The 55,467-nt window shown below is 72.4% G+C and carries 53 protein-coding genes (1 of these 53 running past the window's edge); 24 read left to right on the top strand and 29 right to left on the bottom strand.

Translation table 11 applies throughout. From position 1 onward, the window contains the following. Positions 1-795, top strand: the 3' end of a protein-coding gene (locus ABZ860_RS20775; protein WP_357222410.1) for a hypothetical protein. The gene continues 2,211 nt to the left of window position 1, outside the view; only the last 795 of its 3,006 coding nucleotides appear in the window; the start codon falls outside the window, past its left edge; its stop codon occupies positions 793-795. Positions 796-1,077: 282 nt separating this feature from the next. On the opposite strand, the gene ABZ860_RS20770 is transcribed toward ABZ860_RS20775, so the two are convergent. Then, positions 1,078-1,803 (bottom strand): sulfite exporter TauE/SafE family protein, encoded by a 726-nt coding sequence (locus ABZ860_RS20770; protein ID WP_357222408.1) that lies wholly within the window; start codon positions 1,801-1,803, stop codon positions 1,078-1,080. A gap of 176 nt (positions 1,804-1,979) precedes the next feature. Here ABZ860_RS20770 and ABZ860_RS20765 point away from each other — a divergent pair, with 176 nt between their 5' ends. Both ABZ860_RS20765 and ABZ860_RS20760 read left to right on the top strand, forming a co-directional pair. Then, on the top strand, positions 1,980-2,294 hold the full coding sequence (locus ABZ860_RS20765; protein ID WP_357222406.1) for a hypothetical protein: 315 nt from the start codon (positions 1,980-1,982) through the stop codon (positions 2,292-2,294). Next, positions 2,275-2,610: a type II toxin-antitoxin system PemK/MazF family toxin gene (locus tag ABZ860_RS20760; RefSeq protein WP_357222404.1), complete on the top strand. Its 336-nt coding sequence runs from the start codon at positions 2,275-2,277 to the stop codon at positions 2,608-2,610. Before ABZ860_RS20765 ends, ABZ860_RS20760 begins: the two co-directional genes overlap by 20 nt. 171 nt (positions 2,611-2,781) lie before the next feature. Here the strand turns inward: ABZ860_RS20760 and ABZ860_RS20755 are convergent, their stop codons facing one another. Together ABZ860_RS20755 and ABZ860_RS20750 are read right to left on the bottom strand one after the other, a co-directional pair. Continuing rightward, complete coding sequence (locus ABZ860_RS20755; protein ID WP_357222402.1) at positions 2,782-5,556, bottom strand: aconitate hydratase; 2,775 nt, start codon at positions 5,554-5,556, stop codon at positions 2,782-2,784. A gap of 259 nt (positions 5,557-5,815) precedes the next feature. Next, entirely contained in the window at positions 5,816-6,538 is a 723-nt protein-coding gene (locus tag ABZ860_RS20750; protein ID WP_357222400.1) for a metal-dependent hydrolase, read from the bottom strand. A 412-nt stretch (positions 6,539-6,950) separates the two neighbouring features. Between ABZ860_RS20750 and ABZ860_RS20745 the strand changes: the two genes are divergently transcribed. From ABZ860_RS20745 to ABZ860_RS20715, 7 genes are all read left to right on the top strand, one after another. Further along, entirely contained in the window at positions 6,951-7,685 is a 735-nt protein-coding gene (locus tag ABZ860_RS20745; RefSeq protein WP_357222398.1) for a PadR family transcriptional regulator, read from the top strand. 2 nt (positions 7,686-7,687) lie between these two features. Next, positions 7,688-8,407 carry a DUF1707 domain-containing protein gene (locus ABZ860_RS20740; protein WP_357222396.1) on the top strand — a complete coding sequence of 240 codons (720 nt, stop codon included), beginning with the start codon at positions 7,688-7,690 and terminating at the stop codon, positions 8,405-8,407. Between the two features lie 164 nt (positions 8,408-8,571). Next, positions 8,572-9,624: a ThiF family adenylyltransferase gene (locus tag ABZ860_RS20735; RefSeq protein WP_357222394.1), complete on the top strand. Its 1,053-nt coding sequence runs from the start codon at positions 8,572-8,574 to the stop codon at positions 9,622-9,624. Between the two features lie 80 nt (positions 9,625-9,704). Continuing rightward, positions 9,705-9,827, top strand: a complete 123-nt coding sequence (locus ABZ860_RS20730; protein WP_357222392.1) for a hypothetical protein — start codon at positions 9,705-9,707, stop codon at positions 9,825-9,827. Positions 9,828-10,342: 515 nt separating this feature from the next. Further along, entirely contained in the window at positions 10,343-10,981 is a 639-nt protein-coding gene (locus tag ABZ860_RS20725; RefSeq protein ID WP_357222390.1) for a DUF6879 family protein, read from the top strand. Positions 10,982-11,061: 80 nt separating this feature from the next. Further along, positions 11,062-11,190 (top strand): hypothetical protein, encoded by a 129-nt coding sequence (locus ABZ860_RS20720; RefSeq protein WP_357222389.1) that lies wholly within the window; start codon positions 11,062-11,064, stop codon positions 11,188-11,190. 104 nt (positions 11,191-11,294) lie between these two features. After that, positions 11,295-11,924 carry a DUF6879 family protein gene (locus tag ABZ860_RS20715; protein ID WP_357222387.1) on the top strand — a complete coding sequence of 210 codons (630 nt, stop codon included), beginning with the start codon at positions 11,295-11,297 and terminating at the stop codon, positions 11,922-11,924. A 32-nt stretch (positions 11,925-11,956) separates the two neighbouring features. Here ABZ860_RS20715 and ABZ860_RS20710 read toward each other — a convergent pair whose 3' ends face one another. After that, complete coding sequence (locus tag ABZ860_RS20710; RefSeq protein ID WP_357222385.1) at positions 11,957-12,400, bottom strand: MarR family transcriptional regulator; 444 nt, start codon at positions 12,398-12,400, stop codon at positions 11,957-11,959. A gap of 74 nt (positions 12,401-12,474) precedes the next feature. Here ABZ860_RS20710 and ABZ860_RS20705 point away from each other — a divergent pair, with 74 nt between their 5' ends. Continuing rightward, complete coding sequence (locus ABZ860_RS20705) at positions 12,475-13,461, top strand: alpha/beta hydrolase (protein WP_357222383.1); 987 nt, start codon at positions 12,475-12,477, stop codon at positions 13,459-13,461. Positions 13,462-13,478: 17 nt separating this feature from the next. Here the strand turns inward: ABZ860_RS20705 and mug are convergent, their stop codons facing one another. Genes mug through ABZ860_RS20690 form a run of 3 tightly spaced genes read right to left on the bottom strand, consistent with a single transcriptional unit; the run spans position 13,479 to position 14,943 of the window. Continuing rightward, complete coding sequence (gene mug, locus ABZ860_RS20700; RefSeq protein WP_357222381.1) at positions 13,479-14,018, bottom strand: G/U mismatch-specific DNA glycosylase; 540 nt, start codon at positions 14,016-14,018, stop codon at positions 13,479-13,481. Between the two features lie 9 nt (positions 14,019-14,027). Beyond that, positions 14,028-14,531 carry a cupin domain-containing protein gene (locus ABZ860_RS20695; RefSeq protein ID WP_357222379.1) on the bottom strand — a complete coding sequence of 168 codons (504 nt, stop codon included), beginning with the start codon at positions 14,529-14,531 and terminating at the stop codon, positions 14,028-14,030. Positions 14,532-14,571: 40 nt separating this feature from the next. Continuing rightward, positions 14,572-14,943, bottom strand: coding sequence for a DUF4267 domain-containing protein (locus ABZ860_RS20690; protein ID WP_357222377.1), 372 nt, complete (start codon positions 14,941-14,943; stop codon positions 14,572-14,574). Positions 14,944-15,031: 88 nt separating this feature from the next. Here ABZ860_RS20690 and ABZ860_RS20685 point away from each other — a divergent pair, with 88 nt between their 5' ends. Beyond that, entirely contained in the window at positions 15,032-15,604 is a 573-nt protein-coding gene (locus ABZ860_RS20685; protein ID WP_357222375.1) for a TetR/AcrR family transcriptional regulator, read from the top strand. Positions 15,605-15,676: 72 nt separating this feature from the next. On the opposite strand, the gene ABZ860_RS20680 is transcribed toward ABZ860_RS20685, so the two are convergent. After that, positions 15,677-16,273: a TetR/AcrR family transcriptional regulator gene (locus ABZ860_RS20680; protein ID WP_357222373.1), complete on the bottom strand. Its 597-nt coding sequence runs from the start codon at positions 16,271-16,273 to the stop codon at positions 15,677-15,679. A 105-nt stretch (positions 16,274-16,378) separates the two neighbouring features. Here ABZ860_RS20680 and ABZ860_RS20675 point away from each other — a divergent pair, with 105 nt between their 5' ends. Next, on the top strand, positions 16,379-17,977 hold the full coding sequence (locus tag ABZ860_RS20675) for an MDR family MFS transporter (RefSeq protein WP_357222371.1): 1,599 nt from the start codon (positions 16,379-16,381) through the stop codon (positions 17,975-17,977). A gap of 119 nt (positions 17,978-18,096) precedes the next feature. On the opposite strand, the gene ABZ860_RS20670 is transcribed toward ABZ860_RS20675, so the two are convergent. The 3 genes from ABZ860_RS20670 to ABZ860_RS20660 form a co-directional block, all read right to left on the bottom strand. Next, a complete protein-coding gene (locus tag ABZ860_RS20670) occupies positions 18,097-20,583 on the bottom strand; it encodes a polynucleotide kinase-phosphatase (protein WP_357222369.1) in 2,487 nt (828 codons plus the stop codon). Further along, positions 20,580-22,223, bottom strand: coding sequence for a 3' terminal RNA ribose 2'-O-methyltransferase Hen1 (locus ABZ860_RS20665; protein ID WP_357222368.1), 1,644 nt, complete (start codon positions 22,221-22,223; stop codon positions 20,580-20,582). Before ABZ860_RS20665 ends, ABZ860_RS20670 begins: the two co-directional genes overlap by 4 nt. Positions 22,224-22,289: 66 nt before the next feature. After that, the gene (locus ABZ860_RS20660) at positions 22,290-23,207 is read right to left on the bottom strand and encodes an LLM class F420-dependent oxidoreductase (protein ID WP_357222366.1); all 918 of its coding nucleotides are present in this window, start codon (positions 23,205-23,207) and stop codon (positions 22,290-22,292) included. Between the two features lie 92 nt (positions 23,208-23,299). Between ABZ860_RS20660 and ABZ860_RS20655 the strand changes: the two genes are divergently transcribed. Next, positions 23,300-24,433, top strand: a complete 1,134-nt coding sequence (locus ABZ860_RS20655; protein WP_357222364.1) for a hypothetical protein — start codon at positions 23,300-23,302, stop codon at positions 24,431-24,433. Positions 24,434-24,472: 39 nt separating this feature from the next. On the opposite strand, the gene ABZ860_RS20650 is transcribed toward ABZ860_RS20655, so the two are convergent. Further along, complete coding sequence (locus tag ABZ860_RS20650; protein WP_357222468.1) at positions 24,473-25,432, bottom strand: NADP-dependent oxidoreductase; 960 nt, start codon at positions 25,430-25,432, stop codon at positions 24,473-24,475. 122 nt (positions 25,433-25,554) lie between these two features. Between ABZ860_RS20650 and ABZ860_RS20645 the strand changes: the two genes are divergently transcribed. Beyond that, complete coding sequence (locus ABZ860_RS20645) at positions 25,555-26,121, top strand: TetR/AcrR family transcriptional regulator (protein WP_357222362.1); 567 nt, start codon at positions 25,555-25,557, stop codon at positions 26,119-26,121. A 13-nt stretch (positions 26,122-26,134) separates the two neighbouring features. On the opposite strand, the gene ABZ860_RS20640 is transcribed toward ABZ860_RS20645, so the two are convergent. Further along, positions 26,135-27,403 (bottom strand): class I SAM-dependent RNA methyltransferase, encoded by a 1,269-nt coding sequence (locus tag ABZ860_RS20640; protein WP_357222360.1) that lies wholly within the window; start codon positions 27,401-27,403, stop codon positions 26,135-26,137. Further along, positions 27,400-29,442, bottom strand: coding sequence for an APC family permease (locus tag ABZ860_RS20635; RefSeq protein WP_357222359.1), 2,043 nt, complete (start codon positions 29,440-29,442; stop codon positions 27,400-27,402). Before ABZ860_RS20635 ends, ABZ860_RS20640 begins: the two co-directional genes overlap by 4 nt. 106 nt (positions 29,443-29,548) lie before the next feature. Between ABZ860_RS20635 and ABZ860_RS20630 the strand changes: the two genes are divergently transcribed. Together ABZ860_RS20630 and ABZ860_RS20625 are read left to right on the top strand one after the other, a co-directional pair. Next, positions 29,549-30,217, top strand: coding sequence for a TrkA family potassium uptake protein (locus ABZ860_RS20630; protein WP_357222357.1), 669 nt, complete (start codon positions 29,549-29,551; stop codon positions 30,215-30,217). Then, positions 30,217-30,885 carry a TrkA family potassium uptake protein gene (locus ABZ860_RS20625; RefSeq protein ID WP_079319352.1) on the top strand — a complete coding sequence of 223 codons (669 nt, stop codon included), beginning with the start codon at positions 30,217-30,219 and terminating at the stop codon, positions 30,883-30,885. The genes ABZ860_RS20630 and ABZ860_RS20625 overlap by 1 nt, the downstream gene beginning before the upstream one ends. A 60-nt stretch (positions 30,886-30,945) precedes the next feature. On the opposite strand, the gene ABZ860_RS20620 is transcribed toward ABZ860_RS20625, so the two are convergent. The 6 genes from ABZ860_RS20620 to valS all read right to left on the bottom strand — a co-directional run bounded on the left by ABZ860_RS20620 (position 30,946) and on the right by valS (position 37,580). Beyond that, positions 30,946-31,614, bottom strand: a complete 669-nt coding sequence (locus ABZ860_RS20620; protein ID WP_357222355.1) for a DUF3159 domain-containing protein — start codon at positions 31,612-31,614, stop codon at positions 30,946-30,948. A gap of 16 nt (positions 31,615-31,630) precedes the next feature. After that, positions 31,631-32,023, bottom strand: coding sequence for an OB-fold nucleic acid binding domain-containing protein (locus tag ABZ860_RS20615; protein WP_182901398.1), 393 nt, complete (start codon positions 32,021-32,023; stop codon positions 31,631-31,633). 176 nt (positions 32,024-32,199) lie between these two features. Next, a complete protein-coding gene (locus ABZ860_RS20610) occupies positions 32,200-32,880 on the bottom strand; it encodes a DUF3710 domain-containing protein (protein ID WP_357222352.1) in 681 nt (226 codons plus the stop codon). A 48-nt stretch (positions 32,881-32,928) separates the two neighbouring features. Then, the gene (gene dut, locus ABZ860_RS20605; RefSeq protein ID WP_357222350.1) at positions 32,929-33,366 is read right to left on the bottom strand and encodes a dUTP diphosphatase; all 438 of its coding nucleotides are present in this window, start codon (positions 33,364-33,366) and stop codon (positions 32,929-32,931) included. A gap of 200 nt (positions 33,367-33,566) precedes the next feature. Next, a complete protein-coding gene (locus tag ABZ860_RS20600) occupies positions 33,567-34,787 on the bottom strand; it encodes an AI-2E family transporter (RefSeq protein ID WP_357222348.1) in 1,221 nt (406 codons plus the stop codon). A gap of 264 nt (positions 34,788-35,051) precedes the next feature. Further along, the gene (gene valS / locus ABZ860_RS20595) at positions 35,052-37,580 is read right to left on the bottom strand and encodes a valine--tRNA ligase (RefSeq protein ID WP_357222346.1); all 2,529 of its coding nucleotides are present in this window, start codon (positions 37,578-37,580) and stop codon (positions 35,052-35,054) included. A 69-nt stretch (positions 37,581-37,649) separates the two neighbouring features. On the opposite strand from valS, the gene ABZ860_RS20590 reads away from it, so the two are divergent. Further along, positions 37,650-37,967 carry a DUF4235 domain-containing protein gene (locus tag ABZ860_RS20590; RefSeq protein ID WP_357222344.1) on the top strand — a complete coding sequence of 106 codons (318 nt, stop codon included), beginning with the start codon at positions 37,650-37,652 and terminating at the stop codon, positions 37,965-37,967. Here the strand turns inward: ABZ860_RS20590 and ABZ860_RS20585 are convergent. The 5 genes from ABZ860_RS20585 to ABZ860_RS20565 form a co-directional block, all read right to left on the bottom strand. Continuing rightward, positions 37,957-39,354, bottom strand: coding sequence for a trehalose-6-phosphate synthase (locus tag ABZ860_RS20585; RefSeq protein ID WP_357222342.1), 1,398 nt, complete (start codon positions 39,352-39,354; stop codon positions 37,957-37,959). The two genes, ABZ860_RS20590 and ABZ860_RS20585, sit on opposite strands and share 11 nt — an antisense overlap. A gap of 333 nt (positions 39,355-39,687) precedes the next feature. Beyond that, the gene (locus ABZ860_RS20580) at positions 39,688-40,440 is read right to left on the bottom strand and encodes a hypothetical protein (RefSeq protein WP_357222340.1); all 753 of its coding nucleotides are present in this window, start codon (positions 40,438-40,440) and stop codon (positions 39,688-39,690) included. A gap of 19 nt (positions 40,441-40,459) precedes the next feature. Further along, the gene (locus ABZ860_RS20575; RefSeq protein ID WP_030505490.1) at positions 40,460-40,759 is read right to left on the bottom strand and encodes a DUF4193 domain-containing protein; all 300 of its coding nucleotides are present in this window, start codon (positions 40,757-40,759) and stop codon (positions 40,460-40,462) included. A 259-nt stretch (positions 40,760-41,018) separates the two neighbouring features. Further along, positions 41,019-42,473, bottom strand: coding sequence for a HAMP domain-containing sensor histidine kinase (locus ABZ860_RS20570; RefSeq protein ID WP_357222338.1), 1,455 nt, complete (start codon positions 42,471-42,473; stop codon positions 41,019-41,021). A 39-nt stretch (positions 42,474-42,512) separates the two neighbouring features. After that, a complete protein-coding gene (locus ABZ860_RS20565; protein WP_357222336.1) occupies positions 42,513-43,166 on the bottom strand; it encodes a response regulator transcription factor in 654 nt (217 codons plus the stop codon). A gap of 243 nt (positions 43,167-43,409) precedes the next feature. Here ABZ860_RS20565 and ABZ860_RS20560 point away from each other — a divergent pair, with 243 nt between their 5' ends. Further along, a complete protein-coding gene (locus tag ABZ860_RS20560; RefSeq protein WP_179155445.1) occupies positions 43,410-43,574 on the top strand; it encodes a hypothetical protein in 165 nt (54 codons plus the stop codon). An 87-nt stretch (positions 43,575-43,661) separates the two neighbouring features. Here ABZ860_RS20560 and ABZ860_RS20555 read toward each other — a convergent pair whose 3' ends face one another. After that, positions 43,662-43,838, bottom strand: a complete 177-nt coding sequence (locus ABZ860_RS20555) for a hypothetical protein (protein ID WP_357222334.1) — start codon at positions 43,836-43,838, stop codon at positions 43,662-43,664. A gap of 266 nt (positions 43,839-44,104) precedes the next feature. On the opposite strand from ABZ860_RS20555, the gene ABZ860_RS20550 reads away from it, so the two are divergent. Next, complete coding sequence (locus ABZ860_RS20550) at positions 44,105-44,326, top strand: DUF2795 domain-containing protein (RefSeq protein ID WP_357222332.1); 222 nt, start codon at positions 44,105-44,107, stop codon at positions 44,324-44,326. Positions 44,327-44,437: 111 nt separating this feature from the next. Here ABZ860_RS20550 and ABZ860_RS20545 read toward each other — a convergent pair whose 3' ends face one another. Next, positions 44,438-45,259: an inositol monophosphatase family protein gene (locus tag ABZ860_RS20545; RefSeq protein WP_357222330.1), complete on the bottom strand. Its 822-nt coding sequence runs from the start codon at positions 45,257-45,259 to the stop codon at positions 44,438-44,440. Between the two features lie 112 nt (positions 45,260-45,371). After that, entirely contained in the window at positions 45,372-47,303 is a 1,932-nt protein-coding gene (locus ABZ860_RS20540) for a prolyl oligopeptidase family serine peptidase (RefSeq protein ID WP_357222466.1), read from the bottom strand. 130 nt (positions 47,304-47,433) lie between these two features. Between ABZ860_RS20540 and ABZ860_RS20535 the strand changes: the two genes are divergently transcribed. Next, positions 47,434-48,435, top strand: a complete 1,002-nt coding sequence (locus ABZ860_RS20535) for a ferrochelatase (RefSeq protein WP_357222328.1) — start codon at positions 47,434-47,436, stop codon at positions 48,433-48,435. Between the two features lie 48 nt (positions 48,436-48,483). Here ABZ860_RS20535 and ABZ860_RS20530 read toward each other — a convergent pair whose 3' ends face one another. After that, positions 48,484-49,689, bottom strand: a complete 1,206-nt coding sequence (locus ABZ860_RS20530; protein ID WP_357222327.1) for a lytic transglycosylase domain-containing protein — start codon at positions 49,687-49,689, stop codon at positions 48,484-48,486. 190 nt (positions 49,690-49,879) lie between these two features. Between ABZ860_RS20530 and ABZ860_RS20525 the strand changes: the two genes are divergently transcribed. The 3 genes from ABZ860_RS20525 to sepH all read left to right on the top strand — a co-directional run bounded on the left by ABZ860_RS20525 (position 49,880) and on the right by sepH (position 55,288). After that, positions 49,880-51,073 carry an MFS transporter gene (locus tag ABZ860_RS20525; protein WP_357222325.1) on the top strand — a complete coding sequence of 398 codons (1,194 nt, stop codon included), beginning with the start codon at positions 49,880-49,882 and terminating at the stop codon, positions 51,071-51,073. An 86-nt stretch (positions 51,074-51,159) separates the two neighbouring features. Then, positions 51,160-52,452, top strand: a complete 1,293-nt coding sequence (locus ABZ860_RS20520; protein WP_357222323.1) for a D-arabinono-1,4-lactone oxidase — start codon at positions 51,160-51,162, stop codon at positions 52,450-52,452. A gap of 499 nt (positions 52,453-52,951) precedes the next feature. Beyond that, positions 52,952-55,288, top strand: a complete 2,337-nt coding sequence (sepH, locus tag ABZ860_RS20515) for a septation protein SepH (protein ID WP_357222321.1) — start codon at positions 52,952-52,954, stop codon at positions 55,286-55,288. Positions 55,289-55,467 lie beyond the last annotated feature (179 nt).

Below are 55,467 nucleotides of genomic sequence, written 5' to 3'. Positions count from 1 at the left end.
CCCTGGGCCGGGGCGGCCGGCGGCGCGGGCGCGGCCGTGCCCGCCACGTTCCCCGATCCGCTGCCCGCCCTGACCAACGGGACGCCGGGCAACCGGAAGCTGCCCGGCCTGGACGGCCGCTTCGCCTCCGGCTACGTCCCGGCCGTGGCCGCCGCCGCCGTGCCCGGCCTCGACGCCGTCGGCGGGGTGGTCGACATCGAACTGGCCGACAGGGCCGCGTACGGGAACTCGGACAAAGCCGAGTTCCAGATCTGGGCGGCGCCCGGCCGCGCGGGCGCGGTCCTCGCGGGCCTGCGGGCCGCCGGGGTGCCGGTCCTGGCCACCCGCACCACCGCCGGACTGCGGACCGGATACGCGAGCGAGGGGCCGGGTCTCGCGCTGATCCTGCTCGTCGTGGCGGCGGGCGCCGCCGCCCTGCTCGCCCTCGGCCGCGCCGTCCTGGCGCTGTACGCGGCCGCGCGGCGGCGCACTGTGGAACTGGCCGCGCTGGAGGCGGCGGGGGCCCGCGTCGGCCCGCTGCGGCGCTCCCTGCTCATCGAGCAGGCCGTGACGCTGACGTGGGCGGCCGTCACCGGCGTGCTCGCGGGCGTGACGGCCGCCCACGTGGCCCTGCCCCGGGTGCCCGAGTTCGCCGAGCCGCCGCTGACGCCGGCGCTCGCCTACGCGATCGTCCCCGGCCCGGTCGTCCTCGTGGCCGCCGCCGCCCTGGCCGCCTGCCTGGTCGCCGCCGCGGCGACCGCCGAGCTGCTCCTGCGCGGCGTCCGGGTCGAACGGCTGCGGGAGTCGTCCGCCTGACCCGATTCCGCGGCCCGCCTCCGGCCGTACGACTACCCGGCGTGACCCGGGGGCGGCCCGTAAGGCCGCTGCGACGGCTGAACGGGTTGGACCGCTGGCCCGGCTGCACTGGCTGGCCCGGCTGCGCAATGCCGTAACCGGGAGGCGGTCCGTGGTCCCCCTCCGTGTGAGGACACCAAGAGTGCCGATCTTGGGAGGACCTGTCCAGTCCCGGCCGGGGCCACGGCGCTCGGGCAACCGCGGCGAGGCGGCGTGCTCAGTGCGCGAGTCCGGTGGAGTGGTTCAGTGGGCGAGGCTCTGCCCGAGCAGCGCGCAGGCGGAGACCGCGGCCACCGCCAGGACGGCCGTGCGGACCCGCCCGCCGTCGAGGTAGCGGCGCAGGGGCCCCGAGGCCGCGAAGCCGAGCAGGACGAAGGGCACCAGTGCCGCCCCCGCGGCCAGGGCGCGCCCCGGGAGCCTGTCGAGGGCGGCGAGGATGACGAGCGACTGTGCGGCGCTCACGCAGAAGAACATCGCCAGCGTCGCCCGGATCTGCGGGCCGCGGGCGCTCTGGTAGACCAGGGCGATCGGTGGGCCGCCGATCCCGGTGGCCGTGCCGGTGATCCCCGAGAGGAATCCGGCGGCCGTCAGCGTCGCGCCGTTGCGCGGCACGGACACGGCGCGGGCCGTCAGCACGACCGCGACCAGCACCATCACGCCGACCAGCACGCCGAGCGTCGCCGTGCTCACGTAGACGACCACGAGGGCGCCGATCGCGCTGCCCGGCAGCCGGCCCAGCAGGGCCCATCCCGCTCCCCGCCATTCGGCCCTGCGCCACTCCCTGGCCAGGGTGAACAGCGGCATCGCCATGTTGACGACCTGGACCGCCCCCGGCATGACCGAGGGGTCGAGCAGCGTGATCAGGGGTGCGGCCACCAGGCCGAGCCCGAACCCCACCCCGCCCTGCACGACCGCCCCGATGAAGACGGCCACTCCCCCGATGAGCAGCAACGCCACGTCGTGATCCATGCGCGGGACCCTAGCGGTGCCCCCGTCGCGCACGGCAACCGGTTATCCGGCCCAGGAACTCGGACAATCACCGTCAGTAATTGAAATATGTTGCGAGAGTAATCAGAGCCTTCGTAGACTCCCGCATAGCGACATGGCCATAGCGCTTTTTGTAGACAGGATCGTAGCCTCGCCGTATGGGGAGCGAGCAACGCCACACGACGATCCGGGTCAGCGCTCTTACTCGCGACAAGCTCGCGGCGATCGCCAAGCAGGAAGGCAGACCCATGACAGCAGTGATCGACGACGCCGTCGCCGAATACGAACACAAGAAGTTCTGGGAGGAGATGCGAGCAGCGGTCGAGCGGACCCGGCGAGAGGACCCCGAGGGCTGGGCTGACTACCTGGCGGAGACAGCCCTCCTCGACGGCGCCGCTCCAGACGGTCTCGAGCCGGAGGACTGGTCCTCCCACCTGCCCCCGAAGGAGCACGATGCGGATAACGCGCGGTGACCTCTGGCTGGCCGACTACGGCCAACCGACCGGCCGAGAGCAGGGCGGGCCGAGGCCGATGGTGGTCATGAGCGGCCGCGCGGTCAACGACGTGCGCATAGGCCTGGTGTTCACCGTGCCGCTGACCAGCACCGAACGCGGCTGGCCCAGCCATGTAGAGATCGCCCCGGGCACGGGTTTGGAGAAGCAGAGCTGGGCGATGGTGGAGCAGTTCCGCGCCCTCTCCGTGCAGCGGCTGACCAGGAGGATCGGCTGGGTGGAGGAGTCCACGCTCGAGAAGATGCGCGTCGTCCTGAGCCATCTCATCAGAGCGTAGGCGAGCCGCTCGGAACGCCTTGAACGCGGGGAGGACTCGGGCCTTCTGCGGCCCGTGGTTTCCGGCCTCGGCGCGGCGCCGGACCGGCGGCCCGGTGATCGACCGGGCCGCCGGTTCACGGCGGGCGCGCTGTCAGCGCGTCATGTGCCTCGTCAGCTCTTGGCGAGCCTCTCAGCTCTTGGCGAGCAGGGAGCGCAGGACGTACTGCATGATGCCGCCGTGGCGGTAGTAGTCCGCCTCGCCGGGCGTGTCGATCCGCACCACGGCCTGGAACTCGACGTCCCCGGCCCGCACGGTCACGGTGGCGGGGGTCGCACCGGTGTTGAGCTCCTCGACACCGACGATGTCGAAGGTCTCCTCGCCGGTCAGGCCGAGCGAGTCGGCGCTCTCGCCCTCGGGGAACTGCAGCGGCAGCACGCCCATGCCGATCAGGTTCGACCGGTGGATGCGCTCGTACGACTCGGCGATGACGGCGCGCACGCCGAGCAGCGCGGTGCCCTTGGCCGCCCAGTCACGCGACGACCCGGAGCCGTACTCCTTGCCGGCCAGGACGACCAGCGGGATGCCGGCGGCCTGGTAGTTCTGCGACGCGTCGTAGATGAACGCCTGCTCCCCGCCCGTGGTGAAGTCGCGGGTGTAGCCGCCCTCCACGCCGTCGAGCAGCAGGTTGCGCAGCCGGATGTTGGCGAACGTGCCGCGGATCATCACCTCGTGGTTGCCGCGGCGGGAGCCGTAGGAGTTGAAGTCCCTGACCTCGACGCCGTGCTCGCGCAGGTAGCGGCCCGCCGGAGTGTCGGCCTTGATCGAGCCCGCGGGCGAGATGTGGTCGGTGGTGACCGAGTCGCCCAGCTTGGCCAGGACCCGGGCGCCCCGGATGTCGGTGACCGGCTCGGGCTTGGCGGGCATGCCGTCGAAGTACGGCGCCTTGCGGACGTACGTCGACTCCGGGTCCCACTCGAAGGTGTCGCCGGTCGGGATCGGCAGCGACTGCCAGTGCTCGTCACCCTTGAACACGTCCGCGTAGTCGCGCTGGAACATGTCCTGGCTGATCGACTCCGACACCACCGCCGCGACCTCCTCGGGCGCGGGCCAGATGTCCTTGAGGAAGACCGGCTGCCCGTCGGAGCCGACGCCGAGCGGCTCGTTGTTCAGGTCGACGTCCATGGTCCCGGCCAGCGCGTACGCCACGACGAGCGGCGGCGAGGCCAGGTAGTTCATCTTGACGTCGGGGTTGATCCGGCCCTCGAAGTTGCGGTTGCCCGACAGCACGGCGGTGACCGCGAGGTCGTTCTCCTGGACCGCGGCGGAGATCTCCGGCTCCAGCGGGCCGGAGTTGCCGATGCAGGTGGTGCAGCCGTAGCCGACGAGGTTGAAGCCCAGCTTGTCGAGGTACGGCTGGAGGCCGGAGCGCTCGAAGTAGCCGGTGACGACCTGGCTGCCCGGGGCGAGCGAGGTCTTCACCCACGGCTTGCGCGACAGGCCCTTGTCCACCGCGTTCTTCGCCAGCAGGGCCGCGCCGAGCATGACGTACGGGTTGGAGGTGTTCGTGCAGGAGGTGATCGCGGCGATCGTGACGACACCGTGGTCGATCTCGAAGGACGTGCCGTCCGACAGCGTCACCGGCGTGGGCCGGTGCGGGCGCTCGCCGTTGCGCCGGACGGCGTGCGGCGCGTCGCCCGCCCCGCCGTGCGTGATCGCCGGAGAGTCGGAGGCCGGGAACGACTCGGCGGACGCCTCGTCGGTCGGGCCCTCGATGCTGTCCTCGGTGACGTAGGTGCGGACCGCCGCGCGCCAGGCCGACTTGGCGTCCGACAGCGGGATGCGGTCCTGCGGGCGCTTGGGCCCGGCGATCGACGGGACGACGGTCGACAGGTCGAGCTCGATGTACTCGCTGAAGACGGGCTCGGGGGCCGAGGGGTCGAGCCACAGGCCCTGCTCCTTGGCGTACGCCTCGACCAGCGCGACCTGCTCCGGCGAGCGGCCGGTGAGCTTGAGGTAGTCGACGGTCTGGCCGTCGATCGGGAAGATGGCGCAGGTGGAGCCGAACTCGGGGCTCATGTTGCCGATCGTGGCGCGGTTGGCCAGCGGCACGCTGGAGACGCCCTCGCCGTAGAACTCCACGAACTTGCCGACCACGCCGTGCTTGCGCAGCATCTCGGTGATCGTGAGCACGAGGTCGGTCGCGGTGGCGCCGGCCGGCAGCTTGCCGGTCAGCTTGAAGCCGACGACCCGCGGGATCAGCATCGAGATCGGCTGGCCGAGCATCGCGGCCTCGGCCTCGATGCCGCCGACGCCCCAGCCGAGGACGCCGATGCCGTTCTCCATCGTGGTGTGGGAGTCGGTGCCCACGCAGGTGTCCGGGTAGGCCTTGCCGTCGCGGGTCATGACCACGCGGGCCAGGTGCTCGATGTTGACCTGGTGGACGATGCCGGTGCCCGGCGGGACGACCTTGAACTCGTCGAACGCCGTCTGGCCCCAGCGCAGGAACTGGTAGCGCTCGCGGTTGCGCTCGTACTCCCGCTCGACGTTGCGCTGGAAGGAGTCGGGGTGACCGAAGAAGTCGACGATGACCGAGTGGTCGATGACCATCTCGGCCGGCGCGAGCGGGTTGATCTTCGCCGGGTCGCCGCCCAGGTCGCGTACGGCCTCGCGCATGGTGGCGAGGTCGACCACGCAGGGAACGCCGGTGAAGTCCTGCATGATCACGCGGGCGGGGGTGAACTGGATCTCGACGCTCGGCTGGGCTTTCGGGTCCCAGCCCGCGATGGCACGGATGTGGTCGGCGGTGATGTTCGCGCCGTCCTCGGTGCGGAGCAGGTTCTCCAGCAGGATCTTGAGGCTGTACGGGAGGCGCGCCGACCCCTCGACGGCGTCCAGCCGGTAGATCTCGTATGACGCGTCACCGACGCGCAGCGTGTCACGGCTGCCGAAGCTGTTCGCGGACACGAAGTTCGCCTCCCCAGGTTCCGGGCTTGTCACAGGTTTCGTGTGCATCCTCCCGCACGCACGGGACACTCCTGACAATTAGGTTGCCCTAACCTGTGCGGCTCGACGGATGTCTCGACATCAAGATATCCCTCAAGATATCTCGACATCAAGTTACTAACGGGTAGGCCGACGCTCATAGGGTTGACGTCGGCAAACAGGGGGATTTTCCGGCTTTCGGGAAGTTCGTACGGACGCGCCGACGCGGGCGCGTCCCGGCTCAGGCGGGCATCAGCCGCAGGCAGAACAGCGCGATCACCACGATCGACAGGGCGGGGCCGAGGAACTGCTTCTCGAAGGCCTTGCCGGTCTTGATGCCGATGTCCCACGGCAGGAGCCAGCGCCCCTGGATCGGCCATAAGACAGGACAGCCGCGTTCGGTCAGGCAGTCGCCGATCACGTGCACCAGGCAGCCGACCCCGATGGCGAGCCCGAGCCAGGAGTAGGTGACCCCGAGCGTCATGAAGGTGAGGAACAGCCCCGCGGTGAGCCCCACGTTCACGATCGCGGAGGTGAGCGTCTTGCCGGGCACGCCGATGCCCACGGCGCGGATCGCGAGGCCGATCATCAGCACGACCAGGATGTCACGGCCGATGGCGTAGCGGTCGCCGAGCAGGTGCGCGCCCACTCCGGCCAGGACGCTGAACAGCAGCGAGTGGGTGGCGTGCCGGTGCCCGCCGCTCACGAAGTTCACGCCCTTGCTGAGCAGCCAGGTCACCGGCCCGAACGTCTGGGCGATCGTGGCACTGGGGTGGTCGAGATCGGGCAGCATGGCCGCGCCCGCGCACACCACGGCGCCCGCGACGAGCTCGGGCGGGGTCAGGATCGGCCCCGTCATCGTCGCCAGCTCCGGATGTCCCAACGCGTCCGGCAGCGCCACCAGGGCCGGCGCCACCGCCAGCCACACCGCCGCCCCGCTGAGGGCGTGCGAGTGCCCCATCATGACAAGATCACGCTTTGAGACTGTACGGCAAAGCACCGACAAATTCCGCGAAGCACCCACCCGCCGGGACACGTGTCGGCTCCGGGCCGCGCGATCGCGGCGGGAACGTGCCACGGGACTCCGGCGTCCGGAAACGTGCCGTGCGGCGGCGCCGGAACCACTCGGCCGGAACGACAAAGACGGGATCGTCCCGCTCCAAGAGCACCCCCCAGCCCTCTCAGAGCAGAACGATCCCGTCTTCGTGAGAGGTAACGCTACGGTCTCAGCGCCTGTTCCCCGTACTCGAAAAACTTCCGCGTGAGCTATGTCACTCTTACCGAGGCATTGCTGGGAGAACGATCGCGATATATCGTTGAGGCATCGAGAACGGATCGTGAACCAGACGAATCGGCAACCAGAAGGGGGCACTGCGATGAGTTCGGCACACGCGGTCGGCGGGCCCTGGGCCCGCACAGGGTTCGAGCACCGGTTGAGACACGAGATGCGGCGCGCGATGCGCGAGGCGCTCTTGAAGGGGGCGGCCATGTGGCACCAGGAACATCACGAGGGCGGGGGCCCTCACGAGCACCGGCACAGGGGCGGCATGCGGGGGCGCGGCCCTTGGGGCGGCTTCGGGCCCGGCCCGTTCGGGCCGCCGTGGGCGGGCGGCAACTTCCCGTTCGGCGCCCGGGGCTTCGGACGGCCCAGGAAGGCCAAGCGCGGTGACGTACGGGCGGCTATCCTCGCCCTGCTCGCCGAGGAGCCGCGCAACGGCTACCAGATCATCCAGGAGATCGCCGAGCGCAGCCAGGGCGGGTGGAAGCCCAGCCCGGGCGCGGTCTACCCGGCGCTGCAGCAGCTCACCGACGAGGGCCTGGTGCGCGCGGAGGAGACCGACGGGCGCAAGACGTTCCAGCTCACCGAGGCCGGCCGCGCCTACGTCGAGGAGCACGGGGACGAGGTCAGGGCGCCCTGGGAGGAGATGACGCCGGACATCGGCGACAACGTCCACGAGCTGTTCGATCTGTCCAGGCAGGCGGCGTCCGCGCTGTTCCAGATCGCCCACTCGGGCAGCGACGGGCAGGTCAGGCAGGCGAGGCAGGTCCTGACCGAGACCAGGCGGCGGCTCTACCAGATCCTCGCCGACGGCGACCCTGTGGAGGAATGACGATGGTCTCCCCCGACGAGCCCGCCGCCGCAGGCGGCGCACACGCCTCCCGCGGCGGCGAGACGCCGGACTCCGGCTCGGCGGGCCAGACCCCGCCGAGCGGTCCGGCGCACGGCGGGCTGCGGATCGGCGACCGGGAGCGCGACGAGGTGACGCGGCTCCTGCACGACGCGTTCGCGCAGGGCCGCATCACCCGCGAGGAGCTCGACGAGCGCCTCGACGCGACGCTCTCGGCGCGCAGGGCCGAGGACCTGCGGCGGGTGACCGCCGACCTGCCCGGCGCGTGGCAGGGCGACGCCTGGACGGGGGGTGCGCCGGGCGGCACCTGGGGCGGCCGCCGGGCCGGCGACGCGCGGGCCGGAGGCCCGTGGCACCCGGGCTTCCCGTCCGCCGGCGTGCCCGGTTTCCCGGGCTCTCCGGTCAGCGCGCACCCCGGGCCGTACGGCCCGGGCGGCCCCTTCCGGCCCGTCGGCGGCCCGAACTGGGCACACGGCAACTGGGCACACGGCAACTGGGGGCACGGGATGGTCCCGCGGCGGCACGGCCGGCGCCCGCATCCGGCGGTGTTCCTCATCCCGGTGGCCGCGGTCGTCTTCCTGGCGGCCGGGCCGATGTGGCCGCCGTTCCTGGTGTTCAAGCTCCTGCTCGTCGCGCTGCTGGTGAAGGCGGTGCTCGGCCTGGGCCACCACCGGCGTCATCATCGGCACCACACGCGGCACTGACATCCGGCACGGCTCCGGCACAGGCATCCGGGTCTTGCGAATTGGAGCCCCAGGTGATGACTTCTCGGTAGGACCGCGTCGACGTCTGCCGAGGGGAACCGGGACACGTGCTGTTGCCACGGGTCAAGCGGAAGCACGAACCACACCGCTTCGATGACGGAACGGTGCGCATCGGGGGCGAGATCTACGGGCTGGCCACCGAGATCAGCGATCCGACGGGTGGCGCGTGGGCCGCGCTCACCCTGATGGACGGCACCCGGTCCCCCGCCGACGTCGTGGAGGCCGTGTGCCGGCGGCTGCCCGGCGTTTCCGCGATCCAAGCGTCGCGGATCGTCGCCGCCCTCATCGCGTCGGGACATGTGGAGGACGCCTCGGCCCCGATACCCGGGGAGCTCAGCGAACGGGAGCGCGAGCGGTACGACAGGAGCCAGGCGTTCTTCCATCAGGTCGACCTCGCGCCGGGACGGCAGGGGTGGGACGCGCAGGTGCGGCTCCGGGCCGCCCGGGTCGTGGTGCTGGGCCTCGGCGGCACCGGGAGCCACGCCGCGCAGGCGCTCGCCGCCTCCGGCGTCGGCCGCCTGCACTGCGTCGATGCCGACGTGGTGGAGTTGTCGAACCTGAACCGGCAGGTCCTGTACACGGAGGACGACCTCGGCCGCGCCAAGGTGGACGCCGCCGTCGGCAGGTTGCGCCGGCTGAACTCCGACATCGAGGTCACCGGCGAGCGACGGGCGATCGGCAGCGAGGCGGACCTGCTGTCCGTCGTGGCGGGCGCCGACGTCCTCGCGCTGTGCGCCGACGAGCCGAGGGAGCCCGGCATCCGGATCTGGGCCAACCGGATCTGCGCGCGCGCCGGCGTGCCGTGGGTGGGCGGAGGCTACAACGGGCCCCTCGTGACCGTGGGCGTCTTCGCCCCCGGACGCGGCGCCTGTTACGAGTGCCTGGCCGCAGGCGAGGCGCGCCGCCGCAGACCGGGTCTTCCGGTGGACCTCGGAGGACCGGGCGTGGTCGCCGCCTCGGCCGGCGTCTCGGGCCACCTGGTCGCCCACGCGGTGATCTCGCTGATCACCGGAGTGCCCGAGCCCGCCACCGGGACGGTCGTCGGATTGAACCTCATCGCACCGGACCAGCATGTCTGGGTCCGGCATCCCTCCCGCCCGGACTGCCCGGTCTGTGGAAGGCAGCGGAGATCGGCCGAGTCACATAAAGGGACTTGACCGATCATGTGCGACATCCGAACATTTAGGTGTTTTCTCGCGCGAGGTCCGCACCAACAATCCACAACAGAAGGTGCTCGATGACCCCTCAAGAGCAAAACCAGACCCAGCCGGAGGAAGCGGCCGAGCCCGCGGCCGAGATCGTGATCCGCAGGCTGGACAAGATCGAGACGACGGCCTTCAGCCAGGGGAACTCGACCTGAGGCAGGCCCCGGAGTGCCTGACAGAAACCGCCCGTCACCAGCGGCAATCCAGGTGGGTGCATCGCAAGGCGCGGAAGGAGACCGCGGCGGAGCGATGGGCCTTTTTCCCGGGTCCCGCGGAAATCCCGAGCCTGCGGGGAATCGTCGTGTGTGGGGTTTCGGGCCCCACGGAAAACGCGAGCCTGCGAGGAATTTTCGCGGACGGGGCGGCGATTTCGGACCCTGCGGAGATCCTGCGGAAAATCCGCGCCTGCGAGGAGTTCCCCACGGGTGCAGCGCAGCGAGGCGCCGCCCGGGCCACCCGCAGCAGGGCGTGATCTGTCAGGCACCGGGGACCTGGGTGGCTGCCGGAACCCGGCTGCCGGACCCTGTACGGCGACTCCGCCGCGTACGCCGCGCCGCTCGTCGCCGGGACCGCGCTGCCGCGCCTCCGCCTCGCCGCCGCGGTGACGATTCCCGCGGCCCCGAGCCGGCCCGGGAGCGCGCCGTGCCGCCCGGACTGCTGAGGAGGAACCGTGATCCCGAGCGATGTGTTCGACGACGTCAGGGCCGCCGACGGCGAGTTCCTGGGGCTGGATGCCTACCAGGCCGAGTTCGAGGAGGTCTACCGCGACGCGACGGAGGCGGTGTGGAAGCTTGAGCGCGCCCAGCACTTCCACGAGCCGTCCGTGCCGAGCTGGCGGGCCGCCGACGCGGGCGACTGGGCGCTGGCCGTCGAGCTCGTCGAGGAGATGCGGGCCCCGCTCACCGCGATGTACCGCGAGCGGGCCCCGTTCCGGCGGCTGCGCGTCGTCGAGCTGCCCCTGACTCCGTACCTGCAGTGGGAGGCGCAGATCTTCGCCGTACGGGTGGCGGCGGGCGAGGAGATCAGGGTGCTCGGGGCCTCGGCGGTCGCGCCCCTGGAGACCCGGGCGCCGCTGCCCGAACTGGTGGTCTTCGGCCCGGCCCTGCTGTATGAGGTGCGCTACGACGAGATCGGGGCCGCCGTCGGCGCCCGCCGGGTCACCGATCCCGGCGTCGTCTCCCCCTGCCTGTCCGCCCTGGTCTCCCTGTACGGCGAGGGCGAGGACCTGCTGCCGTTCTTCGAACGCGAGGTGGCCCCGCTGCCGCCCCCGCCCGATCTGTCCGACAAGCGTGCCGGAATTGGGCCTTGACCCCGGATCGGGAGCGGCCAACGATCGACATGTCGCCCTCGGGGGAGAGTCTGCGGCCACGCCGACGAACGGAGGGTGAGATGAAGCCGGCCGAGCCAGAACCCGAGGTGGTGCAGGAGAGCGAAGGAACGGCGGGGACGAGGCAGATCAGGATCAGGCTGCTGGACGCGACGGAGACGGCCGTGTGCAGCAACTCGACGGGGAACTGACTCACCAGACGTCCGCGGAAGACCCACGCGCGCCACGTTTCCGGATCCGGGCCTGAGCCTGGCGCGCTCCTACTAGCGATTCGGCTTCGGCCGAAGGAGACTTCATGCCCGGAGAAGCGTTCGAGCACGTCAGACAGGCCGCGGGAGAGGTGCTTCCCGTGCCGGAGTACCGGACCGAGCTCTACGACCACCTGCGCCGGATCGAGGGCGTGGTATGGAAGCTGGAACGCGCCCAGCACTTCCACGAGCCCGACACCCCGAGCTGGGTCGCCATGATGAGCGGAGACTGGGTCCGGTCGCTCGCGCTGATGGACGAGATGCGCTTCGCCGACGACCTGCCGCCCCGGGCGGAGCTGCGCCGGCTGCGGATCGTCGAGATGCCGCCGACGCCGTACCTGCAGTGGGAGATCGTCCTGCTCGCGGCGCGCACGCGGGCAGGTGAGCGGGCACGGGCGCTGCACGCCGGGTCCGTACGCCACCTGGAGGGCCGAGCGCCGCTGCCCGAGCTGCTGATCCTCGAGCGGGACCTGATGTACGAGGTCCTGTACGACGACATCGGCGCCCATGTGGGCGGACGGCGGATCACCGACACCCGGGTCGTCGAGGACTGCGCCAGAGCCGTCGCCGAGCTGTACGCCGACGCCGAGGACATGGTGGCCTTCCACGACCGCGAGGTGGCGCATCTGCCGCCGCCGGTCGCCCGGCGCATCCTGTCCCGCCCCGGCCACTCCTGAGACGACGCCCGCCCCAGCCGGCGGGACGGGGCTCAGGCCTCGTCCCGCCGGTGCTCCTCCAGCGCCGCGCGCAGGGTGGCGAGTGTCGCGGCGGTCCGGGCGAGGTCGGCGGCGGGGACGGCCGCGGTGTGCGCGGCCAGCTCGTTCTCCAGGGTCGGGCGGGCCGCGGCCAGGAGCCGGGAGCCCTCCGGCGTGAGGCTGAGGACGGAGGAGCGCCGGTCCTCCGGATGCGCCGCGCGCACGCACAGGCCCGCGCTCTCGAGCCGGTCGACGGCCTTGCTGACGGCTCCGACGGTGATCCCCACCTCGCGCACGATGTCGAGCACCCGGCACCCGGGGCGGCTGTCAATGATCTCCAGGAACTCGAACTGGCCCAGGCCGATGCCGTGCTCGGCGCGCAGCCGGTCGCTCACCGTGTTGTACAGCCGCGTCTCGACGCGGACGAGGTCGGTGAACACGCGAGTGATGTCGGTCACTTTTTCCCCATGATTGATTCAAAGGAATCATCTTCCTTGGAATCGAGTTTAGGGTCACATGTGCATTCCACGGAATGCATCCTCTCACCCTCGACTTCATGGAGGTCCGGATGACCCGCCGCCAGCGCGAGGCCGTCGACGCCCTGCACCGCAACGCCCCCGTCCACCCGAATCCGACCCTGGCGGAGCAGCGCGCCGGATTCGCCCTCGCCCTCTCCCGGCCCCTGCCCGGCGACGTCGCGGCGCACGAGACGGTGCTCGCCGGCCGTCCCGCGCTCGACCTGACCCCGGCCACCGCCACGGGCCGCGGACGGATGCTCCATTTCCACGGCGGCGGCTACGTCGTGGGGTCGCCAGGCACGCACGCGGGAGTCGCCGCCCAGTTGGCGCGCCGTGCCCGGCTGCGGGCGACCTCCCTGGACTACCGTCTGGCCCCCGAGCATCCCTTCCCCGCAGCGGTGGACGACGGGCTCGCCGCCTACCGGGCACTGCTCGACGCGGGCGTGCGGCCGGAGGAACTCGTGCTCGCCGGCGACTCCGCGGGCGGCGGACTGGCCGTCGCCACCCTGGTCGCGGCCCGCGACGCCGGCCTCCCCCAGCCGGCGGGCGCCGTGGTCTTCTCCCCGTGGGTCGACCTGACACTCGGCGGGGAGAGCATGCGCACGAAGAAGGACGCCGACCCGATCTTCACCCGGGAGGCGATCCAGGCGTACGTCACCCGCTACCTGCTCGACCAGGATCCCGCTCAGCCGCTGGCGAGCCCCGTGTTCGCCGACCTGCGGGGCCTGCCGCCCCTCCTGGTGCAGGCCGGCTCGAACGAACTCCTGCTGGACGACGCCGTCCGGCTCGCGGGGCGGGCGGCCGCGGACGAGGTGGAGGTCACGCTGCGGGTCTGGCCGCAGGTGCCGCACGTCTTCCAGCACCACTTCGGCCACCTCGACGAGGCCGACGAGGCGCTCGACGAGGCCGCCCGCTTCCTGTCCGCACGGGTGCGGGCCGGGCGCGAGGCACAGGCGGACCGGCCTCTGGCCTCAGCGGACCCCGGCGCGGGCCGCCCCTGACCGCCGCGGCCGATACGTCAGGCATTGAGCGGGCGCAGGCGGGTCATCTCGGCCGCGATGGCCTCCAGCCTCCAGTGGGCGTTCAGCCCGCTGGGGTTGGGCAGCACCCACAGCGCCGTACCGCCGACCGTCTCCTCCTGCGGGCCGACCCGGGCGGCGGGGCGCGCGAAGGCGACGCGATAGGCCGACACCCCCGCCACCGCCAGGACGCGGGGGCGGACCTCGGCGACCAGCCGCGCGAGCCGCGCGCCGCCCTCGCGGAGCTCGTCCGGGGTCAGCTCGTCGGCCCGGGCGGTCGCCCGGGCCACGATGTTGGTGATGCCCAGCCCGTACGACGGGAGCAGGTGCTGCTCGGACGGCGCGAGCCTGCGCGGCACGAGACCGGACAGGTGCAGCGCGGGCCAGAACCGGTTGCCCGGCCGCGCGAAGTGGTGACCGGTCGCGGCCGAGTAGAGGCTGGGGTTGATCCCGCAGAACAGCACGTCGAGCCCGGAGCCGAGCACGTCCTCGATCGTCGCGTTCCTGGCCGCCTCGAGGTCGGCCTTGGTGGGGGCCATGCCGTGATGCTAGTGCCGCCCGCTCCTGGTCGCGTTCCAGACAGAGCTGGTGCGCAGGTGGTTGTCGTAGAGCTCCTGGACCTCCAGGAGGGACTCCGGGGGTTGCGTGCCGTAGGCGATGCGCTCCAGCTGACGGAAGTATTCGAAGCGCTCCACGCCCGGGGTGATGACGATGAGGATGTCGGCGTCGCGGCCGGGGGCGGCGGCGAACGCGTGCGCGAGGCCGGGCGGGACGATGACGAGGTCGCCGCGTTCCGCGGTGACGACCTCGTCCCCGGTCAGGAGCTGGGCGGTGCCGTCGATCAGGTAGAACAGCTCGGCGGAGCCGGCGTGGTGGTGGGGAGCGGCGCCGTCCGCGCCGTCGGTGAGGGTGACGCGCTGGGCGGACAGGGCGCCGCCCGTGGCGCTGCTGTCGGCCAGCAGCCGGATGGTGGTGGGGATCCGGCCGATGACCTCGGCGTCGGCGGAGCGCACGATCACGGATTCGGCGAAGCGGGGGACGACCAGCGACATTGGGAAGTCCTTCACTGAGGTGGTGCGACGGGTACCGGGGTCAGACGGCGAAGAGCAGGGCGGCGTCGATGAGAACGATCACGGCGGTCGCGAAGTGGACGCCGAACGCGACCGCCCGGGTGCCGCCGTTGCGCAGCACGATCAGGGTGTCGCCCAGGGGCAGCAGGGCGACGATCAGCATGTACCAGGCCTCGGCGCGGGCGCCGGCGAAGGCCAGCAGGGCCAGGCCCAGCAGGCCGTAGCCCCCGTCACGCAGGCCCTTGATCGTGAGATAGGCGACGTCGCCGTCCTTCTTGGCCGGAACGCCGTAGCCGGCGGCCGCGGCGTGCGGCACGAGCAGGAAGCGGGCTCCGATGAACAGGACGAGCAGGTTGAGGAGGACGGCGAGGCCGTACGCGATGGGGGTGAGCATGTCTCTCTCCGAGAGCTAGCAGCGCTAGGAACGAAAACGACGCTAGCAGAGCATTGCCACAAACGCTAGCGCTGCTAGAGTTCCAAGCATGTCCATCCAGTCGCGCAGGGAGCGCGAGCGCGCCGAGCGCGAGAAGCTGATCATCACGGCGGCCCGGGAACTGGCCGAGGCCGAGGGTTGGGAGGCGGTGACGACCCGGCGGCTGGCCGAGCGGGTCGAGTACAGCCAGCCCGTGCTCTACAGCCATTTCAAGGGCAAGGATGCGATCATGGCGGCCGTCGCCGTGGAGGGCTGCGCCGACCTGGCCGTGGAGCTGCGCGCGGCCCGGACCGCGGCGCCGGACGCCCGCCGCGCCATCGCCGGCGTCGGCGCGGCCTACGTGGCCTTCGCCGACCGGCACCCGGCCCTCTACGACGTGATGTTCAACCAGGCCGTCCCGCTGCCGTTCGCCACCCCGCAGGCCCCGCCCGCCCTGCAGGCGGCCTTCGGCGAGCTGGCCGAGGCCGTCCGCCCGCACGCGGGCGACGACGACCTGGGCGCGCTGACCGAGACCTTCTGGGCCGCCCTGCACGGCCTGGTGACCCTCATGCGCGGCGGCCGGCTCCCACGCGAGCACCACGAGCTCAGGCTCGGGCTGCTCCTGGCCCGCTTCACGGGCTGAGGCCCGGCTCCTTCACGGGCTGAGGCCCGAGCCCCCGGCGCGTGCCGGGAGCCTGGCCGAAAGACCGCGGGCTCAGCCGAAAGGCCGCGCCATCTCGTCGAGGGCCTGCTCCATGATCTGGAAGAGCGGGCGGGCCTCCTGCTCCTCGATCCAGACGTGCGCCGCGATGCGCAACGCGACGAGGAAGGCGGCCGCCATGATCCGGGACTTCAGATCGGCGGCCGGCCCTCCCGCCCCGTCGCGGTCGGAGATCGCCTGGACCAGCTCCCGTTCCAGCGCGGCGTGGTTGGCGAGCTGCCGGGCGAGCAGGGACGGGTGGCGCCTGATGAGAGAGGTGCGCACCGCCCACTCCCGGTCGGGCTCACCCACGTCCTCCAGCTCGTCGCGCACGGCGCCGCGCAGCGCCTGCCAGCCCGACTCCCCCGCCGGCCGTTCGCGGATCGCCCGCACCAGGGACCGGACGCGCTCCTCCTCGCCGTACAGGAGGGCGTCCTCCTTGCTGCCGAAGTAGTTGGAGAAGGTCCGGCGCGAGATGTTGGCGGCCTCCACGATGTCGTCGACGGTGACGTGGTCCAGCCCGCGCTCCACGGCGAGCCGCAGCGTGGCCTTGTGGATGGCCTGCCGCGTCTCGGCCTTCTTACGCTCGCGCAATCCCGCCGTCGTCTCCATGGTGGGCTCAGCTTAGCCGCTCAAACATTGCCCAGTGCGCAAAGTTGCCCAGTGGGCATGTAACCTTGATGCAGTCGTCCTCACCCATCCGATTGGAGGCTGCGCGTGAGCGCACCCACGCTGCCGGAGACGGAGGCCAAGAGCCACCGGCAGATACTCGAAGCGCTGAGCGGCCTGCTCCTCGTCCTGTTCCTCGCGATGATCAGCAGCACGGTCGTGTCGGTCTCGCTGCCCCAGATCATCGGCTCGCTCGACGGCACCCAGTCGCAGTACACCTGGGTGGTCACCGCGGCCCTGCTCACCACGACCGCCTCGACCCCCATCTGGGGCAAGCTCGCCGACCTGTTCAGCAAGAAGCTGCTGCTCGAGATCGCCATCGGCATCTTCCTCGTCGCCTCGCTGGCCTGCGGCTTCGCCCAGAACACGGCGATGCTGATCGCCTTCCGCGCGGTCCAGGGCCTGGGTATGGGCGCCCTGCAGATTCTGGTCCAGGTGATCATCGCCGCCATGATCAGCCCGAAGGAGCGGGGCAGGTACAACGGCTACCTCGGCGCGGTCATGGCCGTGGCCACGGTCGGCGGGCCGCTGCTGGGCGGCCTGATCACCGACACGTCCTGGCTGGGCTGGCGGTGGTGCTTCTTCCTGCCGATCCCGTTCACCGCGATCGCGCTGATCGTCCTGCACCGCACGCTCGACATCGTCTCGGTCCGCCGCCCGGGCACCTCGGTGGACTACCCCGGCGCGCTCCTCATCGCCGCCGGCGTGAGCGTCCTGCTGGTCTGGGTCACCTTCGTCCGCAACTCCTTCGACTGGATCTCCTGGCAGACCTTCGCCATGGTCGGCGCCTCGGTCGTGCTGCTGGGCATCGCCGTCTGGGTGGAGTCCGTCGTCCGCGAGCCGGTCGTCCCGCTGCACGTCATCCGGCGGCGCACCCCGGCCCTCGCGATCCTCGCCAGTCTGGCCGTCGGCATGGCGATGTTCGGCGGCGCGGTCTTCCTGGGGCAGTACTTCCAGATCGGCCGCGGCTACAGCCCCACCGAGGCGGGCCTGCTCACGATCCCGATGATGTTCGGCGTGCTCGTGTCGTCCACGGTCTCGGGGCGGATGGTGTCGCGCAGCGGACGCGTCAAGCCGTACATCCTCGTCGGCTCGATCGTGCTCACCCTCGGGTTCCTGGCCCTGTCCACGATCGACCACGAGACCTCGCTGGTCCTCGTCGGCGCCGGAATGCTGGTGGTCGGCGCCGGCGTCGGCATGTCCATGCAGAACCTCGTGCTGGCCGTGCAGAACACCGTCCCCCTGCGCGAGCTGGGCGCCGCGAGCGGCGCGATCACCTTCTTCCGCTCGCTGGGCGGCACGATCGGCGTCTCGGTCCTGGGCGCGGTGCTGGCCAACCAGGTCACCGAGAACATCGCCACCGGCCTGGCCAAGGCCGGCATCCCGGTGCCCCCGTCCCAGAGCAGCGGCGGCGGCAGCCTCAACATGGGGGCGCTGCCCGAGCCGATCCGCACCATCGTGCGCGCCGCCTACGGCGACGCCACCGGCCACATCTTCCTGATCTCGGCCTGCATCGCGGTCGTCGGCATCCTCGCCGTGCTGTTCCTCCCGCAGGTGCGGCTGCGCGACAGCGTGGACCTGGCCGAGCCGACTACTGGGCCGGCCGCCGCCGGAGCGGACGCGCCCGCCGCGGCCGAGTCCCGCTGAGCCCTGCCCTCTCTGAGCAGGGCCCCTGTGCAGGGCCCCGAACCCGGCCCCCGGGTACGGCTCCCGTCGCGTGAGCGGGAGGCCGTGCCCGGGGGCCGTCCGGTCTCACAGGCGGCGTCTCATAGACGGGGATCGACCGGCTCGGACTCCAGTGCGAGGACGGCGAAGACCGCCTCGTGGATCCGCCACAGCGGCTCGCCCTCGGCCAGGCGCGTCAGCGCCTCCAGGCCGAGCGCGTGCTCCCGCAGCGCCAGCGACCGCTTCCTGCCGGTGAACCTGCGCCGCAGCACGTCGAGCGACTCGGTGTAGTCGGGGCCGTAGATGATCCGCAGGTACTCGCGGCCTCGCACCTTCACGCCCGGCTGCACCCGTCCCTCCTGGTGCTCGGCCGGTTTGACCACCATGCCCTCGCCCCCGGCCTCGGTCAGCGCCGTCCACCACGCGACCGCCGCCTCCCGCTCCTCCGGCGAGTCGAGGGAGACGAAGACGTGGCGGGTCGGCGTGACGAGCGGCGAGTCCATCAGGCCGAGCGTCTTCAGATGCCACTCGTGCGGCTCCTCCACCGCCGTCGCCCTGCCCTCGCAGGCGAGGACCTGGAACGGCGCGAGGCGTACGCCGTCGAGGCCCGAGACCGGCCAGCAGTAACGGGCATAGGCGTCGCGGAACCGGGCAGCGTTGTGGGCACGGCGGCGGGTGCGGTCGAGCAGAGCGCCTACATCCAGGCCACGTCCCGCCGCCATCTCCAGCGCCGCGACCGCCTCGGGCAGCGCCACCCGGGCGGCCGCACCCACCGAGGCGTACTGGTCGCGGATCAGCCCCTCCGCCTTGGCCGACCACGGCAGCAGCTCGCAGTCGAGCACCACCCAATCGGTCTCCAGCGCCTCCCACAGCGGCGCCGCCGCCTCGCGCAGCCGATCCACCAGTTCCGGCATGTGCTCGTCGAAGAAGGGCCGCCCGGTGCGGGTGTAGACGCTGCCCGCCGCGCCGTCGGCGACGCCGAAACGGCGGGCCGCGGCCTCCGGCGTCCGCGCCAGCACGGCGATCGCCCGCGAGCCCATGTGCTTCTCCTCGCACACCACCCGGGTCACCCCCGCCCGGGCGAACTCGTCGAACGCCTCGGCCGGGTGCTCCAGGTAGCCCTCCAGCGCGGAGGTCTCCGGCGGTGCCATGGTCGGCGGGAGGTAGACCAGCCAGCGCGGGTCCACGGCGAACCGGCTCATGATCTCCAGCGCGGCGCGGGAGTTCTCCTCCGCGATCCTGATCCGGCCGCCGAACCGCGTCTCCACGAAGCGGGTGCCGTCCACGTCGCCGATGTCCAGCACGCCGGGGTCGCGGGCGGGCGTGGCCGCGGCCAGCGGCCGGACCGGCTCGTACCAGACCTTCTCGGCCGGGACGGAGACGAGCTCGCGCTCGGGGTAGCGCAGGGCGGTCAGCCGCCCGCCGAAGACCACGCCGGTGTCGAGGCAGATGGTGTTGTTGACCCACTCCGGCTCGGGCACCGGGGTGTGCCCGTAGACGACCATGGCACGCCCCCGGTAGTCGTTCGCCCAGGGGTAGCGCACCGGCAGGCCGTACTCGTCGGTCTCCCCGGTCGTGTCGCCGTACAGGGCGAACGCCCGCACCCGCCCGGAGGCCCGCCCGTGGTAGGCCTCCTTGAGCCCGGCGTGCGCGACCACCAGCCTGCCGCCGTCGAGACGGTAGTGGCTGATGAGACCGTCCATGAACGTCCTGGCCGCCGCGCGGAACTCCTCCGGCTCGCCGGCGAGCTGCTCCAGCGATCGCTCCAGGCCGTGGGCGACCCGCACCTTGCGGCCGTCGAGTGCCCGCACCAGCTTCTGCTCGTGGTTGCCGCACACGCACAGCGCGGTCCCGGCTTCCACCATGCTCATGACCAGCCGCAGCACGCCCGGTGTGTCCGGGCCGCGGTCGACCAGGTCGCCGACGAAGACCGCCGTACGCCCCTCGGGGTGGACGGCGCCGTCCGGCCCGACCTCCCAGCCGAGCTTCACCAGCAGGGACTCCAGCTCGGCCCGGCAGCCGTGCACGTCGCCGATGACGTCGAACGGCCCGGTGAGGTGGGTCTTGTCGGTCCACGCCCTCTCGTACGCGATGGTCACGTCGTCGATCTCGTCGCCGCGCAGCACGTGGACCCGGCGGAAGCCGTCCTTGGCGATCTTGCCGAGCGACCGGCGCAGTTCCTTGCGCTGCCGCGCGATCACATGGGGGCCGAAGGCCCGGTCGGGGCGGGACGCGTTGCGGTCGCGGGCCACCTCCTCCGGCACGTCGAGCACGATCGCGTCGGCGAGCACGTCGTGCGATCTGGCCAGCTCGATGAGCTTCTTGCGGGCCTCCCACTGCACGTTGGTCGCGTCGACCACCGTGAGCAGGCCCCGCCTCAGGCGGATGCCCACGATGTGGTGGAGCAGCTCAAAGGCCTCGGGCGTGGCCGTCTGGTCGTTCTCGTCGTCGGAGACCAGGCCCCGGCAGAAGTCGGACGAGACGACCTGCGTGGGCGCGAAGTGCCGGGCCGCGAACGTCGACTTGCCGCTCCCGGAGATGCCGACGAGCACCACCAGCGACAGCTCCGGCACGCTGATCTCGGTCACGGCCGCTCCTCCCTCCTGCTGAAGACCGCCATCTGGGTGGGCGGGCCCACCTCGGGGTCGTCCTCGCCGACCGGCCGCAGATCGGCCGCGTAGCCGTACGTCTCGCAGACGCCCGCCACCCACCGGGCGAACTCCGCCCGGCTCCACTCGAACCGGTGGTCGGGGTGGCGGCGCGCCCCCGCGAGCAGCTCGTACCTGACGTTGTGCTCCACGTTGGGCGTGGTGACGACCACGTGTGCGGGCCGTGCCGTGCCGAAGACCACGCGTTCGAGCGCGGGCAGACGCGGTGGGTCCACGTGCTCGACGACCTCCATCAGCACCGCGGCGTCGTAGCCGGCCAGGCGCGCGTCGGTGTAGGTCAGCGAGCCCTGGAACAGCTCCAGCCTGGCCCGCTTGGCGTCGGGCATGCGCTCGGTGCGCAGGCGGCGCTTGGCCAGCGCGAGTGCGCGGGCCGACACGTCCATGCCGGCCACCTTGGCGAAGGCCGGCTTGGCCAGCAGCGCCGACAGCAGCTGCCCGGAGCCGCAGCCGAGGTCGAGCACGGTGCGGGCGCCGGCCTCCTCCAGCACCGCCACGACGGCCTCCCGGCGCAGCGTGTTCAGCGGCACCCGCTCCTCACCCGCCGCGGCGGGAGGCCCGTCGCCGGGTCCGTCGCCGGGGACCGCCTCGCCGTCCCCGCGCGGGGCGGCGTCGGGCGCGTGGCCGGGCTCGGCGATGCCGGGCTCGGTGATCTCGGGCTCGGTGATCTCGGGCTCGGCACCGGCGGATCCGGCAGCGGCGGGCTCGGCGATGCCGGGCTCCGCCTGCCCGGCTCCATCGGCCAATGCGGCGGAGGCTGCGGAGGCGGCGTCGTCGGCGCCCGGCTCCTCCTCCACCGGCGGGTCAAGGCTCTCCTCCACGTCGTCGCCGAGCTCGGCGAGACGGGCGAAGGCGGTGCGGGTGAGCGCCCACCGCCGGCCGAGATAGCGGCGGGTGATCAGCCCCTTGTCGGGATGGGCGGCCAGCCAGCCCTCTCCCGCACGGACGAGCTTGTCGACCTCGTCGCCCGCCAGCCAGTAGTGCTTGGCGTCGTCCAGCACCGGGAGCAGGACGTACAGGTGGTTGAGCGCGTCGGCCAGACGCACGTTCCCGCGCAGCGCGAGCCGTACGTACCGGGACTCGCCCCACTCGGGGAAGCCGGGGTCCAGCGGCACGGCCTCGGCGCCGACCTCCCAGCCCAGCGGCCCGAACAGCCGGTGGGCGAGATCGGCCCCTCCCCGGCACGGCAGCGCGGGCAGGCCGATCTCCAGCGGGATCGGCCCGTCCGCGAGATCCTGCCGGGAGGCGCACCGCCCGGCCCGCGCTGTACGGAACACGTCGGCGAGCGCGGACGCCAGCAGCGAGGACGCGGCGTACGGCCGGTCGTTGACGTACTGCCCGAGGGAGAAGTCGGGCGAGGACGAGCCCCGTGAACGGGCCAGCCGCACCGGGTCGACCTCCAGCAGCAGCGCCGCGGTGCACCGGTCCTCGCCCGCCTCGGGGTAGAAGACCCGCGCGGTGCCGAACGACTGCTCGAACTCCTGCACCCGGTCGGGGTGCTTGTGCAGGAGGAAGCCGAGGTCCGTGGCGGGCCGCAGAGTCGTCGAGATCGTGAGGAGCACCCGGCAAAGTGTGCCGGATGCCCCCTTCGACCGGCTATGGCTTTTCGAACGTGCGGCAGCGCTTCCTTACACGTGCGGGAGCACGTCGGCCGCGATCAGCTCCAGGTGCTCCAGGTCGTCCAGGTCGAGGACCTGCAGGTAGAGCCGTTCGGCGCCCATCTCGGCGAACCGGCCGATCTTGTCCACGATCTCCTGCGGCGTGCCCGCCAGCCCGTTGACGCGCAGCTCGTCGACCTGCCGGCCGATGCGGGCGGCCCGCCGGGCGATCTCCGCCTCGTCCCGCCCGGCGCAGACGACCTGCGCCGCCGACAGCAGGACGGTCTCCCGGCCCGCGGCGTCGCACGCCTGCCTGACGCGGTCGAAGGCCGCGGCGGTGTCCTCGGGAAGGTGGAACGGCACGTTGTACTCGTCGGCGAACCGCGCGACCAGCCGCGGCGTCCGCTTGGCGCCCCCGCCGCCGATGATGACGGGCGGCCGCGGCCGCTGCGCCGGCTTGGGCAGCCCCGGGGAGTCGGCCAGCCGGTAGTGCGCGCCCTCGAAGGAGAACGGCTTGGCCGCCGCCCACAACCCGGTCACGATCTCGAGCTGCTCCTCGAAGCGCTCGAACCGCTCGCCCAGGGAGGGGAACGGGATCCCGTACGCCGTGTGCTCCTCCTCGAACCAGCCGGTGCCGAGACCGAGCTCCACACGGCCACCGCTCATCTGGTCGACCTGGGCGACGCTGATCGCCAGCGGGCCGGGCAACCGGAACGTCGCGGCGCTCACCAGCGTGCCCAGCCGGATGCGCGAGGTCTCCCGCGCGAGACCGGCCAGGGTGATCCACGCGTCGGTCGGGCCAGGCGCGGGGTCGCCGTCGCCCATCCGCAGATAGTGGTCGGACCGGAAGAACGCGTCGAACCCGAGCCGCTCGGCCGCCTGCGCAACCCTGAGCAGATCGTCGTAGCTCGCCCCCTGCTGGGGTTCGGTGAAGATCCTCAATTTCATCCGTCCATTATCCCCGCCCCCGCGTCCGCGGCTTGCTAGAGTGCGAGCCGCCTGTGCGCAACGTGGTCGCATCGCAACTCAGGGTGGTGAGCGTGGACTCCGCACGTCATTCCCGCGAAGCGGGCCGCCCCCCGCGCTCCCTCGTCCTCCTGGCGTCGGCCGCGCTCGTCGCGGGCACCGGCGCGGCGCTGTGGGTGCTGCCCGCCGCCCCGCCCGGCGGCTGGGACACCAGGCCCGGCGCCACGACCACCCCTGCCCCGGCCTCACCGGTGCCGGAGACGCTGGTCGCCGCCCGGCAGACGGTCGCCTCGCCGCCCCCGCCCGCCGCCGCTGCCCCCGGGGACGAATCCGCGGACGAACCCGCGGTTCATTACCGGGGATTTCTCGACGCCGCCGGAGAGCCGCACCCCGAACTGCTGCGGGCGGGCGTCCGCGCGTTCGCCATCGGTCACGTCGTCGCCGGCCCGGGCGGCTGCGCTCCCCACTGGGCGGGGGCGCGACCGCGGGGCGGGGACTCCGTCGCCGCGCGGATCGAACGGCTGCGGGCCGACGGCGGCGAGGTGTGGCCGGCGTTCGGCGGGCCGTACGGGCAGGAGCTGGCGGTCACCTGCACGAACCCGGCCCGGCTGCTCGCGGCCTACCGCCACGTCGTGACCGCGCTCGACCCTCCCGGCGTCGACTTCGAGGCCGGGGGGTCGGCCGGGCCCGCCGCCGTCCGCCGCCGCGCCGCCGCCGTCGCCCGGTTGCAGCGCGAGGCGCGGGCGCGCGGCCGCCCGCTGCGGGTCACGTTCACGCTCCCCGCCTCCCGGCGCGGCCTGGAGCCCGCCGACCAGGAGATGCTGCGGGCGGCCCGCGAGGAGGGCGCGGAGATCGAGTCCGTCGGCCTGCTCGTGCCGATCGCCTCCGGCGTGTCGAACCTCCACGACCTGGCCGTCGCCGCGCGGGCGGCACGCCTCCAGATCGCCGCGGCGCTGGACGTGCCGCCCGACCGGGCGTGGCGGCGGATGGGTCTCGCGCCGGTGCTCGCCGGCACCGGCGACCTCGGTCCCGGCGAGGCCGGGCGGCTGGCGGCGTTCCGCGCCCGCAACGGCCTGGGCTGGCTGTCCCTGCGGGGCGCCAGGCCGGCCGACGACGTCGTACGGATCCTGGCCCGGCCGTCGCGCCCCGACGCGGGCGTCGCCCGTCCCGAGGTCACGCCCGGCGCCCCTCCCGTCCGCCCCTGGTGACGAAAGCGAGTCCAACTCCACCCGCGGCGGGCTCAGCGATCACGCCTCCTGGTCGTGCTCGCCGTGAGCGGGAGGAGCCGCGAGGACGACCTTGCCCCGCCGGGGCCCTCTCGCCGCGGCCGCGTGTGCCTCGGCCGCCCGGTCCATGGGGAACACCGCCCGCACGGGAACGCGGAAGCGCCCCTCCGCCGACAGTGCGGCCGCGAGGGCGAGACCGTGCCGCCCGTCCGGCTCGCCGCCGAGCTCACCGCGCGAGATGGCGACCCCGAACTGGGGGCCGGTGAAGTCCGCGATGGTGAGGACCGATGCCGGCGCACCGGTGATCGTGACGAGTTCGCGAAGCGAGCCGGCGCCGGCGACGTCCAGCGCGAGATCGATCCCTGCGGGCGCGAGGGCGCGGACGCGCTCGGCGAGCCCTGGCCCGTAGGCGACCGGGACCGCGCCGAGCCCGGCGATGAAGGCGTGGCTGTCCGGGCGGCCCGTGCCGATCACACGGGCACCGCGGGCGATCGCCAGTTGGACGGCGACGCCGCCGACGCCGCCGGAGGCGCCGTCGACCAGGAGCGTCGTTCCCGCGCGTACGCCGAGCCTGTCGAGCGCCCGGGTGGCGGTCTCGACGCTCGTGCCGGCGGCCCCGGCCTCCTCCCACGACATCGAGGGCGGTTTGGCGGCCCAGAACGCCAGCACGGCGAACTCGGCGGCGGCGCCGCCCAGCCGCGAGACGTCGACGGCGCCGAAGACCTCGTCCCCGGCGGCGAACCCGGTGACGTCCGCGCCGACCTCGTCGATCACTCCTGCGGCGTCGACGCCGGGGATGTGCGGCAGGGGAAGCCGGTCGCTCGACGGCGCCGTGCCGGCGCGCAACGCGAGGTCGACCGGTGCGACCCCGGCGGCCTTGACGGCGATGCGCACCTCGCCGGGACCCGCGTGCGGTTCGGGGAATCCTCTGACGGTGAGGACCTCGGGGGGACCGAACCGGTCGAACAGCACTGCGAACATTTCCACCTGACCCGGAACATAATCACCAATCCGGCTGTTGCCGATTGGCCGTGGACCACGGTAGGCGGACGGACGGGAGCGGCCGTCTCGGATCGCCGGAAGTGAGAGGGGCGCGGACGACATTGACTCGGAAACCGCGGGCGGACGTGGAGCACAACCGGCGGCACATCGTGGCGGTCGCCCGAGCCGCGTTCGCCGCGGACGGGCTCGACCTGCCCGTGCACGAGATCGCCCGGCGTGCCGGTCTGGGCGTCGCGACTGTCTATCGGCACTTCCCGTCGCGACAGGACCTCGTCGGCGCCGTGCTCGCCGAGCAGGTGGCGGTGTGCCGCGCGCAGATGCGTGCCGCCCTGGACGACCCCGACCCCTGGCGCGCGCTGCGCGGAACCGTCCACCGGTTCGCCGAACACCAGGTGCATCACCGCGGGTTGAACGCGGCGCTGCTCGGTTCCCACCCCGCGGGCGCAGCCTTCGCCGGGCAGCGCCGCGCACAGGTCCGAGGGCTCGAGCAGCTCGTCGAGCGCGCCCGGAGCGCGGGCGGCGTCCGTCCCGAGCTGTCGGCCGAGGACGTGCGGATCGGCCTGATGGCCATCGCCGCCTTCCGCGCCGGTTCGCCCGAGAGCGCGGCCGCGGGGGTCCGGAGGCTGGCGGGCCTCCTCGTCGCCGGCATGGCCCGCCCCCAGCCGTGAGGCGGCGCCGGGATCAGCCCCTGACGAGCAGCGCGACGCACTCCACGTGGTGGGTCATCGGATACTGGTCGAAGGCCCGCAGGTCCTCCAGCCGGTAGCCGTGCCCGGCGAACCAGGCGACGTCCCTGGCCAGCGTGGCCGGGTCGCACGAGACGTACACCACGCGCGAGGCCTCCAGACCGGCGACGCGCTCGACCACAGGACGGCCGAGACCGGCGCGGGGCGGGTCGGCCACCACCAGGTCGGCCCTTTCGATTCGCAGCCGGTCGAGCGCCTCCTCGACCCTGCCCCGCTCGACCTGCGCCTGCGGCAGGTCACGCAGGTTGAAGCGGGCGTCCTGCGCCGCCTGCGGCTCGGACTCGATGCCGAGCACGGCGCCCTCGGGGCCGACGGCCTCGGCGAGCCCGGCGGCGAACAGGCCGGCACCGCAGTAGAGGTCGAGCGCCCACTCCCCCGGCTCGGGCCGGCCGAGGTCGAGCACCGCACCGAGCAGCGTGGCCGCCGCGCCTGGATGGACCTGCCAGAACCCGCTCGCGGTGACCCGGAAGTCCCGCTCGCCCACCCGCTCGGTGAGCGAGGCCCGGCCACGCAGCGCACGCGTGCCCCGCCTGCCCTCGTCGAGCAGGACCGCGGCGTCCACATCCGGAACGGCCGCCCGTCGGTGCGGAACGGGTTCGACGATCACGGCGCGGTCGCCGCCGGAGGCGGCCACCACCTCGACCGAGGCCGCCCCCGGCCAGGCGAGGCGTTCCGCGCCGACCTCCTCGACGGCGGGGTGCGCGATGAGGCACTCGGTGACGTGCTCGATCTCGTGCGAGCGGTGGCGCCGCAGCCCTGCCGTGCCGTCCCGCTCCACGGCGAACCGCACGCGGGTGCGCCATCCGAGGCCGTCCTCCGCCCCCGGCACCTCCTCGACCACGACCTTGAGGTCGAGGCCCGCCAGGCGCCGGAACTGCTCGGCGACCACGTCGGCCTTCAGCCGGCGCTGCGCCTCCAGCGACGCGTGCTGCCAGTCGCAGCCGCCGCAGCGGCCGGGACCGGCGAACGGACAGGGCGGCGTGACCCGGTCGGGTGAGGGCTCCAGGATCTCGACCGCGTCGGCCCGCAGGAACCGGGCGGTCTCCTCGGTCACCTCGGCGACCACCCGCTCGCCGGGCAGCGCGTGCCGGACGAAGACCACCCGGCCCTCGTGCCTGGCCACGCACCAGCCGCCGTTGGCGACGGCGTCCACCGTCAGTTCGAGCCGTACGCCGCCCATGTCGGCCTCTTTCGTGTCGGTCATGCCTTGACCTGCGTGTCCTTCGAAGGGGGCTGGTAGGAACGGCGGGAGGCGCCGGGAGCGGACGGCTCCCTGCGGCCCTTGAGGCGGTCGGAGGAGGCGAGCTGGAACGGCACGCTCGTGACCATGACCCCGGGCTTGAACAGCAACCGCCCCTTGAGCCGCAGCGCGCTCTGGTTGTGCAGGAGGTGCTCCCACCAGCGGCCGACCACGTACTCGGGGATGTAGACCGTCACGACGTCGCGCGGCGAGCGCCGCCGCAGCGACTTCACGTAGTCGAGCACCGGGCCGGTGATCTCCCGGTAGGGCGAGTCGAGGATCTTCAGCGGCACCTCGATGCCGCGCCGGTCCCACTCCTCCCTGAGCCTGTTGGCCTCGTCGGCGTCCACGCTGACGGTCACGGCCTCCAGGCTCGACGGGCGGGTCGCCCTGGCGTACGCGAGCGCGCGGAGCGTCGGCTTGTGGATCTTCGAGACGAGCACGATCGCGTGGTTGCGGGCGGGCAGCAGCGACTCGTCGACCTCGTGCCCCTCGGGCGCGGCGAGCTCCTCGGCGACCCGGTCGTAGTGCCGCCTGATGCCCTTCATCATGAGGAAGAGCACCGGCATCGCGATGCAGACGATGTACGCGCCGTGCGTGAACTTGGTGGCGAGCACGACGACGAGCACGAGCCCGGTCATGACCGCGCCGAAGCCGTTGATCACCCGCGAGCGCATCATGTGGAAGCGCGCCCTCGCGTCGGTCTCGGTCCTCAGGTGACGGGTCCAGTGCCGGACCATGCCGATCTGGCTGAGGGTGAAGGAGACGAACACGCCGACGATGTAGAGGTTGAGCAGCTTGCTCACGTCCGCGTCGAACGCCCAGATCAGCAGGCAGGCCCCGGCCGCGAGGATGACGATGCCGTTGCTGAACGCGAGGCGGTCGCCCCGGGTGTGGAGCTGACGCGGCAGGTAACGGTCCTGGGCGAGGATCGAGCCGAGCACCGGGAAACCGTTGAACGCGGTGTTGGCGGCCAGGAACAGAATGAGCGCGGTCACCGCGGCGATCACGACGAACAGGAACGAGCCGTGGCCGAAGACGGCCGAGGCGACCTGCGCGATGATCGGCTGCTGGTAGTAGCCGGGCCCGGCCGGGTGCCCGTCGATGATGATGTTCGTGGCCACGACCGCCGGGTCGGTCAGCTTCACGCCCGACTTGAGGCCGAGGAAGATGATCCCGCTGAACATCGTGACCGCGATGAGGCCCATCATCAGCAGCGTCGTCGCGGCGTTCTTGCTCTTGGGCTTGCGGAAGGCCGGCACGCCGTTGCTGATCGCCTCGACGCCGGTCAGCGCGGCGCATCCCGACGAGAAGGCGCGCAGCACCAGGAACGCCATCGCGAATCCCGCGAGGTTGGCCTGCTGCCCGATGATGCGGTAGTCGGCGCTGGGAGCGCGCAGGTCGTCGCCGAGCACGATCAGCCGGAACAGACCCCACGCGACCATGCCGATGACCGCGATCATGAAGGCGTAGGTGGGAACGGCGAACGCGACACCCGATTCCCTGATGCCGCGCAGGTTCGTGATCGTCAGGAGTACGACGATGGCTATCGACACCAGAGGGCGGTGTTCGGCGACGAAGGGGATCGTCGCGCCCACGTAGTCGGCGCCGTTGGCGACCGACACCGCCACGGTCAGCACGTAGTCGACGAGCAGGGCGCTCGCGACGGTCAGTCCCGCGGTCGGTCCCAGGTTCGTCGTCGCCACCTCGTAGTCGCCGCCGCCGCTGGGATAGGCGTGCACGTTCTGCCGGTAGGAGGCGACCACCGTGAGCATGACGAGGACGACCCCCGCCGCGACCCACGGGCTGACGCTGTAGAGGGCGACCCCGCCGATCGACAGGATGACCAGAATCTCCTGCGGCGCGTACGCGACCGACGACAGCGCGTCACTGGCGAAGACCGGCAGCGCCACGCGCTTGGGCAGCAACTGATGGTGGAGCGCGGTGCTCCGCAGCGCCCGCCCCACGAGGAGCCGCTTGACAAGATCTGGCACCTTCGACACGTCTGTTGAGCCTAGTCCCCCGGCGCCGTGCCCGGGTCATGCGGTGTGCGGCAGTGGCGACATACTGTCTGCATTAGGAGACCGCCACAACCCACGGCGGGGGAGCATGCATATCGTGATCATGGGATGCGGACGGGTCGGGTCGACCCTGGCGCACATCCTTGAGGACAACGGGCACTCGGTGGCCATGATCGACCGCGACCCGCAGGCCTTCCGGCGGCTGCGGGCCGGCTTCCGGGGTCGCAGGGTCACCGGCATCGGCTTCGACCGCGACGTGCTCGAAGAGGCCGGCATCGCCTCGGCCGCCGCCTTCGTCGCCGTGAGCAGCGGGGACAACTCCAACATCATCTCCGCTCGCGTCGCGCGGGAGATGTTCGGCGTGGACAACGTGGTCGCCCGCATCTACGACCCCCGCCGGGCCGAGGTCTACCAGCGGCTCGGCATCCCCACGGTGGCGACGGTCCGCTGGACCGCCGACCAGATCCTGCGCCGGGTGCTGCCCGAGGGCGCCGAGCCCCTCTGGCGGGACCCGACCGGCACGGTCGTCCTCGCCGAGGTGGCCTTCCACCAGGGCTGGATCGGCACCCGGGCCAGGGTGATCGAGGACGTCACCGGCGCGCGCGTGGCCTTCGTCAACCGCATGGGCGAGGCGCTCGTGCCGAAGGACGCGACCGTGCTCCAGGAGGGCGACCTCCTCCACCTGGTCGCCGCCGAGAACGACATGGACCGCATCAACAAGGTGCTGTCCGCCCCGCCGTCCGACGAGGAGCACTGATGCGCGTCACCATCGCCGGCGCCGGAGCCGTCGGCCGCTCCATCGCGGCGGAGCTCCTGGAGAACGGCCACGAGGTCCTGCTCATCGACATCGACCCCCGCGCCATCAAGATCGACAGCGTGCCGCGGGCCGAATGGCTGCTCGCCGACGCCTGCGAGATCTCCTCGCTGGACGAGGCCGGTCTGAACAGCTGCCAGGTCGTGATCGCCGCCTCCGGCGACGACAAGGTCAACCTCGTGGTCTCGCTGCTCGCCAAGACCGAGTACGGCGTGCCGCGGGTGGTCGCCCGGGTCAACCACCCCAAGAACGAGTGGCTGTTCAACGAGTCGTGGGGCGTGGACGTCGCCGTCTCCACCCCGCGCCTGCTGTCGGCCCTGGTCGAGGAGGCGGTCAGCGTCGGCGACCTGGTGCGCCTGATGACCTTCCGGCAGGGCCAGGCCAACCTGGTGGAGCTCACGCTGGCCGAGGACGCCCCGGTGGTCGGCCAGCGGGCGGGCTCGGTGCCGTGGCCGGTGGACGCCGCCCTCGTGGCGATCCTGCGCGAGGGCCGGGTGCTGGTCCCCTCGGCCGACGACCCGCTGGAGGCCGGCGACGAGCTGCTGTTCGTGGCCAGCCAGGAGGTCGAGCACGAGCTCACCGAACTGCTGTCGGCCCACGAACGTCCCTGACCCGCACACGACTCAGGCCCCGGGCACGTGCCCGGGGCCTGAGTCGTCTCTGCCTGATCGTCAGACGGACGGCTGCGCCGGCGGCTCGATCGGAGTGCGGCCCCGGGCGAGCACCCACACCATCGCGGCCAGCCCCGCGACCTGCAGCGGCCAGCCGAGGGCGATCTTGGCCACGCCGAGGGCGGTCACGTGGTCCGCCCAGTACAGCGGCAGCTGGACCACCACCCGCAGCAGGCAGGGCAGCATGAGCAGCCACGTGAGCCGCGAGCACAGCCGGACCAGCGCGGAATCGTTGTGCCAGGCCGTCGGGTCGCCGGTCACCGAGCCGATCAGGAAGCCCACGATCGGCCAGCGGACCACGATCGACAGCAGCATGCCGGCGGCGTAGGCCGCGTTGTAGAGGATCCCCGGCAGGAACACGTCCTTGGCGTCGCCGGTGCGGGCCGCGAAGAACGCGCCGATCCCGATGCCGACGAGGCTGTTGAGCACGAACTGCGGCGTCGTGCGCTGCGCGAGCCGCACCAGCAGGAGCACCACCGCCGAGGCGATGCCGACGATCAGCGAGGTCTTCAGCTCGTTGGTGCCCATCCACGTGCCGGTGAAGGCGAGTGTGGGCACGGCCGCCTCGACGATCCCGCGCCTGCCGCCCAGCGCCTTGCTCATCTGGGCGCGAACCGCCGCCTCGACGGTGGCGTGCGCCGCGGGCGCCGTCATGTCCGCTGTGCTCATACGGTCTCCTGAGAGATCAAGGGCCACCGGCCGGGCGTAGCTCGTAGCGGGGGTTGAACATGACCTTGCGGCCGTCCTGGACGCTGACCAGCCCTTCGGCCCGCACCACCCGGCCCGGCTCGATGCCGGCGATCTTCCGCCGGCCGAGCCAGACCAGGTCGATCACGTCCGACCCGTCGTACAGCTCCGCCTCGAGGGCGGGCGCGCCGCCGCGCGGCCGGAGGGTCACGGTGCGCAGCGTGCCCGCCACGCACGTCCGCTGGCGCTCACCGCACCGCGCGATGGGAGTGGCCCCCTGCTGCTCCAGGTCCTCCTGGAGCTCGGCGGCCTCGAGCTCGGCCTGGCTGGTGGCCAGCCTTCGGAAGAAGCCCCGCAGTCCGCCGCGTCTGGCAGGCTCCGGCGTGCCCATCGGTCACTCACCCAGCTTCCTCGTTCGCGATCCCCTTCGGGGGGATTCGTCGTCCTGGCTCCAGCCTAAGCCGGTCGTTTCCCACCGCAGCATACGTGAGGCGCCCACGGGCCAGAAGGACGGTCAGGGCAGGGCTTGCCCCCCGATTCGGTCAATCGGCGCACCCCCGACGGACGTCAGCGGATCTCGCTGATCTCCGGACCGCGCTCGAAGGGCCGGAACTCCTCCCGGCGGGATCCCTCCTGCTCCTCCATGGCCTGCCGGGCCTCGGCGGGCAGGCGGAGCTGGATCGCCTCCCTGGGCGGCATCGGCTCGTCGCCGCGCACGACGACGATGCCGCGCACGACGTCCTCCAGGACCCGCGCCGCCTCCGGGTCGACCGCCGCCCTGCCGCTGATCACGGCGCGGAGGAACCAGCGCGGCCCGTCGACGCCGACGTAGCGCACCGGCTGCCGTCCCTGCGCCTGGCCCTGCGCGGGCACCTCGGCCGCAAGCTCCGGGCCGAACGGGCCGTTCCGGTCCTCAGCCGAGCCGCCGGCGGCCACCACCTCACGGGCGAGTTCGGCGCGCACCTCGTCCCAGATCCCGTTGCGCCTGGGCGCGGCGAAGGCGTTCACCTGCAGGGCGCTCTCCTCGACCAGGACGATCACACCGTCGACCTGGTCGCCCGCCATGCTGAGCTGGATCTCGAATCCGGGACCGACGGGCAGGCGCAGGCCTCCCAGGTCCACGCGCTCGGCCTCCGGGTAGTCGTCATCGGCGTCCCAGGGGCCCGTCGTCCGCGCCGGGGCGGGGCTCTCCTCCCGCACGACGGTCGATGCGGTCTCCTCCTCCGCGCGTCGCCGGCGTCGCAACACTTGTCTCACTCTCCTCGCTTCGTGGCCCGCTTCCCGGGCCCCGCGGTGTCAGCTCCCCGTCGAGCCGAATCCGTTCGTGCCCCGTACGGAGCCGGGCAACCGGTCGACCTCGTAGAACGTCGCCCGTTCCACCCGCTGGACGACGAGCTGGGCGATGCGGTCGCCGCGCCGGAGCCGCACCGGCTCCTTGGCGTCGGTGTTGATCATCGTCACCCTGATCTCGCCCCGATAGCCGGCGTCGATCGTGCCGGGCGCGTTGACCAGCGTGACACCGTGCCGGGCCGCCAGGCCCGAACGCGGATGGACGAAGGCGGCGTACCCGTCCGGCAACGCGATGGCGACGCCGGTCCGCACGACCGCCCGCTCGCCGGGCAGCAGCTCCACGTCCTCCGCCGCGTACAGGTCGGCCCCGGCGTCGCCCGGATGGGCGTACGACGGGAGCGGAAGGTCCGGGTCAAGCCGGTGGATCAGGATCTCGACGCTCATCGGGCGGCCTCGGCGCTTCGCTCGCTCATGCCACTCCCTCGCCTGGCGGCTCGGGGTCGCACTCGCGAATCGCGCTGTGTTCCCTGGTTCGCTCGCTACGCTCGCTCATGCCACCCCCTCGCCTGGCGGCTCGGGGTCGCACTCGCGAATCGCGCTGTGTTCCCTGGTTCGCTCGCTTCGCTCGCTCACGAGGCAAGACCCTACCCGTTGCGCTGGGGGGACACCGCCTCTCCGGCCCCGGAGGACGGGCGTGCCGTCTCCGGCTCCTGCGTGCCCTTCCCCCCCTGCTCGCCGGGCCCCAGGGAGACCGGCTGGGGCGCGGGCTCCGCGACGCCGGGCTCCGGATGCGGGGGCACGTCTTCGGCTCCGGCCTCCTCGGCGCCGGGGGGACCGCCTTCGGCCGGCGGCTCGATGGCGGGCCGGCCGCGGCGCAGCTCGGGCAGTGCGCGGTAGATGACCGCCGTGAGCGGCACGGCCACCACGGCGCCCGCGATGCCGCCGAGCACGCCGCCCACCGCGAGGACGAGGATGATCGCCAGAGGGTGGAACTCCAGGGCCCTGCCCACGATGAGCGGCTGGAGCACGTGGTTCTCCAACTGCTGCTCGACCACGAGGATGCCCACGAAGATCAACGCCAGGAACCAGCCCCGGGAGCCGAAGGTCACCAGCGTCGCGATGGTGCCCGCGAACAGGATGCCGACGATCGGGATGAAGCTGGCCAGGAAGACCAGCACCGCGAGCGGCGCCCACAGCGGCACCTGCATCCCCGCGAGCACCACTCCGATCACGAGCCCGTGGATGGCGGCCACCGCCACCGTGCCGTGCACGTAGTGCGAGATCGTCGCCCAGGCGGCGCGGCCCGCGCCGTCGACGCGCGTCCCGGCGCTGCCGAAGGCGCGCAGGAACCAGCTCCAGATCCGGTCGCCGTCCTTCAGCAGGAAGAAGGTCACGAAGAGGATCAGCACGATGGAGGTGAGCACCTCGACGACCGCGGTGGCGCCGCTCAGCAGCGTGCTGGTGATCTGACTGCGATATTGGGTCACCTGGCCGCTGAGCTGGTCCACGAAGTCGGCGATCTGCGCCTCCTTCAGGTGGAGGGGGCCGTGCAACAGCCAGTCCTGGACGTTGCGCACGGTCACCTGGATCTGCAGGACCAGCCGGGGGAACTCCTCGTTCGCCCGCACGCCGATCAAGAACCCGATGCCGACGATCAGCGCGAGGCCGAGCAGCATCGTGATCCACGTCGCGTAGATCGGCCGGAGCCCTGCCGAGCGCAGCCGCCGGGTCAGCGGGTGAAGCAGGGCCGCGAGCAGCAGCGCGACCACCACCGGCATGACGACGAAGCTGATCCTTTCGATGATCAGCCACAGGACGTAGATCATCCCGCCGAGCAGCAACAGCCGCCAGCTCCACGCGGCCATCGTGGCCAGCGTCGGCGGGACCCTCTCCGAGGTACTGCGGTTAGACGGGATCACGGATCCAGCCTGGCATGTCGGCGGGCGGGATGCGCAGTCGTTTTACCCGCGTGTGGTGGTCGTCTCACCACGCCCCGCCACCGGACCCCGCCTACAGCCCCCTGGCGGCCGAACCATGGCCGCGCCGGAATGCGGGAAACGCCCCGAAACGCCCGTGACGTCGCCGGCCACCGCCGTCACCACGCGGGTACGGCGGTGGCCGGCGGTGGCTCACGGGACGCGATTCAGCTCGGCGACCGCGTCGAGCGGGCCGTCACCGGGTTCGAGGACGAACTCCTCGACGTTGCCGGCCGCGCACAGGTCGTCCTGGGCCGGCCGCACGAGGTGCGCCTGGTTCCCCGACACGGTCAGCCGGGCGACCTCGGCGCGCATGGACAGCCGCGCCTCGGACTTCGCCCGCCGCACTCGGCGCAGCACCTCCGCCACGGCGTCCAGCACCGCGGGATCGCCCTGCCCCGCCTCGGGCAGCTCGTCCGGGGACGGCCATGGCACCCGGTGCACCGAGCCCTCCCGCCACCACGACCAGACCTCCTCGGTCACGAACGGCAGGAACGGCGCGAACAGCCGCAGCAGCACGCCGAGCGCCCTCCGCAGGGCCGCGACGGCCGAGGCGTCCCCGTCGTACGCGCGGGCCTTGACCAGCTCCACGTAGTCGTCGCAGAACGACCAGAAGAAGCGTTCGGTCCGTTCCAGTGCCCTGGTGTAGTCGTACGACTCGAACGCCTCGGTGGCCTCGGCGACGACCGCGCCCAGCGCGGCCAGCATGGACAGGTCGACCGGCTCGGTGACCTCGCCGCCGCCCTCGGACCGGAAGCCGAGCACGAACTTCGACGCGTTGAGGATCTTGATGGCCAGCCGGCGGCCGATCTTGATCTGCCCGGTGTCGAAGGCCGTGTCGGTGCCGGGACGTCCGTTCGCCGCCCAGTAGCGGACCGCGTCGGAGCCGTACTCCTCCAGCAGGCCCATGGGCGTGACCACGTTGCCCTTGGACTTCGACATCTTCTTGCGGTCGGGGTCGAGGATCCACCCGGAGATCGCCGCGTGCCGCCAGGGCAGCCCGCCGTGCTCCAGGTGCGACCGCACGATCGTGGAGAACAGCCAGGTGCGGATGATCTCGTGGGCCTGCGGCCGCAGGTCCATCGGGAACACGCGCCGGAACAGGTCGTCGTCGCGCTCCCACCCGGCGGCGATCTGCGGGCTCAGCGAGGAGGTCGCCCAGGTGTCCATGACGTCGGGGTCGGCGGTGAAGCCCAGCGGCTTGCCCCGCTGGTCCTCGGAGAAGCCGGGCGGGACGTCGCTGGACGGGTCCACCGGCAGCGCCGACTCCGGCGGGACGATCGGCGCCTCGTAGATCGGCTCGCCCTCGGCGTCGAGCGGATACCAGACCGGGATCGGCACGCCGAAGAACCGCTGGCGGGAGATCAGCCAGTCGCCGGCCAGGCCCTCCACCCAGTTGTCGTACCTGACCCGCATGTGCGGCGGGTGCCATTCCAGCTCCCGGCCGCGCTCCAGCAGCTCGGCGCGCAGCTTCGCGTCCCTGCCGCCGTTGCGGATGTACCACTGCCGGGTGGTGACGATCTCGAGGGGCCGGTCGCCCTTCTCGTAGAACTTCACCGGCCGCTGGATCTTGCGCGGCTCGCCGTCCAGATGGCCGGACTCGCGCAGCATCTCCACGATCCGCTCACGCGCGCTGTGCACGGTCTTGCCCGCCAGCTCGGCGTACGGCTCTGCCGGCACGCCCTGCGGCGGCTCGGCGAGCAGGCGGCCGTCCCAGCCGATCACCGGCCGGGTGGGCAGGTCGAGCTCGCGCCACCAGGTGACGTCGGTGACGTCGCCGAACGTGCAGATCATCGCGATGCCCGAGCCCTTGTCGGGCTCGGCGAGGTGGTGGGCCACGACCGGCACCTCGACCCCGAAGACCGGGGTGCGGACGGTGGTGCCGAACAACGGGCGGTAGCGCTCGTCGTCGGGGTGGGCGACCAGCGCCACACAGGCCGGGATCAGCTCGGGACGGGTCGTCTCGATCCAAACGGGGTCGCCCGCGGCCCGCTCGAACCCGATGCGGTGGAAGGCGCCGGGCCACTCCCGGTCCTCCAGCTCCGCCTGGGCCACGGCGGTGCGGAACGTCACGTCCCACAGGGTCGGGGCCTCGGCGACGTACGCCTCGCCGCGGGCGAGGTTGCGCAGGAACGCGCGCTGGGACGCCGCCCGGGCGTCGGCGTCGATGGTCGCGTAGGTCATCGACCAGTCCACCGACAGGCCGAGGCGGCGCCACAGCTCCTCGAACGCCTTCTCGTCCTCGGCGGTCAGCCGCTCGCACAGCTCGATGAAGTTGCGGCGCGAGATCGGCACCTGCCGCTTGGCGTCCGGCTTCTCGGGCGGCGTGAAGCCCGGGTCGTACGGCATGGAGGGGTCGCAGCGCACGCCGAAGTGGTTCTGCACGCGGCGCTCGGTGGGCAGGCCGTTATCGTCCCACCCCATCGGGTAGAAGACCTCGCGCCCCCGCATCCGCTGGTAGCGGGCGATCGTGTCCGTGTGCGTGTAGGAGAAGACGTGCCCTACGTGAAGGGACCCGGACACGGTGGGCGGCGGGGTGTCGATGGAGTAGACCTCGTCCCTGCCCCGGGATCGGTCGAACCGGTAGGTGCCCTCGGCCTCCCAGCGCGCTACCCATACCGCCTCCAAGCCGTCGAGTGTTGGTTTCTCGGGCATGGCTGCGGGGAGTCGCTGTTCGGTCATGCCACCACATGGTATGGCGTGGACCGTCACCCCGCGGGGAGACACTAAGGTCGTTATCGAGGAGGAATCATGGCGGACATGGCTCGGGAGGCCAAGCGCGAACTCGGCGCGACGGACAAGCCCGACATGCAGTGGCGGATCGTCGGCGGCCTGCTCGGCCTGGCGGTCGGCTTCTGCTCGCGCAAGGTGCTGTCGTTCGCGTGGGAGAAGGCGACCGGCAAGAAGCCGCCGGCGAGCGCCGACTCCCCCGACATCGGACTCGGCGAGGCGATCGCGTACGCCGTGGTCATGGGCCTGGGCATGGAGATCACGCGGATCGTCGTCACGCGGTCGGCGGCGAGGAAGTGGCGCTCCTGGAAGGACGCCGCCCGGGACCTCACTCCGTAGGGGCGGCCGGCTCCCCGGACTCCAGGGCCGTGAGGAAGTCGCTGGCCCACCTGTCCACGTCGTAGGTGGCGACCCTGCGCCTGAGCGATCGCATCCGGCGCGCCAGCTCGTGCGGGGTCGCCCGCATCGCCGCCAGCATCGTCCGCTTCATGCCGTCGATGTCGTACGGGTTGACCATGTAGGCCTGGCGCAGTTCGTCGGCCGCCCCGGCGAACTCGCTCAGCACGAGCGCCCCGCGCAGATCGTGGCGGCAGGCGACGTACTCCTTGGCGACGAGGTTCATGCCGTCGCGCAGCGGCGTGACGACCATGACGTCGGCCGCGCAGTAGAGCGCCGCCAGCTCCTCCTTGTTGTACGACTGGTGGAGGTAGGAGATCGGCATGCGGCCGAGCACGCCGTGCTCGCCGTTGATGCGGCCCACCCTCAGCTCGATGTCGTTGCGCAGCCGGATGTACTCGGCGACCCGCTCGCGGGTGGGCGTGGCGACCTGCACGAAGACCGCCTCGTCCGGCTTGATCGCGCCGTCCTCGAGCAGCTCGCCGAACGCCTTGAGCCGCTGGCCGATGCCCTTGGTGTAGTCGAGCCGGTCGACGCCGAGCAGAACGTGCTCGGGATCGCCCAGCTCGGCGCGGATCTCCTTGGCCCGCTGCTGGACGCGCGGCTCGCGGACGAGCTGGTCCAGCTCGCCGAAGTCGACCGAGATCGGGAACGACTCGGCCCGGACCGTCCGGTCCTCGAGCTGGATCTCGTTGCGGAGGTATTGCACGCCGAGCAGGCGGCGGCACAGGCGCAGGAAGTTGGCGGCGCCGCCCGGCCGCTGGAAGCCCACGAGATCGGCCCCGAGCAGCCCTTCGAGGATCTCGTTGCGCCAGGGCAGCTGGTAGAACAGCTCGCCGGGCGGGAACGGGATGTGCAGGAAGAATCCGATCTTCAGGTCGGGCCGCAGCTTGCGCAGCATCGCGGGCACGAGCTGGAGCTGGTAGTCCTGCACCCACACGACCGCGCCGGGCGCGGCGGCGTCCGCCGCGGCGCGGGCGAACCTGTCGTTGACGGCCCGGTAGGCGTCCCAGAGCACGCGCGAGTAGACGGGGGTGGCGACCACGTCGTGGTAGAGCGGCCACAGGGTGGCGTTGGAGAAGCCTTCGTAGTACAGCTCGACCTCGAGCTGGGACAGCGGGATGGGGATCAGGTGCATCCCGTCGTGGTCGAAGGGCTTCAGCTCCTCTCCCGCCGCCCCGGTCCAGCCGAGCCAGGCCCCGTCACGGCGTTGCATGACGGGCGCGATGGCGGTCACGAGCCCGCCCGGGCTGCGCCGCCACTCGTTCTCGCCCACGCGATCGACCGGCAGCCGGTTCGCGACGATCAGAAATGAGCTGGTGCCACGCATGCATCTCCTCCAGGTGGTCGCCTGTGACCACCATACGGAAAGTCACCAGTGACCCCCATACCCGTAAGAACGTGCACAATCCACACCTATGACTGTGAGAATGATCTCACGCAGCTCATACGGGGTCGGCAAGAGGTTTAGACCACTCGGTGACACTTCTCTATCTGGAAGATCAGGACGGCCGGAGAGTGCCGATTGGGACGGGCGCCAGGACCGCCGCGCGGTCATCAGGGGGACGGAGACCGGACGGAGAGGGGCCCGAACCGGGGAACGGGGACCGGCGCGGGAGGGGAGATCAGCCGGTGGGCGGGGTGATCGGCCAATGGGCGGGGTTCAGCCGGGCGGCAGGGCGCGCTGGCGGCGCAGATCCGCGCGCACGGCGGCGGCGAGTTTCCTGGTGGCGGCCCGGTTCAGCGCGCCTCCGGCCACGGCGCCGGTGAGGAAGGGGCCGAGCGTGGTGAGGTGGCGGCCGAGCGTGCGCATCAGGCGGTTGCGCAGTGCGGTCTTGGCGGCGGTCCCGAGTGCGATCGTGGCCGAGCCGGGGGCGAGGGGGTTGACGCCCCGCTGCTTCGACCAGGCGAGCGCGAACGCGGCCGCCCTCTGGGTGCCGTTGCCGGGGACCTTCACGCCGTACACCTCGTGCAGTTCGGCGAGGAGCTTCACTTCGATGGCCGCGACGACCAGCGTCTCGGCCACGATCTGGGCGGGCGCGGACAGCAGGAGCGGCGGGGCGGCGAATTCGGCCGCGGCGAGCGCTCCGCCGACCGCGCCGACCGCCGTCGTCGCCTTCGCGGCGGTGCGGACGAGGTCGTCGGCGAGCTGCTCGCCGGTGAGCCCGTAGTGGTGTTCCCGCAGCGTCTCGTAGTCCCTTACCGGTAACCGCGGGGCGATGTTCATGAAGACGTCGGCCAGCCACCGGCCCCGGCCGACTCCCCGTTCGCGCGCCTTCCTGGCGGATCTTGCCAAGGCCCCGCTGAGGCGGCCGAGCAGCCGACGCCGCTCGGCCCCGTCCGTCTCCTCAGGGGCGACGAGTTTGCCGACCAGGTCGGCCACCTCGTTGTTTGATTCATCCGCTGCTGAAGTCACGGACCCTCCCAAGGGTCTCCTAGGCGGCGCACTCGCGGCAGACCTGCTGGCCGTTCTTCTCCGAGGCCAGCTGGCTGCGGTGGTGCACCAGGAAGCACCGCGAGCAGGTGAATTCATCGGCCTGCCGAGGAATCACCCGCAGCGAGAGCTCCTCGTTCGACAGATCCGCCCCCGGCAGCTCCAGCGACTCGGCCAGATCGGTCTCGTCGATGTCGATGCTGCCCGACGACTTGTCGCTCCTGCGCGCCTGGAGTTCCTGGAGGCTGTCCTCGTTGAGGTCGTCGTCGGTCTTACGCGGGCTGTCGTAGTCGGTAGCCATCTGCTACTCCATCCCCCTCATCTATCTGCCTGCGCCTGTGTCGCGCGTGGATAACGCTCGGAAGGCCGGTGTTGTGCCCGCGGGGGCCGCTAAATTGTGCAATCGGTACCCGCTTGAACGAACACTGAACCTTCCGACACGCGAGGGGCATCCCACCGGGGACCGCGGTTAGCCAAATATGGCGAAAACCACAGTATCGGCGGTATCCCCACCCGTGTTCGACGGCACATCCAACCACATGTGCGGCGTGCACGCTCCATCAGCGCGCCGACTGCGGCGTCCCCGGAGAAGCCCCGGCTCCGGACAGACGCACCGTCACCACGAGACCACCCCCGTCGCGGGGGACAGCGGCGACCGTTCCGCCGTGCGCGCGGACGATTGCGCGCACGATGGACAGGCCGAGACCCGCGCCCTTGGCGGACTGAACCCGGTCGGCATTCAGGCGCCGGAACGGCTCGAACAGGCTCTCCACCTCGTACGCGGGAACGTGCGGTCCCGTGTTCGCGACCTGAACAACCGCACCCCCGTCGACAATTCCCGTGCGGACCCATACTTTTCCGGACTCGCCAAGATTGTGTTTGATGCCGTTCTCGACGAGGTTGGAGACACAGCGTTCTATGAGAACGGGGTCGCCCGTCGTGGCCGCCGGATGGAGATCGTGCTCGACCGTGACGCCCTCTTCCCCGGCGAAGGGGGCAAGCTGCTCCACCGCCGTCCTGGCGACCTCCTGGACGTCCACGGGCTTTCGCACCGACAGCTCGCGCTCGCTGCGGGCGAGCAGCAGCAGGCCCTCGATCAGCCGCTCGTTGCGGGCGGTGGTGCCGAGGAGCGTGCGCCCGAGCACCTTGAGGTCGTCCGACGCCTCGGGGTCGGACAGGGCCACCTCCAGCACCGTACGGTTGATCGCCAGCGGCGTCCGCAGCTCGTGGGAGGCGTTGTCCACGAACCTCCGCTGCGCGTCGAAAGCGGTGTTGAGCCGGGTGAGCATCGCGTCGAAGGTGTCGGCCAGCTCCTTCAGCTCGTCGTCGGGGCCCTGGAGGTCGATGCGCTCGTGGGCGAGCGAGGTCTCCGACAGCTTCCGCGCGGTCGCCGTCATCTTGATGACGGGCCGCAGCGCACGGTCCGCCACGACGTATCCCAGCATCAGCGCCAGGATCCCCACGCCCGCCAGCGCCAGCAGCGCCCGCTTCAGCAGCTCGGCCCGCGCCACCGCGGTGACCTCCGCCTGCGACTGGGCGAACTGGTGGTTGGCCTCGTCGATCCACTCCTGCGGCACGCTTCCGCGCGGGAATATGATCTGCGGCACACTCTGCCAGCCGATGTCGATCGCCTGGCCGATCAGCACGTACATGACCATCACCAGCAGCGCGCCGGCGACGAAGACCAGCGCGGCGTACGTGAGGGTCAGGCGCCAGCGGATGCTGATGCGGTTCTGGAGGGACTTGATCTCGTTGAGCAGGGTGCCCCGCTGCACGGGATGGGCGACCAGGGGCGGCGGGCCGTCCCAGGCGGGCGGGCCGCTGGGCGGCGGCGGCACCTGGCTGCGGTAGGGACCGGTGCCCATCGGGTTCGACATCCGCCGCTTGGGCCCCGCCGCGGGCTGGCCGCCGGCCGGAGCCGCCGTGCCCGGCGAGGTCGCGGCGGCGTCCGGATCGCCGGGCGGCGGAAAGATCCGGGGCGTCCCCTTCTCGGAGGCGTCACGCGGTTCGCTCACAGGGCCCCCTCCCCCGGGACGTGGCGGTGGCGCGGGTCGTCACAGCCGGTACCCGACACCGGGCACGGTCTCGATGACCGGCGGATCGCCCAGTTTCTTGCGCAGCGTCATCATGGTCACCCTGACCACGTTGGTGAACGGGTCGATGTTCTCGTCCCACGCCTTGTCGAGCAGGTCCTCCTGGCTGACGACGGCGCCCTCGGCCCGCATCAGCTCCTCCAGCACCGCGAACTCCTTCTTGGTGAGGTGGACCTCGACCCCGTCCCTCGTCACCTGGCGCCTGCCGGGGTCGAGGCGGATGCCGGCGCGGTCGAGCACGGGCGGCAGCGGCGGCGCGGACCTGCGGCCGAGCGCGCGCACCCGGGCCACGAGCTCCATGAACACGAACGGCTTGGCCAGATAGTCGTCGGCGCCCAGCTCCAGCCCCTCGACTTTGTCGTCCACGTCGCCCGCGGCCGTGAGCATGATGATCCGCGAGGCCGACCGCTGGGCGACCAGTCGACGGGCCACCTCGTCGCCGTGCACCTTGGGCAGGTCGCGGTCGAGCACGATCACGTCGTAGTCGATGTAGCCGGTCTTCTCCAGGGCGGCGGCGCCGTCGTAGGCGACGTCCACGGCCATCGCCTCCCGGCGGAGGCCGGTGGCGATCGCGTCCGCGAGCACCCGCTCGTCCTCCACCACAAGCACGCGCATCAAGTCCTCCTAGCTGGTACGACGCCCCTCATTGTGGCCATGTTCGACGTAAGCCGCCGGTAAGCGGTTCCGGGCACTCTACGTGACGTAGAGCACAGAAATTCACAGGTTTGCGGTCGGTCCGGACATGGGTAAGGCAGGTGACACCCTCCATTGTCGTGTGCCGGGGAAGGGCGCGCCTCTCCGCAGGATCCGTGCCGGAGCCCCCCGTGACACGTTTCGCCCCCTGAGAAAGAAGGTGAGATGGGCGAGTTCACGACCACGATCGAAACCAGGCTCGACCAGGCCTACAAGGGTCTTGAAGAGGCCACCACGAGCGGGGACGACTTCCTCGCCGACACCCTCACCGCCGAGATCGAGGACCTGCACCGCCTCGCTGAGGATCACGGCATTTCCATCCAGCGCTGACCGGAACCGACACTGACGAGGGGGCCCGCCGTACGGTGGGCCCCCTCGCCTGTGTGTGTGGTCCGCGCGACGAACCGTCCACCGGCGTCACGCGAAGTCGTCGCGATCCACGTCGGCCTCGGACATGGCCTTCTTGAGCTTGGCGGCCATCTCGGTGTCCTCCGGCTCCCGGCGGGTGTCCTCCGGCCGGGCGGGCGCGGCCTGCCCGAGCAGGGCTTCGTCGTTCTGGCCGGTCTTGGGCGCGCTCTCCTCCGGCATCGCCATGTCGCCGCTCCTTCCGTGTCGCTTCGGCCTCCTCGCGCCGCGTACCCCCGAGCCGAGCGGGCATGCGGCCGGGCCGCGGCGAATTCGCGCAGGTGAGTGCGGCCGCCGGCCTCCGCGGGAGACGGCGGGTTCGCCGTCGAGGGAGCGGGTAGAGCCGTCGTTTGCCGCAGCGTCACGCGAGCACGAGAGGTGGATCGCCATGGAACAGGGCGGCATCGAACGCGACCGGCCCGGCCAGGAGCACGAGCCGGGCTCCGCCGGAGGGCATGAGCAGGCAGGAGGTGGACAGCCGCAGCGACCTCGCGCGGTGGATCAGCGGGACACACGTCTTCCCCGCCGACCGGACCGCCCTGCTGGCCCGCGCCGAGTCCGAGTCGGCGCCGGACGGGGTGCTGTCCGCCCTGCGTGCGCTGCCGGACCGGATCTTCGCCAACGTCGAGGACGTCGCGCGGGAGTTCGGCGTCGGCGGCAGGCGGCAACGCGACTAGCAGCGGAACCAGCGCGGCTGATCGTCGAACGGTCGCCCGCCGGGCCGGCGGGCCGCCCCTCTGCCGCCTGTTCCGTACGCCGGACGAGGAGGGACGGCCCGGGCGGGCGCGTCAGTCGCGCTCGGGGTCGAGGGGGACGAGCAGGTCGTGCAGTTCCTCGAAGAGCCCCGGGGCCGCGCACAGCGCCATGTCGGGGGTGACCGGCCTGCCGTTCAGGCCGCCGAGGCGGGCTCCGGCCTCCACGGCGATCAGGCCGGCCGCCGCGTGGTCCCAGTAGTTGGTGCCGCGCTCGTAGTAGGCGTCGACCCGGCCCGCGGCGACCGAGCAGAGGTCGACGGCGCACGAGCCGCCGCGCCGGATGTCCCTGACCTGGTGCACCACCTGCTCCAGCACCTCGGCCTGCACCCGGCGCCGCCCGGCCTCGTACCCGAACCCGGTCGCGACGAGGGCCTTGGCCAGCGGGACGCCGGTGTTGCAGCGCAGCCGCTCGCCCCTCAGCCAGGCGCCGCCGCCCTTCGACGCGGTGAACAACTCACCGCGCGGCACGTTGTGCACCGCTCCGGCGACGATCTCGCCGTCCACCTCCACGCCGATGCTGACCGCCCAGTCCGGCAGGCCGTACAGGAAGTTGACGGTGCCGTCGATGGGGTCGACGACCCACCGGACGCCGCCCTCGCCGGGGGTGTCGCCGCCCTCCTCGCCGAGGACCGCGTCGTGCGGCCTGGCCTCGGCGATCCTGCCGCGGATCAGTTCCTCCGCGGCCCGGTCGAGCGCGGTGACGACGTCGGTGGGGCTCGACTTGGTGGCGAGCACCTCGGGCCGCGCGGGCCGCTTGGCGAGGAGCATCTGGCCGGCCTCCTCCGCTATGCCGGTCGCCAGCTCCAGCAGCTCCTCCACCCTCGCGCGGTCATGCCGGTACTCCCGCTCGTCCATCCTGGCCTGCCCCCTCCTCGTACGTGCTCACACCGGAGCGGCCGGCGCCCGGCTCGGGCGTCGGCCGCACGGATGACATCCTCCCAAACCAGGATGTACCGCCATTCAACGGTCAGCTCAGGGACGGCGGACGGGTCCACTCCTCGCCCAGGACGTGCTGGGACAGGAAGGCCAGTACGGTCTCGTACCAGGCGACCGCGTTGCCGGGCTTGAGCACCCAGTGGTTCTCGTCGGGGAAGTAGAGGAACTTCGACTCCACCCCCGAGCGCTGGAGGTCCCACCACAGCCGCAGACCCTCGCCGATCGGCACGCGGTAGTCCTTGTCGCCGTGGATCACCAGCATCGGCGTCCTGATCTCGCCGAGCCACCGGTGGGGCGACAGCCGGGCGTAGCGGGCGGACCCGAGGGCGCCGAACTCGCGCTGCCAGAAGTTGGCGCCGTCGGTGGTGCCGGCGAACTGGTCCAGGTTCCACAGCGACGCGTGCGTCACGATGGCCCGGAACCTGTCGGTGTGCCCGGCGACCCAGTTCGCCATGTAGCCGCCGAACGAGCCGCCCATCGCCGCCGTCCGCTGCTCGTCGATCTCCGGCCGCTTGAGGCACTCGTCCGTGATCGCCATGAGGTCGGCGTGGGTCACCGGCCCCCAGTCGCCCCAGCCTCGCTGGATCATGTCCTGGCCGTACCCCGTGGACATGCAGGGGTCGGGCAGCAGCACGGCGTAGCCGTGCCTGGCCATGATCCAGGGGTTCCAGCGCCAGCTCCAGTCGTTCCAGCTCGACACCGGGCCGCCGTGGATCCACAGCAGGAACGGCGCCGGGTCCTCCGCGGTCGCGTCCGCGGGGACGACCAGCCAGCCCCGGATCTCGGTCCCGTCCTCGGCCGTCGCGGTCACCTCGGTCAGCGTGCCGGGCAGGTCGAGCGGCGGCGTGGGCGAGGGCAGCGTGGTGACCGACCCGTCGGCGGCGACGCGCACCGGTCGCGGCGGCGAGTCGATCGCGCCGCGCAGGGCGTAGACCGAGCCGTCGGGGGCCGGGCACAGCTCGGCGTACGCACCGTCGTCCGCGGTCAGCCTGGTGACCGCGCCGTCGAGCGTGACGCGGAAGACCGGCCGGCGACCCCGGTGGTCGGCGGCGAAGAACAGCTCCTGTGAGGAGGGCGCCCACGCGACCGAGGCGGGGAAGATCTCCTCGGCGACCGCGCGCCCTTCACCGGTCGACAGGTCGATCACCCACAGGTCGAGCGCGATCGGCGTCTCCTCGGTGCCGTGGTGCTCCCGCACGCAGGCGACGTGCCGCCCGTCGGGCGACACCGTGACCGGCCCGCCGAAGTCGTGCCCGTCGGACGTCGCGAGCGTGCGCCGGGAGCCGTCCGCGACGTCGATCGCGACCAGGTCCCAGCGGACGTCGCCGTTCGGGAGCGGAACCCGCCAGGTCGCGACCACGGTCTCCCCGTCGGGGGTGACGTCGAACGACAGGTGCTCGTCCAGCGCGCCGCCGGGCTCGGGCGTGAGGTCCCGCACGTCCTCCAGGCCCTCGCGTGCGGCGCGGCCGGCGAAGAACCGGGTCTGCGCCGGGCCGAGGTCGTGGTCCCAGTAGCGCACCGGGTAGCCCTCGTGCAGGATCGCGCTGACCCCGGCCTCGTCGCGGGCCTTGCGGCGCTCCTCCTCGGTGGCGGCGTCGCCGGGCAGCACCCCGGAGCTGTAGACGACCGTGCCGCCCGCCGCCCGTACGCCGCCGATCCCGCCGGGCCGGGTGGCGACGCGCGCCGGCTCGCCGCGCTCGGGCAGCAGCCACAGGGCGGCCGTGTCGCCGCCGCTCTCCTTGACCGTCTCGTCGGGCCTGCGGGAGACGAAGAACAGGGTCCCGTCGGGGGCGAACTCGGCCCCCGCCTCCCCCTTCGCCGACCGGGTCAACCGGCGGGGCTCGCCTCCGGGGTCCTGGGGGATCTCCCACAGCGCGGTGCCGTACGACTTGCCGTCGGGGTTGAGCGACTGGACCACGGACACGAGCCGGGTCCCGTCGGGCGACAGCCGCAGGGCGTTCATGCGCGGCAGGGCCGTGTATTCGCGGATGTCCGGAAATTGGCTCACCGCTCGAACCTACTCGGTGCGCACGCGCCGCCCAAGCCGTCAGGCGCGGGCGGAACCGTCGTACCGCCCGCGTAAGGTGTGGCGCATGGGGAGCACCAACGGATACGACGCCCTGCTCGTCGTCTCCTTCGGCGGGCCGGAGAAGCCCGAGGACGTCATGCCGTTCCTGGAGAACGTCGTGCGCGGCCGGGGCGTGCCGCGCGAGCGGCTGCTGGAGGTCGAGGCGCACTACCAGGGGTTCGGCGGGGTCAGCCCGATCAACCAGCAGTGCCGCGACCTGATCGCCGCGCTCGACGTGGACCTGCCGGTCTACTGGGGCAACCGCAACTGGCACCCGTTCCTGGAGGACACGGTCGGGCGGATGAAGGAGGACGGCGTCCGCAAGGCGGCGGCCTTCGTCACCGCGGCCTACAGCTCCTACTCCAGCTGCCGGCAGTACCTCGACGACATCGCCCGTGCCCGCGCCGCCGTCCCCGGCGCCCCCGAGATCGTCAAGCTCCGCCACTACTACGACCATCCCGGGTTCATCGCGGCGATGGCCGACCACACCCGCGAGGCCCTCGACCGGCTGCCCGCCGGCGCCCGCGAGCAGGCCCGCCTCGTGTTCACCGCGCACAGCATCCCCGTCTCCATGGCCCGCACGGCAGGGCCCACCGGGGGCGCGTACGAGGCCCAGCTCAGGCGGGCCGCCGAACTGGTGACCGCCCAAATCGGTCAGGCGCGGCCGGGCGAGGGCCGGGCCTGGGACCTCGTCTGGCAGAGCCGCAGCGGCCCGCCGCAGGTGCCCTGGCTGGAGCCCGACGTCTGCGACCACCTGGAGGCGCTGCACGCCGAGGGCGTGCGGTCGGCCGTCCTGGTGCCCATCGGGTTCGTCTCCGACCACATGGAGGTCGTGTACGACCTCGACGTGGAGGCCGCGGCCACGGCCGAGAAACTCGGCATGGCCCTCACCAGGGCCTCGACCGCGGGCACCCACCCGCGGTTCGTGTCGATGGTGGCCGAACTGCTCGCCGAGCCCGAGCCCGCGCCGTGCGCGGCGACCTGCTGCCCCGCGCCCGTACGGCCCGCCGGACGGCCGGGCCGGTAGCGCCGCCGTAGCCGGACGGCAGGACCCTCCGCCGCAGGTCCCCCGCCGTCAGGAGGCGTATGTGCGGGCGTACGCCTCGGCGAGGGACAGGACCTTGTTCACGTAGTCCCAGGAGTGGTTGTAGAACCACACGGCCTTCCTGAGCTTGTCGCCGCCTGCGCCGGCCCCGTTGGCGCACAGGTATTTGGCGGCCGACGGCACCGCGTCGTAGGGACTCCAGATGTCCGCCTCGCCGTCGCCGTCGCCGTCCACACCGTACGCCTTCCAGGTGGCGGGCATGAACTGCATCGGCCCGAGCGCCCCCGCGGACGAGGGGCCGTTGTTGCGGCCGTGGCTGCTCTCGACCTGGCCGATGGCGGCGAGGACGGTCCACGAGAGGCCGGGGCAGACGGTGGCGGACCGCTGGTAGAGGTCCAGGTAGCTCGTGGGCCGTCCCACCAGGGCCTGCCCCGGCGTGGCCGTGGCCCGGGGCCGGACGGCGGCCTCGCCGACCCTCACGACCTGCGCGCCCTTGCCGAGCAGGCGCGCGACCGCCTTGTCGCTCACCTTGCCCGGATCGCCGTGGACCAGCACCACGACACCGCCGGGGAAGCCGAGCCTGCGGCCCAGGTCCTGGCTGACCAGGCCGTCCACGCCGGGCAGTCCGAGCGAGGCCGAGGCCGCGACGCGCACCCTGGGGCCGCGGTCGATCTGGTACTCCGCGCCGAGCAGCATGCCGAGACGTTTGATCGTGGCCGCGTCGGCGACCATCTCGCCCCGCGCGAGCGCGCTCCACACCTCCGGATGGTCGGCCACGTTCTTCGGCGTCCAGGAGCGGAACTTGGCCGGGTCGACCGCGAGCAGCCGCAGGGCCGTGCCGGAGACTCGCACCGCGCCGCCGTCGGCGACCGCCACCTTCTGCACGTGCCGCAGTCTGGCGATCTTCAACAGCGTGCTCTGCGGCACCTGCTTCGGGGAGATCGCCAGCAGGTGCGGCAGCGTGACCTGCACGCCGGGTCCGCCGACGACGGGCGCGCTCGACGGCAGCGTGCGGTCGGGCACGAGGCTTCTCGCCGTCGACCGCGCGGCCGGAAGGGGGTTGTCCGCCCGCGTCCGGTCCGTCTCCGCCGGGCCGCCGCCGGCCGCCAGCGCGCCGTCACCGGGCCAGGTGACCAGGAAGGCGGTGCCCGCGGCGATGACGCTCAGGATCACGGCCGCGAGGCCGGTCACGATCGGGCGCAGCCGCGAGGAGGCGGAATGAGTGGACGACCTCACTTCAGCCCCTCCACCCCCGACGCGGAAAAATCACTTGCCTCATGATATGCGGGTAGGCGATGGTCAAACCGGAGACAAACGCCGTCCGCGTGTCCCGGGACTCGCCCCGGGGCCGCCGCCGCTGTCGAACGGCCGGCCCGGACGCACATGCACCCAGAGTGCCGAACTCAGTGCCGAAGGGAAACGCACCATGGTCGGGCCGTATCGCGGGCTGTTCGGCACGCCCGGAGTCAAGGGCTTCGTCATCGCGGGGTTCGTCGGGCGGGCGCCCATGTCGATGCTCGGCATCGGCGTCATCCTGCTGATCACCGCCATCACCGGCTCGTACGCGAAGGCCGGAGCCGTGGCGGCGACCCTCTCGATCGCGGTCGCCGTGGCCGGGCCCCTCACCGGGCGGCTGGTGGACCGGTTCGGTCAGGCGCGGGTGCTGGTCCCGCTGGTGCTGCTGCACGGCTGCTCGCTCACCGCCCTGATGCTGTGCGCGCACGCCGGGGCGCCCGAGTGGACGCTGTACGCCGCCGGCGCGGCGTCCGGGGCCACCGGGATCTCTCTCGGCTCGATGGTCAGGGCCCGCTGGTCGCACGTGCTCGCCGACCCCGCCAAGCTGCACACCGCGTTCTCGTTCGAGTCCGTGGCCGACGAGGTGATCTTCGTCGGCGGCCCCGCCTTCGTGACCGCCCTCACGATCGCGATCAACCCCTACGCGGGCCTGATCGCCGCGATCGTGCTGACCGTGTCGGGCACACTCGCGTTCGCCTCGCTCCGCGGCACCGAGCCGCCCGCCGTACGGCACCGGGGGGCGGCCGGGTCCCCGATCGCGATCCCGGGCGTGGCGCTGCTGTCGGCGGTCTTCCTGGCCATGGGCGCGGTGTTCGGCTCTGTCGACATCATCACGGTGGCCTTCGCCGAGGAGCACGGCAGCAAGGGCGCGGCCGGTCTGCTGCTCGCGTCGATCGCGTGCGGCAGCGCGGTCTCCGGCCTGTGGTACGGCTCGCGGCACTGGAAGATCAGCCTGCGCGCCCGGTTCGTCCGCGGGCTGTCGCTGTTCGCGGCCGGGCTCACGCCGGTGCTGCTCATGCGCGACGTGCGGGTCATGGCGCTGGCGCTGTTCGTCGCCGGCCTGTCCATCTCGCCCACCCTCATCACCGGGTTCTCGCTGGTGGAGCGTCTGGTCCCGGCGACCCAGCTCAACGAGGGCATGGCGTGGATCACCACCTCGATCAACCTCGGCGTGGCCGTGGGCTCCTGGGCGGGCGGACGGCTGACCGACGTGTTCGGGGCGTCCAACGCGTACGGCTTCTCCTACGCCTGCGCGCTGCTCGCGGCCGTCGTGGGCCTCACCGGCTCCGCGCTGGTCCGGGTGCGTCACCAGCACACGAACTGAGACAGAGGCCGGCCCCGTAGGCAGCGGGGCGATTCATGAGTAGGGTTCATGTTCACCCCGGGGCAGGCGCCGGGGCGAGGAGGAGCATGGACGCCTTCGTCAACTGGGCGCGCAACCAGTCGGTCACCCCCGCGGAGGTCCGCGCGCCCGCGTCGGCGGCCGAGGTCGCCGACGCCGTACGGGACGCCGCGAAGACGGGCCGGCGGGTGCGCATGACCGGCACGGGGCACTCGTTCACCGGGGTCGCGCTCACCGACGGCATCCTGTTGCGGCCCGGCGCGCTGACCGGCGTCCTCGACGCGGGCGACGGGTGGGTCAAGGTCGCCGCGGGCACCCCTCTCCACGCGCTCAACGAGGAACTCCACCGGCGCGGCCTGGCGCTGGCCAACATGGGCGACATCACGGCCCAGACGGCCGCAGGGGCGATCCAGACCGGCACCCACGGCACCGGCAGGCACGTCGGTGGCCTCGCCGACCAGGTCGTCGAACTGGAGATGGTGCTCGCCGACGGCTCCGTGACGACCGTGCGCGAGGGCGACCTGTTCGACGCGGCCCGGGTGGGCCTCGGCGCGCTCGGCATCCTGACCGCCGTCACGTTCCGGGTCGAACCCGCGTTCCTGCTGCGCAACCGCCGCGAGCCGATGGCGTTCAGCCGGATCCTCGGCACGCTCGACGACCTGACGGAAGCCGACGACCACCTCGACTTCTTCTGGCTCCCCCACACCGACACCTGCCTGGTCAAGCGCAACAACCGCCACCCCGGCCCCGCGCGGCCGCCCGCCGCCTTCAAGCGCTGGCTCGACAACGTCTTCCTGGAGAACACGCTGTTCGGCGCGGCCTGCGCCCTCGGCGCCCGCCTCCCCGGCGCGGTGCCGGCGATCAACGGGATCTCCGCGCGCATGCTCGGGTCGTCGGAGTGCGTGGACACCTCCTACAAGGTCTTCACGTCCGTGCGCGAGGTCCGCTTCCTCGAGATGGAGTACGCCGTCCCGCGCCACCACCTCGCCCAGGCCCTGCGCGAGACGCGGGACCTCGTGGAGCGGTCGGGCTGGCCGATCACCTTCCCGGTCGAGGTGCGGGTCACGCCGCCCTCGGACGCCTGGCTGTCCACCGCGTACGGCAGGCCCTCGGCGTACGTCGCCTGCCACGTCTACCGCCAGGCGCCCAACCCCGCGTACTTCGAGGGCGTGGAGGAGATCATGGTCAGGCTGGGGGGCCGGCCCCACTGGGGCAAGCTGCACACCCGCGACGCGGACTACCTGCGCGGCGTGTATCCGAGGTTCGGCGACTTCCTCGCGTTGCGCCGCGAGATGGACCCGGACGGGCTGTTCTCCAATGATTACCTCGACCGGGTGCTCGGCGCGTCGCGGGAAGGCTGACCCCATCGCCGCGTAAAGTCCCTCTCCACGGTCCGGCGTCTTCCGCGTGTCGCGTTGCCCGCGCCGGCCCTCGGGCAGGCACATTGCGGAGCACGGGCACACCAGAGCCCGGCGCGCCACTCGAACCCGAGGGAGCAAGAGGAATGAGACCCTCCCGCAGGTCCGGCCGCACGGCGTACGGCACGGTCACGCCGCCGTGCGCCGCGCCCGTGCCGTACGGACGGGCGGTGGGCGCGCACCACCTGAGGAGACACGACCCTCGCTCTCGCCTTCTGGGCCGGATCGGCGGTGCGTCCGCCCCCTGTGGGCTGCCGCTCCCCTACGACCGACAGGTTGCGGAAAGGTGAACGCGAAAAATGTGACCGGGGTCACAACATCTGCCTCGCCCCCTGGCGAGGCGATGTTCGGACATGCCGGGTACGGTGCTGGAAGGCAACCGGCTCACGCGAGAGACTCAAGGGTCCGGGGGAAGACAGAGCACGACGACGAAGGGACTCGCATGCAGGAGCTCCGTCTCGTCGCGGTAAGTGAGGACGGAACGTACCTCGTCCTGGCGACGGCCGGGCGGGGCACGCGCTTCACGCTGCCCGTCGACGACCGGCTCCGCGCTGCGGTTCGCGGCAACTTCTCCCGTCTCGGCCAGTACGAGATCGAAGTGGAGAGCCCGTTGCGTCCCAAGGAGATCCAGGCGCGCATCCGTGCCGGCGAGACGGCGGAGGAGATCGCGGCCACCGCCGGCATTCCGGTGGAGAGAGTCCGCTGGTTCGAGGGACCGGTTCTCCAGGAGCGCGAGTACATGGCCCAGCAGGCCCAGCGGGTCTCGGTCCGGATGCCGGGCGAGACGACCCCCGGGCCCACGCTCGGCGAGCTGGTCGCCGAGCGGCTGACCCGCCGCGGCGTGCCCGCCGACGAGATCGACTGGGACTCCGCCAAGCGCGACGACAACCTCTGGCGGGTGCGGCTCGGCTTCGTCTGGAACGGTCACACCCGCCACGCCGAGTGGCTCTTCGACCCGCGCCGCCGCCACATCACCCCGAACGACGACGAGGCCATGCGCCTGTCGGCCGCCGAGTACGTCGAGCCTGAGCGGGACGACGCCACCGTGCGCCCCTTCGTGCCCCGCCTCGCGTCCAAGCTCGCCCCGGTGCCGCCGCTGCCCGAGAACACCTCTCCCCGGCGCGACGAGCCCGGTCTCAGCGTGCCTGCCGTACGCTCCGAGCCCGCCGCGCTCCCCGAGCCCGTGCCGCCGCCGCGGCTGAGCCCGCCGCTGCGCGCGGAGACCGGCCGGCCGGAGCGGCCCGAGCCGTACGCGGACGAGCCGGCGGCGTACCGGCCGGAGCTGACCCCGGTGCCCTTCCGGCTGCCGCAGTCGCTCCTCGCCACTCCCGACGCCGCGCTCCCGCCACCCGCCGCCGAGATCAGGGTGGAGGACCCGGCCCGGACCGAACGGGCGGCGGAGGCCGCTCCTCCGCGCACGGCCGCCGACGCCACCCCTGCCGCCGCCGGCCTTCCGGCCGCTCCGGGCTCGGACGCCGCCGCAGACGGCGCGGTCCGCGGGGACGGTCAGGACGCCGTGGGACGGCAGGCCGCGTCCCAGCCTTCCGCGCATGACGCCGCACCCGCGCCCGCGGCGGACGCCGCCGTGTCGGTGCCCGCCGCCGGCGGACACAGCGCCGTTGCCGGGGACCGTGCTGTCGGCGAGACCAGCGCCGCCGGACCGGCGTCCCGCCCGCAGGAGCCCGCCGTCCAGAACGCGGCACCCGAGGCCCCCGCCAGCGTGACGCCATCCGGTGAAGCGGCGGCCCCGCGCCGGCCCGAGGCGCAGGAGGCCACGCGCCCGGCGCCGCCCGCGGACCGGGTGGCCGCCGAGGACACCACGACGACCCCGAGCACCACGACCCCGGCCACCACGACCCCGACCACCGCGGCGACCCCGGATTCCACTGCTGACGCCGCTCCGGACTCCGGGGGGACGGACGTCGTGGCCGCCGTGGCGCCTCCCCAGGACGCCGCCGAGGGCGGCGCCTCCGCTAGCGCGAGCGGGGAGGCCGCCGTGGAGACCACCGCAGCCGCGGAGGCCGCGCCACCGGCCGATCCGGCGCCCGCCGCGCCCGCGTCGCTGCAAGTCTCCGGCGCGGCCACCGGCACGGCGGCGGACACGGACACGACTGCGAGCACGACCGCGAGCACGGTCGAGGGCGGCGCGACGGACGAGGCGTCGCCGGCGGCCGCTGTTCCCGCCGCCGTCCCCGCACCGGCTCCGCCGGCGGAGTCCGCAGAGGAACCCGCTGCGGGCCCCGCCGCCGACACCACAACGGTGAGCGTGCCCGCGCCGAGCGCACCCACGGCGGGCGCCGCGGCACCCGCCGCCTCCGCGCCCGCTTCGCAGCCCGCAGCAGCGTCGGCCACACCGGCGGCTCCCGCCGCTCCGGCGGCAGCGGCCACCACGCCAGAGGCCCCGGCCGCGCAGGCCACGCCGGAGGCCGCGACGCAGGGGACCCCGGCCACGCCCGAGGCCCCCGCGGCACAGGCCACGCCGCCTGCGCAGCCTGCGGCCGCACCCGCGCCGCAGGCACCCGCGGCCCAGCCGCCCGCGGCCCAGGCTCCCGCCCCGGCGCCCCGTACCGGGGACGCAGGCAAGACGCAGCGCCCGGGCGACGGGTCCAAGGACGGGGCGAAGGAGGCGCAGAAGGAGGCTCCGAAGGACGCCAAGCCCGAGACGCCCGCCCCGCCTGTGCCGAAGCCGGCTCCCCCGCGGCCCCGCAAGTCGCGCGGACGCCGGGCGTCGGTGCCGACGTGGGACGAGATCATGTTCGGCGCGCGCAAGCAGGACTGACCGCACAGGACGCGGCGTCCTTCCGGCACCCAGGCGGTGCCGTCCACGGAGCAGGCGTCGTCACGAACCGGCGGGAGAAGGCCGGTCGGCGAGTTCCCGAACTCGCCGGCCGGCCTGACGACGTGCGGCCGGGAGATCGGAATAGCTAACGTCTTAACAACATTCACAGGCTGGTGTAT

It is taken from the genome of Microbispora sp. NPDC046973 (assembly GCF_040644495.1).
Taxonomy (GTDB): domain Bacteria; phylum Actinomycetota; class Actinomycetes; order Streptosporangiales; family Streptosporangiaceae; genus Microbispora.
The sequence above is the reverse complement of the archived record's forward strand: the minus strand, read 5'-3'. Positions and strand labels throughout refer to the sequence as shown.

Bases quoted from the DNA above. Each gene is read 5' to 3' on its own strand.
- ABZ860_RS20565 (WP_357222336.1), bottom strand. From the start codon at position 43,166: ATGCGCGTGCTTGTGGTGGAGGACGAGCGGGTGCTCGCGGACGCGATC.
- ABZ860_RS20660 (WP_357222366.1), bottom strand. From the start codon at position 23,207: ATGAAATTGAGGATCTTCACCGAACCCCAGCAGGGGGCGAGCTACGAC.
- ABZ860_RS20715 (WP_357222387.1), top strand. From the start codon at position 11,295: ATGCCCGGAGAAGCGTTCGAGCACGTCAGACAGGCCGCGGGAGAGGTG.
- ABZ860_RS20770 (WP_357222408.1), bottom strand. From the start codon at position 1,803: ATGGATCACGACGTGGCGTTGCTGCTCATCGGGGGAGTGGCCGTCTTC.
- ABZ860_RS20575 (WP_030505490.1), bottom strand. From the start codon at position 40,759: ATGGCTACCGACTACGACAGCCCGCGTAAGACCGACGACGACCTCAAC.
- valS (WP_357222346.1), bottom strand. From the start codon at position 37,580: ATGACCGAACAGCGACTCCCCGCAGCCATGCCCGAGAAACCAACACTC.
- ABZ860_RS20760 (WP_357222404.1), top strand. From the start codon at position 2,275: ATGCGGATAACGCGCGGTGACCTCTGGCTGGCCGACTACGGCCAACCG.
- ABZ860_RS20535 (WP_357222328.1), top strand. From the start codon at position 47,434: ATGGGGAGCACCAACGGATACGACGCCCTGCTCGTCGTCTCCTTCGGC.
- ABZ860_RS20745 (WP_357222398.1), top strand. From the start codon at position 6,951: ATGAGTTCGGCACACGCGGTCGGCGGGCCCTGGGCCCGCACAGGGTTC.
- ABZ860_RS20550 (WP_357222332.1), top strand. From the start codon at position 44,105: ATGAGCAGGCAGGAGGTGGACAGCCGCAGCGACCTCGCGCGGTGGATC.
- ABZ860_RS20640 (WP_357222360.1), bottom strand. From the start codon at position 27,403: ATGACCGACACGAAAGAGGCCGACATGGGCGGCGTACGGCTCGAACTG.
- ABZ860_RS20740 (WP_357222396.1), top strand. From the start codon at position 7,688: ATGGTCTCCCCCGACGAGCCCGCCGCCGCAGGCGGCGCACACGCCTCC.
- ABZ860_RS20730 (WP_357222392.1), top strand. From the start codon at position 9,705: ATGACCCCTCAAGAGCAAAACCAGACCCAGCCGGAGGAAGCGGCCGAG.
- ABZ860_RS20560 (WP_179155445.1), top strand. From the start codon at position 43,410: ATGGGCGAGTTCACGACCACGATCGAAACCAGGCTCGACCAGGCCTAC.
- ABZ860_RS20625 (WP_079319352.1), top strand. From the start codon at position 30,217: ATGCGCGTCACCATCGCCGGCGCCGGAGCCGTCGGCCGCTCCATCGCG.
- mug (WP_357222381.1), bottom strand. From the start codon at position 14,018: ATGGCCCCCACCAAGGCCGACCTCGAGGCGGCCAGGAACGCGACGATC.
- ABZ860_RS20620 (WP_357222355.1), bottom strand. From the start codon at position 31,614: ATGAGCACAGCGGACATGACGGCGCCCGCGGCGCACGCCACCGTCGAG.
- ABZ860_RS20650 (WP_357222468.1), bottom strand. From the start codon at position 25,432: ATGTTCGCAGTGCTGTTCGACCGGTTCGGTCCCCCCGAGGTCCTCACC.
- ABZ860_RS20765 (WP_357222406.1), top strand. From the start codon at position 1,980: ATGGGGAGCGAGCAACGCCACACGACGATCCGGGTCAGCGCTCTTACT.
- ABZ860_RS20705 (WP_357222383.1), top strand. From the start codon at position 12,475: ATGCATCCTCTCACCCTCGACTTCATGGAGGTCCGGATGACCCGCCGC.
- ABZ860_RS20720 (WP_357222389.1), top strand. From the start codon at position 11,062: ATGAAGCCGGCCGAGCCAGAACCCGAGGTGGTGCAGGAGAGCGAAGGA.
- ABZ860_RS20520 (WP_357222323.1), top strand. From the start codon at position 51,160: ATGGACGCCTTCGTCAACTGGGCGCGCAACCAGTCGGTCACCCCCGCG.
- ABZ860_RS20680 (WP_357222373.1), bottom strand. From the start codon at position 16,273: ATGGAGACGACGGCGGGATTGCGCGAGCGTAAGAAGGCCGAGACGCGG.
- dut (WP_357222350.1), bottom strand. From the start codon at position 33,366: ATGAGCGTCGAGATCCTGATCCACCGGCTTGACCCGGACCTTCCGCTC.
- ABZ860_RS20685 (WP_357222375.1), top strand. From the start codon at position 15,032: ATGTCCATCCAGTCGCGCAGGGAGCGCGAGCGCGCCGAGCGCGAGAAG.
- ABZ860_RS20630 (WP_357222357.1), top strand. From the start codon at position 29,549: ATGCATATCGTGATCATGGGATGCGGACGGGTCGGGTCGACCCTGGCG.
- ABZ860_RS20690 (WP_357222377.1), bottom strand. From the start codon at position 14,943: ATGCTCACCCCCATCGCGTACGGCCTCGCCGTCCTCCTCAACCTGCTC.
- ABZ860_RS20750 (WP_357222400.1), bottom strand. From the start codon at position 6,538: ATGATGGGGCACTCGCACGCCCTCAGCGGGGCGGCGGTGTGGCTGGCG.
- ABZ860_RS20545 (WP_357222330.1), bottom strand. From the start codon at position 45,259: ATGGACGAGCGGGAGTACCGGCATGACCGCGCGAGGGTGGAGGAGCTG.
- ABZ860_RS20695 (WP_357222379.1), bottom strand. From the start codon at position 14,531: ATGTCGCTGGTCGTCCCCCGCTTCGCCGAATCCGTGATCGTGCGCTCC.
- ABZ860_RS20585 (WP_357222342.1), bottom strand. From the start codon at position 39,354: ATGCGTGGCACCAGCTCATTTCTGATCGTCGCGAACCGGCTGCCGGTC.
- sepH (WP_357222321.1), top strand. From the start codon at position 52,952: ATGCAGGAGCTCCGTCTCGTCGCGGTAAGTGAGGACGGAACGTACCTC.
- ABZ860_RS20540 (WP_357222466.1), bottom strand. From the start codon at position 47,303: ATGAACGCCCTGCGGCTGTCGCCCGACGGGACCCGGCTCGTGTCCGTG.
- ABZ860_RS20600 (WP_357222348.1), bottom strand. From the start codon at position 34,787: ATGGCCGCGTGGAGCTGGCGGCTGTTGCTGCTCGGCGGGATGATCTAC.
- ABZ860_RS20615 (WP_182901398.1), bottom strand. From the start codon at position 32,023: ATGGGCACGCCGGAGCCTGCCAGACGCGGCGGACTGCGGGGCTTCTTC.
- ABZ860_RS20555 (WP_357222334.1), bottom strand. From the start codon at position 43,838: ATGGCGATGCCGGAGGAGAGCGCGCCCAAGACCGGCCAGAACGACGAA.
- ABZ860_RS20525 (WP_357222325.1), top strand. From the start codon at position 49,880: ATGGTCGGGCCGTATCGCGGGCTGTTCGGCACGCCCGGAGTCAAGGGC.
- ABZ860_RS20590 (WP_357222344.1), top strand. From the start codon at position 37,650: ATGGCGGACATGGCTCGGGAGGCCAAGCGCGAACTCGGCGCGACGGAC.